This window comes from Mycolicibacter minnesotensis (assembly GCF_010731755.1).
GTDB lineage: Bacteria > Actinomycetota > Actinomycetes > Mycobacteriales > Mycobacteriaceae > Mycobacterium > Mycobacterium minnesotense.
The window spans coordinates 565,772-623,442 of record NZ_AP022589.1; the positions used below are offsets into that span (position 1 = coordinate 565,772).

General features: G+C 66.5%; 48 protein-coding genes, 1 tRNA gene and 2 pseudogenes (2 of these 51 running past the window's edge). 24 read left to right on the forward strand and 27 right to left on the reverse strand.

Going from position 1 to position 57,671, the window contains the following annotated elements:
* The 4 genes in view from nuoL to G6N09_RS02870 are tightly spaced (at most 7 nt apart) and all read left to right on the forward strand, a layout consistent with a single transcriptional unit that may run on beyond the window.
* Positions 1–190: the 3' end of an NADH-quinone oxidoreductase subunit L gene (gene nuoL, locus G6N09_RS02855; protein ID WP_083027807.1), read on the forward strand. The gene continues 1,751 nt to the left of window position 1, outside the view; the window shows 190 of its 1,941 coding nt (coding positions 1,752–1,941); its start codon lies off the left edge, out of view; the stop codon is at positions 188–190.
* Positions 187–1,809, forward strand: a complete 1,623-nt coding sequence (locus G6N09_RS02860; protein WP_083027808.1) for an NADH-quinone oxidoreductase subunit M — start codon at positions 187–189, stop codon at positions 1,807–1,809. Before nuoL ends, G6N09_RS02860 begins: the two co-directional genes overlap by 4 nt.
* A gap of 2 nt (positions 1,810–1,811) precedes the next feature.
* Positions 1,812–3,416 (forward strand): NADH-quinone oxidoreductase subunit NuoN, encoded by a 1,605-nt coding sequence (gene nuoN / locus G6N09_RS02865; RefSeq protein ID WP_083027809.1) that lies wholly within the window; start codon positions 1,812–1,814, stop codon positions 3,414–3,416.
* Between the two features lie 7 nt (positions 3,417–3,423).
* Positions 3,424–3,945: a flavin reductase family protein gene (locus G6N09_RS02870; RefSeq protein WP_407662637.1), complete on the forward strand. Its 522-nt coding sequence runs from the start codon at positions 3,424–3,426 to the stop codon at positions 3,943–3,945.
* Between the two features lie 7 nt (positions 3,946–3,952).
* Here the strand turns inward: G6N09_RS02870 and G6N09_RS02875 are convergent, their stop codons facing one another.
* From G6N09_RS02875 to G6N09_RS02885, 3 genes are read right to left on the reverse strand one after another with little or no spacing between them, the layout of a single operon-like run.
* Positions 3,953–4,960, reverse strand: a complete 1,008-nt coding sequence (locus tag G6N09_RS02875; protein WP_083027811.1) for a Gfo/Idh/MocA family protein — start codon at positions 4,958–4,960, stop codon at positions 3,953–3,955.
* The gene (locus G6N09_RS02880) at positions 4,957–5,652 is read right to left on the reverse strand and encodes a PIG-L deacetylase family protein (RefSeq protein ID WP_083027812.1); all 696 of its coding nucleotides are present in this window, start codon (positions 5,650–5,652) and stop codon (positions 4,957–4,959) included. The genes G6N09_RS02875 and G6N09_RS02880 overlap by 4 nt, the downstream gene beginning before the upstream one ends.
* 4 nt (positions 5,653–5,656) lie before the next feature.
* Positions 5,657–6,259: a TetR/AcrR family transcriptional regulator gene (locus G6N09_RS02885; protein WP_083027813.1), complete on the reverse strand. Its 603-nt coding sequence runs from the start codon at positions 6,257–6,259 to the stop codon at positions 5,657–5,659.
* Positions 6,260–6,304: 45 nt separating this feature from the next.
* Between G6N09_RS02885 and G6N09_RS02890 the strand changes: the two genes are divergently transcribed.
* On the forward strand, positions 6,305–7,444 hold the full coding sequence (locus tag G6N09_RS02890) for a phosphotransferase family protein (RefSeq protein ID WP_083027814.1): 1,140 nt from the start codon (positions 6,305–6,307) through the stop codon (positions 7,442–7,444).
* The gene (locus tag G6N09_RS02895; RefSeq protein WP_083027815.1) at positions 7,444–8,559 is read left to right on the forward strand and encodes an Rv3169 family protein; all 1,116 of its coding nucleotides are present in this window, start codon (positions 7,444–7,446) and stop codon (positions 8,557–8,559) included. Before G6N09_RS02890 ends, G6N09_RS02895 begins: the two co-directional genes overlap by 1 nt.
* Positions 8,560–8,598: 39 nt before the next feature.
* Here the strand turns inward: G6N09_RS02895 and G6N09_RS02900 are convergent, their stop codons facing one another.
* Positions 8,599–9,699 (reverse strand): NADH:flavin oxidoreductase/NADH oxidase, encoded by a 1,101-nt coding sequence (locus G6N09_RS02900; RefSeq protein ID WP_083027816.1) that lies wholly within the window; start codon positions 9,697–9,699, stop codon positions 8,599–8,601.
* Positions 9,700–9,756: 57 nt separating this feature from the next.
* Between G6N09_RS02900 and G6N09_RS02905 the strand changes: the two genes are divergently transcribed.
* Positions 9,757–9,975, forward strand: a complete 219-nt coding sequence (locus tag G6N09_RS02905) for a Rieske 2Fe-2S domain-containing protein (protein WP_083027817.1) — start codon at positions 9,757–9,759, stop codon at positions 9,973–9,975.
* A gap of 29 nt (positions 9,976–10,004) precedes the next feature.
* Here the strand turns inward: G6N09_RS02905 and G6N09_RS02910 are convergent, their stop codons facing one another.
* Together G6N09_RS02910 and G6N09_RS02915 are read right to left on the reverse strand one after the other, a co-directional pair.
* Positions 10,005–11,003 (reverse strand): TIGR03617 family F420-dependent LLM class oxidoreductase, encoded by a 999-nt coding sequence (locus tag G6N09_RS02910; protein WP_083027818.1) that lies wholly within the window; start codon positions 11,001–11,003, stop codon positions 10,005–10,007.
* A gap of 15 nt (positions 11,004–11,018) precedes the next feature.
* Positions 11,019–12,005, reverse strand: a complete 987-nt coding sequence (locus G6N09_RS02915; protein ID WP_083027828.1) for an alpha/beta fold hydrolase — start codon at positions 12,003–12,005, stop codon at positions 11,019–11,021.
* 98 nt (positions 12,006–12,103) lie between these two features.
* On the opposite strand from G6N09_RS02915, the gene G6N09_RS02920 reads away from it, so the two are divergent.
* Together G6N09_RS02920 and G6N09_RS02925 are read left to right on the forward strand one after the other, a co-directional pair.
* Positions 12,104–13,078, forward strand: a complete 975-nt coding sequence (locus G6N09_RS02920) for an NADPH:quinone oxidoreductase family protein (protein ID WP_083027819.1) — start codon at positions 12,104–12,106, stop codon at positions 13,076–13,078.
* A gap of 35 nt (positions 13,079–13,113) precedes the next feature.
* Positions 13,114–13,938, forward strand: a complete 825-nt coding sequence (locus G6N09_RS02925; RefSeq protein ID WP_083027820.1) for a nuclear transport factor 2 family protein — start codon at positions 13,114–13,116, stop codon at positions 13,936–13,938.
* Here G6N09_RS02925 and G6N09_RS02930 read toward each other — a convergent pair.
* Together G6N09_RS02930 and G6N09_RS02935 are read right to left on the reverse strand one after the other, a co-directional pair.
* Positions 13,935–14,690, reverse strand: coding sequence for a DUF1295 domain-containing protein (locus G6N09_RS02930; protein ID WP_083027821.1), 756 nt, complete (start codon positions 14,688–14,690; stop codon positions 13,935–13,937). The two genes, G6N09_RS02925 and G6N09_RS02930, sit on opposite strands and share 4 nt — an antisense overlap.
* A 68-nt stretch (positions 14,691–14,758) precedes the next feature.
* Complete coding sequence (locus G6N09_RS02935; protein ID WP_083027822.1) at positions 14,759–15,262, reverse strand: STM3941 family protein; 504 nt, start codon at positions 15,260–15,262, stop codon at positions 14,759–14,761.
* Between the two features lie 166 nt (positions 15,263–15,428).
* Here G6N09_RS02935 and G6N09_RS02940 point away from each other — a divergent pair, with 166 nt between their 5' ends.
* The 5 genes from G6N09_RS02940 (at position 15,429) to G6N09_RS02960 (ending at position 21,991) form a co-directional block, all read left to right on the forward strand.
* Positions 15,429–16,823 (forward strand): TIGR00366 family protein, encoded by a 1,395-nt coding sequence (locus G6N09_RS02940; RefSeq protein ID WP_083027823.1) that lies wholly within the window; start codon positions 15,429–15,431, stop codon positions 16,821–16,823.
* Between the two features lie 96 nt (positions 16,824–16,919).
* Entirely contained in the window at positions 16,920–17,720 is an 801-nt protein-coding gene (locus G6N09_RS02945; RefSeq protein WP_179959866.1) for a maleylpyruvate isomerase family mycothiol-dependent enzyme, read from the forward strand.
* Positions 17,717–18,430 (forward strand): mycothiol-dependent nitroreductase Rv2466c family protein, encoded by a 714-nt coding sequence (locus G6N09_RS02950; protein WP_083027825.1) that lies wholly within the window; start codon positions 17,717–17,719, stop codon positions 18,428–18,430. The genes G6N09_RS02945 and G6N09_RS02950 overlap by 4 nt, the downstream gene beginning before the upstream one ends.
* A gap of 70 nt (positions 18,431–18,500) precedes the next feature.
* Complete coding sequence (locus G6N09_RS02955; RefSeq protein ID WP_083027829.1) at positions 18,501–21,653, forward strand: bifunctional cytochrome P450/NADPH--P450 reductase; 3,153 nt, start codon at positions 18,501–18,503, stop codon at positions 21,651–21,653.
* A gap of 134 nt (positions 21,654–21,787) precedes the next feature.
* A complete protein-coding gene (locus G6N09_RS02960; RefSeq protein WP_083027826.1) occupies positions 21,788–21,991 on the forward strand; it encodes a cold-shock protein in 204 nt (67 codons plus the stop codon).
* Between the two features lie 134 nt (positions 21,992–22,125).
* Here the strand turns inward: G6N09_RS02960 and G6N09_RS02965 are convergent, their stop codons facing one another.
* From G6N09_RS02965 to G6N09_RS02985, 4 genes and pseudogenes are all read right to left on the reverse strand, one after another.
* Positions 22,126–23,295 (reverse strand): IS1249 family transposase, encoded by a 1,170-nt coding sequence (locus G6N09_RS02965; RefSeq protein ID WP_083028026.1) that lies wholly within the window; start codon positions 23,293–23,295, stop codon positions 22,126–22,128.
* Positions 23,296–23,638: 343 nt separating this feature from the next.
* Positions 23,639–24,530 (reverse strand): annotated as a pseudogene (locus tag G6N09_RS02975) (IS3 family transposase); the annotation flags it as partial.
* 232 nt (positions 24,531–24,762) lie between these two features.
* Positions 24,763–25,362, reverse strand: a complete 600-nt coding sequence (locus G6N09_RS02980; RefSeq protein ID WP_133053110.1) for a hypothetical protein — start codon at positions 25,360–25,362, stop codon at positions 24,763–24,765.
* Between the two features lie 73 nt (positions 25,363–25,435).
* Positions 25,436–28,330: an HsdM family class I SAM-dependent methyltransferase gene (locus G6N09_RS02985; RefSeq protein WP_083028017.1), complete on the reverse strand. Its 2,895-nt coding sequence runs from the start codon at positions 28,328–28,330 to the stop codon at positions 25,436–25,438.
* 190 nt (positions 28,331–28,520) lie between these two features.
* Between G6N09_RS02985 and G6N09_RS02990 the strand changes: the two genes are divergently transcribed.
* Both G6N09_RS02990 and G6N09_RS02995 read left to right on the forward strand, forming a co-directional pair.
* Entirely contained in the window at positions 28,521–29,690 is a 1,170-nt protein-coding gene (locus G6N09_RS02990; protein WP_083028018.1) for an IS1249 family transposase, read from the forward strand.
* Between the two features lie 96 nt (positions 29,691–29,786).
* A pseudogene (locus G6N09_RS02995) lies at positions 29,787–30,954 on the forward strand (IS1249 family transposase).
* Positions 30,955–31,100: 146 nt separating this feature from the next.
* Here the strand turns inward: G6N09_RS02995 and G6N09_RS03000 are convergent.
* Positions 31,101–31,174 (reverse strand) — tRNA-Met (locus G6N09_RS03000).
* Between the two features lie 186 nt (positions 31,175–31,360).
* Here G6N09_RS03000 and G6N09_RS03005 point away from each other — a divergent pair.
* Positions 31,361–32,149, forward strand: a complete 789-nt coding sequence (locus G6N09_RS03005; protein WP_083027532.1) for an oxygenase MpaB family protein — start codon at positions 31,361–31,363, stop codon at positions 32,147–32,149.
* On the opposite strand, the gene G6N09_RS03010 is transcribed toward G6N09_RS03005, so the two are convergent.
* Together G6N09_RS03010 and G6N09_RS03015 are read right to left on the reverse strand one after the other, a co-directional pair.
* Positions 32,150–35,110, reverse strand: a complete 2,961-nt coding sequence (locus G6N09_RS03010) for a UPF0182 family protein (protein ID WP_083027533.1) — start codon at positions 35,108–35,110, stop codon at positions 32,150–32,152.
* Positions 35,111–35,176: 66 nt separating this feature from the next.
* On the reverse strand, positions 35,177–36,196 hold the full coding sequence (locus G6N09_RS03015) for a YlbL family protein (RefSeq protein WP_083027534.1): 1,020 nt from the start codon (positions 36,194–36,196) through the stop codon (positions 35,177–35,179).
* Between the two features lie 100 nt (positions 36,197–36,296).
* Between G6N09_RS03015 and G6N09_RS03020 the strand changes: the two genes are divergently transcribed.
* From G6N09_RS03020 to G6N09_RS03030, 3 genes are all read left to right on the forward strand, one after another.
* A complete protein-coding gene (locus G6N09_RS03020) occupies positions 36,297–37,628 on the forward strand; it encodes a zinc-dependent metalloprotease (protein ID WP_083027535.1) in 1,332 nt (443 codons plus the stop codon).
* A 65-nt stretch (positions 37,629–37,693) separates the two neighbouring features.
* Positions 37,694–38,545, forward strand: a complete 852-nt coding sequence (locus G6N09_RS03025) for a TOMM precursor leader peptide-binding protein (RefSeq protein ID WP_179959867.1) — start codon at positions 37,694–37,696, stop codon at positions 38,543–38,545.
* 56 nt (positions 38,546–38,601) lie between these two features.
* Positions 38,602–39,951, forward strand: a complete 1,350-nt coding sequence (locus tag G6N09_RS03030; RefSeq protein WP_083027536.1) for a macrolide-binding ATPase MABP-1 — start codon at positions 38,602–38,604, stop codon at positions 39,949–39,951.
* A 7-nt stretch (positions 39,952–39,958) separates the two neighbouring features.
* Here the strand turns inward: G6N09_RS03030 and G6N09_RS03035 are convergent, their stop codons facing one another.
* The 3 genes from G6N09_RS03035 to G6N09_RS03040 all read right to left on the reverse strand — a co-directional run bounded on the left by G6N09_RS03035 (position 39,959) and on the right by G6N09_RS03040 (position 42,615).
* Positions 39,959–40,204 (reverse strand): WhiB family transcriptional regulator, encoded by a 246-nt coding sequence (locus G6N09_RS03035; protein WP_083027537.1) that lies wholly within the window; start codon positions 40,202–40,204, stop codon positions 39,959–39,961.
* A gap of 125 nt (positions 40,205–40,329) precedes the next feature.
* Positions 40,330–40,455 (reverse strand): hypothetical protein, encoded by a 126-nt coding sequence (locus G6N09_RS20210; RefSeq protein ID WP_264074673.1) that lies wholly within the window; start codon positions 40,453–40,455, stop codon positions 40,330–40,332.
* 60 nt (positions 40,456–40,515) lie between these two features.
* On the reverse strand, positions 40,516–42,615 hold the full coding sequence (locus G6N09_RS03040) for an ATP-dependent DNA helicase UvrD2 (protein WP_083027538.1): 2,100 nt from the start codon (positions 42,613–42,615) through the stop codon (positions 40,516–40,518).
* 73 nt (positions 42,616–42,688) lie between these two features.
* Here G6N09_RS03040 and G6N09_RS03045 point away from each other — a divergent pair, with 73 nt between their 5' ends.
* Complete coding sequence (locus G6N09_RS03045; RefSeq protein ID WP_083027539.1) at positions 42,689–42,937, forward strand: mycoredoxin; 249 nt, start codon at positions 42,689–42,691, stop codon at positions 42,935–42,937.
* A 15-nt stretch (positions 42,938–42,952) separates the two neighbouring features.
* Here the strand turns inward: G6N09_RS03045 and nudC are convergent, their stop codons facing one another.
* From nudC to G6N09_RS03065, 4 genes are read right to left on the reverse strand one after another with little or no spacing between them, the layout of a single operon-like run.
* A complete protein-coding gene (gene nudC / locus G6N09_RS03050; protein WP_083027540.1) occupies positions 42,953–43,879 on the reverse strand; it encodes an NAD(+) diphosphatase in 927 nt (308 codons plus the stop codon).
* A 19-nt stretch (positions 43,880–43,898) separates the two neighbouring features.
* Positions 43,899–44,975, reverse strand: a complete 1,077-nt coding sequence (locus G6N09_RS03055) for a potassium channel family protein (protein WP_083027541.1) — start codon at positions 44,973–44,975, stop codon at positions 43,899–43,901.
* Between the two features lie 55 nt (positions 44,976–45,030).
* Positions 45,031–48,309, reverse strand: coding sequence for an ATP-dependent helicase (locus G6N09_RS03060; RefSeq protein WP_083027585.1), 3,279 nt, complete (start codon positions 48,307–48,309; stop codon positions 45,031–45,033).
* Complete coding sequence (locus G6N09_RS03065) at positions 48,306–51,446, reverse strand: ATP-dependent helicase (protein WP_083027542.1); 3,141 nt, start codon at positions 51,444–51,446, stop codon at positions 48,306–48,308. The genes G6N09_RS03060 and G6N09_RS03065 overlap by 4 nt, the downstream gene beginning before the upstream one ends.
* Before the next feature lie 58 nt (positions 51,447–51,504).
* Between G6N09_RS03065 and G6N09_RS03070 the strand changes: the two genes are divergently transcribed.
* Together G6N09_RS03070 and G6N09_RS03075 are read left to right on the forward strand one after the other, a co-directional pair.
* Positions 51,505–52,293, forward strand: a complete 789-nt coding sequence (locus tag G6N09_RS03070; RefSeq protein WP_083027543.1) for an alpha/beta fold hydrolase — start codon at positions 51,505–51,507, stop codon at positions 52,291–52,293.
* Positions 52,294–52,305: 12 nt separating this feature from the next.
* Positions 52,306–52,602, forward strand: a complete 297-nt coding sequence (locus G6N09_RS03075) for an MGMT family protein (protein WP_083027544.1) — start codon at positions 52,306–52,308, stop codon at positions 52,600–52,602.
* 85 nt (positions 52,603–52,687) lie between these two features.
* Here G6N09_RS03075 and G6N09_RS03080 read toward each other — a convergent pair whose 3' ends face one another.
* The 3 genes from G6N09_RS03080 to G6N09_RS03090 form a co-directional block, all read right to left on the reverse strand.
* On the reverse strand, positions 52,688–53,542 hold the full coding sequence (locus tag G6N09_RS03080) for a TIGR02569 family protein (protein ID WP_083027545.1): 855 nt from the start codon (positions 53,540–53,542) through the stop codon (positions 52,688–52,690).
* Positions 53,543–53,638: 96 nt separating this feature from the next.
* Positions 53,639–54,817 (reverse strand): adenylyltransferase/sulfurtransferase MoeZ, encoded by a 1,179-nt coding sequence (gene moeZ, locus G6N09_RS03085; protein ID WP_083027546.1) that lies wholly within the window; start codon positions 54,815–54,817, stop codon positions 53,639–53,641.
* Between the two features lie 99 nt (positions 54,818–54,916).
* On the reverse strand, positions 54,917–55,951 hold the full coding sequence (locus tag G6N09_RS03090; protein WP_083027547.1) for a DUF3152 domain-containing protein: 1,035 nt from the start codon (positions 55,949–55,951) through the stop codon (positions 54,917–54,919).
* Positions 55,952–56,152: 201 nt separating this feature from the next.
* On the opposite strand from G6N09_RS03090, the gene G6N09_RS03095 reads away from it, so the two are divergent.
* Positions 56,153–56,839 carry an HTH-type transcriptional activator FasR gene (locus G6N09_RS03095; protein WP_083027548.1) on the forward strand — a complete coding sequence of 229 codons (687 nt, stop codon included), beginning with the start codon at positions 56,153–56,155 and terminating at the stop codon, positions 56,837–56,839.
* On the opposite strand, the gene G6N09_RS03100 is transcribed toward G6N09_RS03095, so the two are convergent.
* Positions 56,836–57,099 carry a DUF3107 domain-containing protein gene (locus tag G6N09_RS03100; RefSeq protein ID WP_083027549.1) on the reverse strand — a complete coding sequence of 88 codons (264 nt, stop codon included), beginning with the start codon at positions 57,097–57,099 and terminating at the stop codon, positions 56,836–56,838. The two genes, G6N09_RS03095 and G6N09_RS03100, sit on opposite strands and share 4 nt — an antisense overlap.
* Positions 57,100–57,229: 130 nt before the next feature.
* Positions 57,230–57,671: the 3' portion of a ferritin-like fold-containing protein gene (locus tag G6N09_RS03105; protein WP_083027586.1), read on the reverse strand. 254 nt of this gene lie beyond the right edge of the window; 442 of the gene's 696 nt are visible here — the last part of the coding sequence; the start codon falls outside the window, past its right edge; its stop codon occupies positions 57,230–57,232.

The following is a 57,671-nucleotide window of genomic DNA, read 5'->3' on the forward strand; positions in this document are numbered from 1 at the left end:
ACTGGCACAAGCCCTGGTCGGCGTTGACGACCGGGTGGTGGACGGTTCGGTCAACACGACTGCCGGATTGGTGGCGCTCGCGTCATATCTGGTGCGGCGACTGCAGACCGGTTTCGTGCGCTCCTACGCGTTGACGATGCTGGCCGGCACGGTCCTGGTGCTCGTGGTCGTGTTGGCGGTGCAACTGTGAACACCAACGGGGTGCCCTTGCTGAGCCTGTTGTGGCTGGTACCACTGATCGGCGCCGGACTTGTCATCGTGTTGCCTGCCGGGCGGGCGGGCCTGGCGAAGTGCGCCGGCCTACTGGCGAGCTTTGTCACGCTGGCGGTGGCCATCGTGGTCACCGTCGAGTTCGACACCACCCCGGTAGCCGCGCCGTATCAGTTCGTGGAATCCCACCGCTGGATACCGGCATTCGGGGCGAGCTACACACTCGGCGTGGACGGAATCGCGGTGATCCTGGCGCTACTGACAGCCGGCCTGGTACCACTGCTCATGCTCGCCGGCTGGAATGACGGCGAAGGGGTACGCGGTGCCGATGCTGACGACCCGCTGCGCCCGGCTCCGCCGCGCTTGCGATCGTCAGGACGCGGCCCGCACGCCTTCACGGCACTGATTCTGACCGTCGAGGCGATGGTCCTGATCTCGCTGGTCTCCCTCGACGTGCTGCTGTTCTACGTGTTCTTCGAGGCGATGCTGATCCCGATGTACTTCATGATCGGCGGATTCAGCAACGGGGCCAAGCGGTCACAAGCCGCCCTGAAATTCCTGCTGTACAACCTGTTCGGCGGCCTCATCATGCTGGCCGCGGTAATCGGGGTGTACGTGGTGAGCTCCGGCGAAGGGACCTCCGGGGGCACGTTCGACTTCCGCGAACTGGTCTCGATGTTCTCCCCGGCGACCACCACCGTTGACCCGGGTGTCCTCAAACTGCTGTTCGCCGGTTTCATGTTCGCCTTCGCGGTCAAGGCCCCGCTGTGGCCACTGCACCGCTGGTTGCCCGACGCCGCGGTGGAATCCACCCCTGCGACCGCCGTGCTGATGATGGCGGTGATGGACAAGGTGGGCACCTTCGGGATGCTGCGCTACTGCCTGCAGCTGTTCCCCGATGCCTCAACCTACTTCCGGCCGACCATCATCGTGCTGGCCGTCATCGGCGTGGTCTACGGCGCGATGGTGGCGATCGGCCAGCGCGACATGATGCGACTGATCGCCTACACGTCGATCTCGCACTTCGGATTCATCATTCTGGGGATCTTCGTAATGACCAGCCAGGGGCAGAGCGGCTCCACGCTGTACATGCTCAACCACGGACTGTCCACCGCGGCACTGTTCCTGATCGCCGGGTTCCTGGTCGCCCGCCGCAACGGCGCCCGAGCGATCTCCGACTACGGCGGCGTGCAGAAGGTGGCACCGGTGATGGCCGGCACCTTCATGGTTGCCTCCATGGCCACGCTGTCGCTACCCGGACTGGCCCCGTTCATCAGTGAATTCCTGGTCCTGGTAGGCACATTCAACCGCTATTGGGTTGCGGCGGCCGTCGGCTCCACGGCACTGGTGCTGTCCTCGATCTACATGCTGTGGCTGTATCAACGGGTCATGACCGGCCCGGTCACGCACGAGAATGAAGGCATCCGCGATCTGGTGCCGCGCGAGCTCCTTGTGGTCGCGCCGTTGATCGCACTGCTGCTGTTCCTCGGTTTCTACCCCAAACCCGCGCTGGACATCATCAATCCGGGCGTTGCGCACACCTTGACCACCATCGGTCAAACCGACCCGGCACCGCTGACAGCTGAGGGGGCGCACTGACCATGTCGGGCATGCCAATCCCATCCGTCGAGTACGGCCTCCTGCTACCGCTGCTGATCGTTTTCGGCACTGCGGTCACCGGTGTGCTGTTTGAGGCGTTCGTCCCGCGCCGGGCGCGCTACGTCATGCAGGTACTGCTCGCGGTCAGTGGGCTGGCCGCAGCATTCGCCGCCGTCGTGGCGGTGGGCCGAGAACTACCCGCCGCCGGGCGCATCGCCGTGCTGGGCGCCGTGGCCGTCGACCGGCCGGCGTTGGTGCTGCAAGGCACCATCGTGCTGGTCGGGATCATGGCCGTCGTGTTCATCGCCGAGCGCAACATCGGTGCAGGTGTACCAGAGGGCCCAGGTGCGGCGACCGCACCAACGGCCGCCCCCAGACACGCCGGCTTGGACGCATTCACTCCGCAGGCGTCAGCCGTGCCCGACAGCGTCGCCGAACTCGACGCGGCGCGCGCTGGCGTGACCCAGACCGAGGTGTTCCCGCTGACCCTGCTGGCAGTGGGCGGCATGATGGTGTTTCTGGCGGCCAATGACCTGGTGACCATGTTCGTGGCGCTGGAAGTGCTCTCCCTGCCGCTGTACCTGTTGTGTGGTCTGGCGCGCTACCGTCGCCTGCTCTCGCAGGAAGCCGCGCTGAAGTACTTCTTGCTGGGGGCGTTCTCCTCGGCGCTGTTCCTGTTCGGGGCCGCGCTGCTCTACGGCGCCACCGCGACGCTGGCCCTGCCCGAGATCGGCGAGCAGCTGTTGTCTCACCGCAGCGACCCGCTGGCGCTGATCGGCGCCGGGTTGGTCCTGGTGGGCCTGTTCTTCAAGGTCGGAGCGGTGCCGTTCCATTCGTGGGTTCCCGACGTCTACGTCGGGGCGCCGACTCCGATCACCGGATTCATGGCGGCCGCCACCAAGGTCGCCGCCTTCGGGGCGATGCTGCGGATCCTCTACGTGGCACTGCCTGCGCTGCATGACCATTGGCGTCCGCTGCTGTGGCTGATCGCCGTACTGACCATGATCGTGGCCACCATCGCGGCGATCACGCAGACCGAGGTCAAGCGGATGCTGGCCTATTCCTCGGTCGCCCATGCGGGCTTTGTGTTGACCGGGGTGCTGTCGGCGATCCCGGCGGGCATCTCCGCAACGTTGTTCTACCTGGTTGCCTACAGCTTCTCTACGGTAGGCGCCTTCGCCGTGGTCAATCTGATCCGCAACCCCGGCGGCGAAGAAGAGCTCGACATGTCCCGATGGGCCGGTTTGGGCCGCCGATACCCCGTTGTGGGGCTGCTCTTTTCGATGTTTCTGCTGGCTTTTGCCGGTATCCCGTTGACCAGTGGGTTCATCAGCAAGTTCGCGGTGTTCAAGGCAGCCGCCGAGGGTGGTGCGGCGCCCCTGGTGGTAGTCGGTGTGGTGGCCAGCGGCATGGCCGCCTACTTCTACGTGCGGGTCATCGTGTTGATGTTCTTCACCGACTCCCCCGCCGATCCGCCGCATCTGGTGCTTCCCAGTGTGTGGAGCAAGGCGGCGATCGCGCTGTGCGCCGCGGTCACCGTGCTGTTGGGGATCCTGCCGCAGCCGCTGCTTGACCTGGTGGATGCGGCGACACAATTCGCGCAGTAAGCGGGGTATGCCCGTCGCCCCGGGCGGGTACACCCCCGATATGCCCGAGGAGTATTTCGACCAACTGGTCGCCAAGCTGAACTACAGCATGTTCGTGGTGACCACGGCGGCCGACGGCCACGCCGCGGGCTGCCTGGTGGGCTTCGCGACCCAGACCAGCATCGATCCACCGAGATTTCTGGTGGGTGTGTCCAAGCGCAACCACACCTTCGCCGTGGCAGCCCAGTCCGAGCATCTGGCGGTCCACGTCCTGGCACGCCGCGATGTCGAACTGGCTCGGCTGTTCGGAAGTCAGACCGGCGACGACGTCGACAAGTTCGCGCACTGCTCCTGGCACAGTGGGCCCGCGGGGATGCCCATCCTCGACGACGCGGCCGGGTGGTTCGCCGGCAAGATCCTGCGTCGTATCGACCTGGGGGATCATCTCGGCCACTTCATGGAGCCTGTCGCCGGCCAAGCCCCTCCGCGCGACGTCGACCTGCTGTCCTTTGCCGACGTCAAGGATCTCGAGCCAGGCCACCAGGCCTGACCGGAACTCAGCAGCGCTGGACCGGCTCGCGCAGCGGGAGTCCAGCCGCCCGATAGATCGCGTCGATCACGGTCATGTTCTCGATCGCGTCCTGCGGCGTGGTGCGCACCGGCACGCCGCGCAACACCGCATCGGCGAACGCGTCGAGCTGGTAGGCATAGGACGCCCGGTGGGTGAACCGCTCGACTCGCCTGCCGCCGCCCGCGCGGATCTGCAACCGGTGGAAGTACTGCGGCATCAACGGATTGAGCGCCCGCAGTTCGCCGCGCTCGCCGATCACACGGGCACTGACCTGCAGCAGGTTGGACGACCACAACGAGCAGCGGATGGTCCCGGTGTGTCCGGCGGGAAATCGCAGCTGTGCCGTCATCGCCCGGTCCACGAGCGGATCGCGCAGTTTTGCGCGCGCGGAAACGACTTCCGGGGTGGCCCCGCCGAAGGTACGCGCCATGTGCACCGCATAGCAGCCGGCATCCATCAGGGCCCCACCCGCCAGTGCGTAGTCGTAGCGGATGTCGGAAAACCGCGGCAGCGGGAAACTGAGTGCGGCGTCCACCTGGCGCAGCTCCCCGAGCTCGCCCGAGGCGATGATCTCTTCGATGCGCGCGGTCATCGGGTGATAGCGGTAATGAAACGCCTCCATCACCACCCGATCGGTAGCGGCGGCCGCCGCGGCGATCTCGCGCGCTTCGGCGGCATTCGCGGTGAACGGCTTCTCGCAGAGCACATGCTTGCCGGCAGCCAGCGCAGCACGGGTCCAGCTGCCGTGCAGGTGGTTCGGCAGCGGAATGTAGACGGCGTCGAGATCCGGGTCGGCGATGAGCGCGTCGTAGCTGGTGTGCACCCGGTCGATGCCGTGCTTGGCGGCGAAGGCCCGGGCGCGCTCGGCATCGCGGGCCGCTACGGCACTCACCACCACCTCGGGATTGGCGGCGGCAGGTTTGAGCAGGGCATCCGGGGTGATCCGTGCCGCGCCGAGCACGCCGATCCGCAGCGTCCTCGTGATCCCACTCATGCGGGTGTGCTGCGCTGCAGACGAAATCCGGCCACCCGGCTCCCGGCGTGCATCGCGGTCGTCATGTCGACCACCCCGCGCGCCTGTTCACGTACCGGCGTAGCGGGATCAAGGACCGACAGATAGACCTCGTGGGCGGCAAGGGCGTCCACCGCGACATCGAGATACCCATCCACGGTTTCGACGTGGGTGGGCCCCGGGCCGCCCTGGAAGAGCCAGCGCGGCTTGTGCGCCAAGGTGTCCCAGGCTTGGTTGACCGCGGCCGCGAATTCGATGTGGTCACGCTGGTTGGGAACCCCGGGGGCGAACTCGGGTGCGCCATACACCGCCACCACCACATCGGGGCGGGCTTCGTTGATCACCGCGGCGATCTTTGCGCGCAGCGCGGGCGTGTTGGCGATGTCGCTGTCCGGGAAGTCCCAGAAGTCGACTCCGTCGACCGGGTCTACCCCGACGATCGCTGCGGCTCGCCGCTGCTCGGCTTCCCGAAGCGGCCCGGCCTGGTGGGGGTCCATCCCAGCGATGCCCACCTCACCGCGGGAGGCCAACGCGTAGCGGACGTTCTTACCGGAGGCGGTCCACTTCGCGACCGCCGCCGCGATGCCGTATTCGGGATCGTCGGGATGCGGCACCAGCACCAGCAACGATTCCCAATCGTCGGGAAAGGGCTGCGGATCGGTCGATGCAGACATCGGACTAGGCCGTGACGCCGTGAGCAATGATGTCGGCGGTTCGTTGCACCCAGCCATCATCGAGGTCGTCGCCGGGCCGCAACATCATGGCCAATAGTGCCGCGCCGCCGATCAATTCGACCAGCCGGTCGGGATCCACGCCGGGCCGCGCATCGCCGCGACTCACCGAGTCCGCCACCCACCGGCGCATCACCTCGAACAAGCCCTGGAAACGCTCCAGCACGCGTGCGGTCAGCTCCGCGTTGGTCGCCATATCGGCGATCAGCCCGGGCAGCGCCGCCCGTACCACCGGGTTGGTGAAGGCGTCGCGCGCACCGGTCATCATCGCCCGCAGATCGCCGGCTGCGTCGCCCGGCGGGGCGGTGACCGCACTGGGCGGCACCGAGAAGATCGCCTCGTGCACCAGCTCGGCCTTACTGGGCCACCGCCGGTACAGCGCGGTCTTGGTCGTTCCGGCACGCTCGGCAACCGCGGCCAGGCTCAGATTCGTATATCCAACTTCGACAACCAGTTCCACGGCGGCCTGCAATATGGCAGCGTCGATGCGAGGGTCGCGGGGCCGTCCGGCTCCAGACCCCTTGTCAACCGGCGAAGGTTCTGCTTTCATAACGCTACCTGTCGTATCGTAATTACCCTGACGGAGGATACAACCGTGGGCGACCAACCGACTGTGGAAAAGGATGTCGGCCGGATCCAACGTTCTAGCCGCGATGTGACCACCCTGCCCACGGTAATGTCTCGCTGGCTGACCACCCAGTTGCCAGGCTCGGCCACGCCGGAGATCACCGTAGAAAGCGGCGTCGACACCAACGGAATGTCGTCGGAGACGATCATGCTCGCCGGCCGCTGGACGGCCGACGGCGCCCCGGCCGAACAGCGCTGGGTGATGCGGGTGGCCCCTGCGGCCGAAGACGTTCCGGTGTTTCCGACCTACCGCCTCGACCACCAGTTCGAGGTCATGCGGCTCGTCGGCGAACTCACCGACGTGCCGGTGCCCACGGTGCGTTGGATCGAGCCCACCGGTGAGGTGTTGGACCGACCCTTCTTCCTGATGGACCGCATCGACGGCGAGGTGCCACCCGACGTCATGCCCTACACCTTCGGCAGCAACTGGTTCGCCGATGCGACGGCCGAGCAGCAGCGGACCCTGCAGGACGCCACCATCGAGGTGCTCGCCAAGCTGCACGCTATCCCCGACGCGGCGCAGACGTTCGGCTTCCTCGACGAGGGATCCGACGGGGACACCGCCCTGCGACGTCACTTCGAAGGCGTCCGGCAGTGGTATGAATTCGCGGTGCCCGACATGGGGCGCTCGCCGCTGTTGGACCGCACCCTGGCCTGGCTGGAGGACAACTGGCCTGCCGGCGCAGCCGCCGGCGACACGGTGCTGTGTTGGGGCGACTCCCGAATCGGAAATGTGCTCTACCGCGACTTCCACCCCGTTGCCGTGCTGGATTGGGAGATGGTGGCGTTGGGGCCTCGCGAGCTGGATGTGTCGTGGGTTATCTTCGCGCACTTGGTGTTCGAAGAACTCGCCGGGCTGGCCGGGCTGCCCGGCCTTCCGCAGGTCCTGCGCGAGGACGACGTCCGGGCCACCTACCAGCAACTGACCGGCGTCGAGCTGGGCGACCTGCACTGGTTTTACGTTTACGCCGGGGTGATGTGGGCGATCGTGTTCATGCGTACCGGAGCCCGCCGAGTCCACTTCGGGGAGATGGAGAGGCCCGATGACCCCGAATCGTTGTTCTATCACGCCGGGTTGCTGAAAAGGTTGATCGGAGAACAGATCTGATGCTGGGACCACTGGACGAGTTCCCGATTCACCAACTACCGCAGCCGATCGCCTGGCCGGGTTCTTCAGACCGCAACTTCTACGACCGCTGCTACCTGAACGCCCACGACCGCACCGGGGACATCTTCTTGATCACCGGGTCCGGTTACTACCCCAACCTCGGCGTCAAGGACGCCTACGTCCTGGTGCGCCGCGGCGACACCCAGACCGCGGTGCACCTGTCCGACGCCATGGACCAAGATCGGCTCAACCAGCGGATCGGCGCGTATCGCATTGAGGTAACCGATCCGCTGCGCCGCCTGCGGGTGGTGATGGATGAGACCGAGGGCATTGCGCTCGACCTGCGCTGGGAGGGACTGTTCGACCCGGTGCAGGAGCAGCGGCACATTCTGCGGACCGGCAACAGGGTGACCCTGGACGCGCAGCGCTTTGCCCAACTCGGTTGCTGGAGTGGACAGATCGTGATCGACGGTGAAGAGATTGCCGTCGATCCCGAGGTCTGGATCGGATCACGCGACCGCTCGTGGGGCATTCGCCCGGTCGGGGAACGCGAACCTGCCGGCCGGCCCGCCGACCCTCCATTCGACGGCATGTGGTGGCTGTACCTGCCGATGGCCTTCGAGGAGTTCGCGGTGGTGATGATCATCCAGGAAGAGCCCGACGGCTTCCGTTCCCTCAACGACTGCAGCCGCATCTGGCGCGACGGCCGCATCGAGCAGTTGGGCTGGCCGCGAATCTCCACCCGCTACCGGCCCGGCACTCGCATCGCCACCGGGGCCACCATCGAGGCCAGCCGGCCCGACGGCACTCCGGTGGTCTTCGAAGTGGAGTCCAAGCTGCCGGTACCCATCCACGTCGGCGGCGGCTACGGCGGCGACGTCGATTGGCTGCACGGCCAGTGGAAGGGCGAGAAATTCACCGAGCGGCTGACCTACGACATGACCGATCCGGGTGTCCTCGGGCGCACCAGCTTCGGGATGATCGACCACGTGGGACGGGCGGTGTGTCGAGACGGGGACGCCGCGCCGGTCGAGGGCTGGGGTCTCTACGAACACGGCGTGCTGGGGCGCCACGACCCGACGGGATTCCCGGACTGGGTCACCATGGCTCCGTAGAACTCGGCGATGGCGTCGTCCCCGCGCGTGGCCTTTCCGTCAGGCCCGGGCGTACTGGCGAGGAACGGGCGGATTCATTGTGGCTCCGAGCTCTCGGGCTACGTGACGCGGCCAGTAGGGATCTCGTAGCAGCTGCCGTGCGATCATCACCGCCGACGCGTCGCCGTCGGCCAGGATGGACTCCGCCTGAGCTGCTTCGGTGATCATGCCGACCGCCGCGGCGGGCAACGCGGTCTCCCGCTGCACGCGACGAGCGAACGGCACCTGGTAACCCGGTCCCACCGGAATCTGCACGTGCGGCACATTGCCACCGGTGGACACGTCGAGCAGATCGACGTCGCGGTCTGCCAGCAGTTTGGCCAGTTCGACGGTCTGGTCGGCGGTCCAGCTGCCCACTTCCAGCCCCGGCTCGTCGGTGACCCAGTCCGTCGCGGAGACCCGCACGAACAGCGGAAGGTGCCGCGGCCAGACGCTGCGGACCGCGGCGACCGTGTCGAGCGTCAGCCTGACCCGCCGGTGAAAATCGCCACCGTAGGCGTCATCTCGTGTGTTGCTGGCCGCCGATAGGAACTGATGCTGGATATACCCATGCGCGGCATGAATCTGGAGCACCCGGAAACCGGCCCGCAGGGCACGCTGCGCGGCCGCGATGTAGTCATCGATGATCTTGGCGATGTCGTCGGCGGTGGCCTGCCTGGGCGGTTCGAAACTCCCATACGGCTGCTCGGTCGGTCCGAGGGTAGCCCAGCTCAGGGGATCCGCCGGGTCCAGTGACCGATGCCCGTCCCACGGCGCCACCGTCGATGCTTTGCGTCCGGCATGCCCGAGCTGTATCCCGGCGACGACCCCGCAGCTCTCGATGCTGTCGACGATCGCCGACCAGGCCTGCTCCTGCGCGGCGTTCCAGATCCCGGTGTCGTAAGGCGACAGCCGGCCCTCCGGGCTCACCGCCGTCGCCTCGGTGAAGACGATCCCGGCTCCGCCGACGGCCCGACTCATCAGATGGGTGCGGTGCCAGTCCGTCGGCACGCCGACCGACGGGCCGGTGGGCGCGGCGGAGTACTGACACATGGGCGACATCCAGATCCGGTTCGGGATCGTCAGGTCGCGGAGTCGCAAGGGTTCGAACAGCAGCGGCACACCATGATTGTGACAGGACAAGGGCTCTGGGACAGACCGGTATCGGACTCCCGGATCGTGATTTCCGAACCGGGGACCGCGCTGCGCGTCGCATCCACCGCGGAACTGGGCGAAGGCGTGCCTCACCCCGTGGTGGTCAACGGCGTGGACGTGGTCCTGGTGCGCCGCGGCGACGTGGTCTCGGCCCTGTACGGCCGGTGCGCGCACCGCGGCGCCCTGATGGCCGATGGCCGGTTCGCCGGGCCGGAAAGCATGGGGCTCTGGTCGAGATCCTGACCGATCCGCGCACGCACTAGCGGACTTCGTCAGCGCAGCCCGCTGACGATCTCACCGATCAGCGGCGGGGCGATCGGCGCCGCCTGGTAGATGCAGACGGTGTCGGCGATCCCGTCCACCCGGTCACGAATGCGCTCGGCCACCTGCGCCGGCGTACCGCATGCGGCGATGGTGTGCAGAATCTCGTCGGTGATCCGCGCGCCCATCTGGGCCCATTGGCCCTGCTTGGACAGAGAATTCAGTTCCGGCTGCAGATCCTGCCAACCGTGCGCGGCCAACACCGGGGCGTACGCCGGCGTCGAGGCGTAGAAACCCAGCAGCATCCGGGTGGCGGCTTCGGCCGCCGCCCGCTCGGCGTCGGTGGCGCCGGTAGCCACAATGATCTCGGGCACGACCGTGAAGTCCTCTTCACGGCGCCCGGATTGGGTCAGTCCGGCGCGCACCGCCGTCATGGTGTTCTCGTGCAGGAACCGTTTGGTGGAGAACGGCATGACCAGGAGCCCGTCGGCATGCGCGGCTGCCGCTCGGGTCAGCCGCGGTCCCAGCGCCCCGACATAGATCGGGGGCGCGCCGTAGGGGTTCGGCCCCGGACTGAACGTCGGGGTCATCAGCGTGTGGCGGTAGAACTCACCGCGAAAATCCAAGCGGGCGCCGGTGTTCCAGGAATCGAAGATCGCCCGCAGCGCGGCGATGAGTTCGACCATCCGGTCTACCGGCCGATCGAAGGCGGCACCGAAGCGCTTCTCGATCTGCGCACGGATCTGCGTGCCCAGGCCCAGCACGAAGCGGCCCTCGCTGAGCAGTTGATGGTCGTTGGCCTGGTGCGCCAGGTGGATCGGGTTGCGCGGGAACGCGATCGCGACGTTGGTCATCAGGTCCAGACCGCCCACACCGGCGGCCAGGGTCAATGGGGCGAAAGCATCGTGGGGTCCCTCAAAGGTGAAGACCCCGCTGACTCCTGCTTCACGCAGTTCGCGGGCCTGATCGACGACACCGGTGAGCCCACTGAGTGCGGTGAGTACTCTCAATACGGATCCGAGGACCTACGACCGGGTCCCGGAACCGACGGCCATGCCGCCGGTGGATCCGGTGGCCAGGTCTACCAGGTCCCGAAGCTCCCGATTCACCACCGCGGGGTGTTCGAGGATGGAGCAGTGTCCCCCGCTGACCTCGATGAAACGGGTCAGGTTCGGTGCCGTGTCGGCGATCCGCTGCGACGCCAGCAGAGGCAACAGCCGGTCGCGCCTGCTGCCGATCACCAAGGTGGGTACGGTCAGTCCGTCGAGGTCGATGTAGGACGCCGGGCCGAGCGCGTCCACGAGGGCCCGCACCCAGTGACCGCGGCTGGCAGCCGGAGTGCTGGCGAACAGATCGCAGACCAACGAGGTGACCGACGGGTGGGCCTCGCCGCCGACCGCGAGCATGTGCACGAACTGCCGGACTGCCAGATTCGCCGGGCCCACGATCGGCACGCTGCCAAAAGCCAGCAAGCCGCGCCGGGCCGCCTGTACCCGGGCCCGCTGCAGCGGCGAGGGCACCTGGAACAGCTCGACCTCGGCCAGCAGGTTGCCGATGGTGGTGTTGATCAGCGCCACTGCATCGGCACGCTGGTGCACCTTGTGCCGGTAGCGGTCCGACCAAGCACTGATCGCCATACCGCCCATGGAATGCCCCGCGATGACGGCACGCTCTCCTGGCGCCAGGGTGGCGTCCAGCACCGAGTCCAGATCGGAGGCCAGGTGCGTCAGGCTGTAGCCGCCGCGCTTGGGTATCCCGCTGCGGCCATGGCCGCGGTGGTCGAAGGCGATCACGCGGTGATCGGTGGCGAGATCGGCGATCTGATGACCCCATACCCGGATGGCGCAGGTGATGCCGTGCGCCAGCACGATCGGATATCCGTCGGGCGGGCCGAAGACCTGGGTGTGCAGTTTGGTTCCGTCCGCGGAGCGGACCGCCATGGTGCGGGCCGGCGGTAATACCGCCGGGAACGTGCCGACATTTCGCCGCCGACTGGGCCGTTGAGCACTCATCGTCACCTCACCGGAATCGCGGCAACGCTGCCGCATCGCGAGCATACGCCCGGGTGGACTAGGTTTCACCGAAAGCACTACTGATGAAGGGTTCGCCCATGCGCGCGGTACAGATTTCGCAACTCGACGGACCGGCTGGCGCCCAGGTGGTCGAGCTCGATGAGCCGGTCGGCGACGATCAGGTCGTCATCGACATTCACGCTGCCGGCGTGGCGTTTCCCGATGTGTTGCAGTCACGCGGGCTCTATCAGTACAAACCGGAACTGCCGTTCGTGCCCGGCGGGGAGGCGGCCGGCGTGGTGCGCAGCGCCCCTGCCGGCGCTCACGTGCGCGCCGGCGATCGAGTTGCGGCGCTGACCATGCTCAACGGCGCAATGGCACAGGTGATCTCGGTACCGCCCGAGCAGGTGTTCAAACTGCCGGACACCGTGTCGTTCGAGGCTGGCGCGGGGCTGCTGTTCAACGACCTGACGGTGCTGTTCGCGCTGACCACGCGCGGCCAGTTGACCGAAGGTGCGAGCGTTCTGGTGCACGGCGCTGCCGGGGGTATCGGCACCTCTACCCTGCGACTGGCCGGAGCATTGGGTGCATCAAGGGTGATCGCTGTGGTCTCCACTGAGGAGAAAGCCGAGGTAGCTCGGGCTGCCGGCGCCACCGACACGGTGCTTGCCGAAGGTTTCCGCGAAGCGGTGGCCGAATTGACCGGCGGTCGCGGCGTGGATCTGGTGCTCGACCCGGTGGGCGGCGACCGGTTCACCGACTCGCTGCGTTCCTTGGCCCCCGGAGGAAAGCTGTTGGTGGTGGGTTTCACCGGCGGCGATATCCCCACCGTGAAGGTGAACCGGCTGCTGCTCAACAACATCGACGTGGTCGGTGTCGGGTGGGGCGCCTGGGTGATGTCGCATCCCGGAGAGCTGGAGCGACAGTGGGCGGTGTTGGAGCCGCTGCTGGCGTCGGGGAAGGTGCCGGCCCCCCAGCCGGACCTGTTCGACCTCGATCAGGCCGCCGACGCACTGGCAGCCCTGGAGAATCGCACCGCGGCCGGCAAGGTCGTGTTGCGGATGCGCAACTGAGGGCCCGCAGAGTTCTCGAGACGAGAGGAAGCCGGATGCCGGATCGAGGTTCGCCGCACAGTGCCGAAGCACTACTGGATGCGGTAGAGCAGTCGCCGAAAGCTGTCGCGATACATGATAAGTCGGCGTGGGTCGGAATCTTCGCCCCCGACGGGCAGGTGAACGACCCGGTCGGGTCGACTCCCCATGTCGGCACGGCCGCGATCGGACGATTCTTCGACACCTTCATCGCACCCAACACCATCGCCTTCGAGGTGCAGCACGATGTGGTCGCCGGCATGTCGGTATTTCGCGACCTGACGGTGCACACCACGATGTCGACGGGTGTCACCATGCACATCCCGATGCACCTGCGCTACGACCTGGTCGAGCAGGGGCCGGACGGCCCGCTGAAGATCCAGCGGTTGTTCGCGCACTGGGAGCTGCAGAAGATGGTCGGTCAGTTGCTGACCTCGGGCGGCCGCGGACTGCTGGCCTCGGTGATTCTGGGACCCCAGCTGGTCCGTCATCAAGGGCTTTCTGGCTGCGCGGGTTTCCTGCGCGGCCTGTCTGGGGTGCGCAAGCGCGGAAAGCGTCGTGTCGAAGATCTTGTCGCGGCGCTGGCGCAAGGTGATGCGGCGGCGGTTTCGGCCCAGTTGGCTCCGAACGCGACGCTGAGCCTCGATGGTGTCGGGGAGAACTCGGTTGCCGAATTCATCTCAGGTGCACGGCATCTGCAAGTCGACAAGCTCCTCGCTGCCGGGCGCACCGTCACCGCGACTGCGCAATTGGATGGCAAGCGCGGGGTGGGGCTGTTCGAGTTCTCTCAGAACGCCGCTTCCCCGGGAACCCTGTGCGCGGTCCGCCTTTACGTCGGCTAGAGCAGCCCGGGAATGAGCGCCTTGCGGTTGGGCGGGTAGTCGGGGAACTGCTGCCGATACCACTTGTGGGTGGCCATTGCCCTGGGTCCCAGGTTGGCGATGGAGAACAGCACGAAGAGCAGACCCGGAACGGTCCAGGCCATGACCGCCCACCCCGTCCACAAGATGAGTTCGCCGAAATAGTTGCCCGACGACACCCAGCGGTACACCCCGCCGTAGGGAATGCGATAGCCACTGCTGCCGTCGGCACGCAGACCGATCAGGATGCGATCGGCCTGGAAGTTGATCCCCCAACCCAGTACCGCGATCACCAAACCCAGGATGAAGCGGGGGTCAACAAACCAACGATCGTCCTGCAGGTGCGGGGCCAGCGCCACGGCGTAGCCATTGGCGAACCCGTTGACGGCGTTGAAGATGAAGCCGAACGCGATACCCGATATCGGGAAGCGTTTGCCGTCGCCCTTGCGGCTCAGCGGATAGATCAGCCCGCGGTAGAGGTAGTGGCACTGCCACAATGCGTACAACACCACGGCCGGCGCCCCATGCTGATGCGCCACCAGCCAGAACGTCACGGTGAAGGCCCACCACTGCGGGCACTCGAACATCAGCCAGCTGATTTTCCCGGGCAGCGTGAAGCGCTCATCCGGACTGGCGAAGCGTCCGTAGGGGTTGGTGAACCAGAAGCTGCTGACGAAGGTGACGATCGTCAGAACGATCAGGAAAACGATCGCGGCGTGGTAAAGCCCGGCCATGGTGAAACCTTTCCTCCAAGATCACAGGCAGTATTAGCACACCGGGCAGCGCGAGGACAGGGACGGGATCAGTCCGCCGAGCTGTCGCGCCTCCCGGGCGCGAAGTGGTCGAAGGCGGCGCGCATCTCGCTGAGCTTTCGGTCCGTGCCCTGCAACGACAGGGTGATGTCGCCGAAGGCCGCGGCCCCCAGCCTCCTGCGTCCGCTGAAGGCGGACGAGTCGTCGAGGAACAGGTGGGCCAGCTGCACCCGGCCCGCGTCCACGGTCGTGATGCGCTGAATCACGCTCCACGGGATCACCGATGGGCCGCTGCGGCGTGCGTAGACGCCCTCGCTGTCGATGCGGATCTCTACGCCCGAGGAGAACAACTTCGGCACCAGTACCGCTACGCCGCAGCCGAAGAAGAGGCTCGCGATCCAGCCGAACACATGCAGGGCTTGCGGCGACCAACCGCGAATGGGGCCCACCGCCCCGAAGCCGCCGGCCAGCCACACACCGAGCAGAACAAACACCACTCCGATCGCGATCAGCACCGCGATCCTGCGCCGGTCCAGATAGGCTTCGAACGGCATCGCGCCTCCCCCTGTCGACCCGCAGGACTGTAGCGAGCGAGCGAGATTCACAGTAGTCACCCGCCTGATGCGCCCCGGTGTCCACAATCACCGGCGCGACGGGCCGCGGCATCTATCGTGACATCGCACGAACCACCGCTGAGCGATCCTGACGAGGGGTGCCACGATGACCGAACTACAGGCACGACGTCGGGGCGTCCTGCAGTCACTCACCGGGCTCAGTGTCCGCTATGTCGAGCGCCTGATGCCCGACCCGTTTCTGTTCGCGCTGATCCTCACCCTGATCGTCGCCGGGATGGTGGCGGTGCTGGTCCGCGGAGCATCGGCCAGCGGCATGCTTCAGGCCTGGTACGGCGGGGTGTGGGGCAACCAGAACATCTTCACCTTCGCCTTCCAGATGGTCCTGATCCTGGTGACGGGCTACACGCTGGCCGAAACGCCCGCCTTGAAGCGCGCCATCCACAGTGTCGCGGCGAAGCCACGTAACCAGGCGCAGGGGGCCTTGCTGTGCTTCAGCGTGAGTGCCGTTCTGTCCCTGCTGAACTGGGGACTGGGACTGGTGGCCGGGGCTTTGATCGCCCGACAGGTTGCGCGACGATTCCCGGACTCGCATTTCGGCTACCTGATCGCTGCGGCGTTCATGGGCTTCATCGTCTGGACGCAAGGGCTTTCGTCGTCGATCGCGCTGGCGAACACCGACGCCGGCAGCCCCATCAACGTGATCCACAAGATCGCCGGGTTCACCGTGCCACTGGGCCAGACCATCTTCGCGCCCTACAGCTGGATTTCGGCGATCGTCACACTAGCGGTCCTCGCGTTGGCGATCTGGCGGATGGAGCCGGCCGAAAGCCTGGCCCCCGACGTCGCGGTGTTCGACGACGAGCGAGTCATGGAGACACCGGTTGGCAACACGTTCGCCGAATGGCTGGAGAATCTCTGGATCCTCAATGTGCTGCTCTTCGGTGCCGGCATAGCGTATTTCGTGGCCAGTGGCTTCGCGTTGAACATCGGCTCGATGATCATGCTGTTCACCGTCACCAGCGCGCTGCTGCACCGCACACCGATCCGGTTCATCCGCGCATTCACTGGCGCAGCCAAGGTCTCCGGCCCGCTACTGCTGCAATACCCGCTCTACGGCGGCCTGATCGGACTGCTCGCCTATCAGGGCGCCGAGGCATCCAAGCCGCTGCAGACGTTGCTGGCCCAAACGCTGGTGAACGGCGCGACGGAGTACACGCTGCCGTTCCTGACTTTCCTGGGCTCGGTGATCATCAGCCTGTTCGTGCCATCAGGCGGCGGGCACTGGGCCGTACAAGGGCCGATCGCCGTCGACTCCGCGCTGGCGATCGGCCAGCAGTCGCCCGCCTATCTGGGGTTGGTCTCGATGGCCGTGGCAGTCGGCGAAGGCGTCGCGAACATGACCCAGCCGTTCTGGCTGCTGCCCCTGCTGGCGATAGCGAAGCTGCATGTCCGTCAGGTGATGGGCTTTACCGTCGTGGCCTTCCTCATCGGATTGGTGACGCTGGGGGCCATGACGTTGATAGCGCCGTGGATGATCTGAGGGCCCGCCTCGCCATCTCCTTGATATCAGCGCTTGCCTGCCGGATGCTCGTGTGGGAAGCACCGTCAGGGTTCTCGTGGCAAGGAGTACACCGCAGTGAATACACCCGAAGCCGACAGCGTGGACAGGATCACCACCGCCCTGCGATCCTGCTACTCCGCGTTCGAAGCCCTCTGCGCCGACCTCGACGAGGCCCAGTGGAGCGCTCAGTCACTGTGCCCGGAGTGGACGGTGCGCGACGTGGTCGATCACGTCACCAGCATCGAGGCGGTGCTGGCCGGCTGGATGCCACAGGATGACCGCACTCCGCCGCCGTTCGATGCGGCCGCGGACTTTCTGCGCGACGCCGCTACCGACACAGCCTCTTACCGGCAGCTGGTGAGCGCGATCTATGAGCGTAGGAGAAACGATCTGGCCGCCCTGTCCGAAGCGGATCTCGCACGACCGTCGTGGACGCCACTCGGTCCCAGCACCTACGGACGCTTTCTGGAGATCCGCGTCTTCGACTTCTGGGTGCACGAACGAGACATCGCCACCCCACTGGGCCGCAGCACCGAGGACACCGGGCTCGGCGCCGAGATCGCGCTCGCCGAAGTCGCAGGCTCGCTGGGCTACATCGTCGGGAAGAAAGTGGGCCTGCCCGACGGCAAGAGCATCACGTTCGATCTCACCGGACCGCTTGCCCGCCAGCTACACGTCGCGGTGGACGGACGCGCGAAAGCCGTTGACCACGTGGCTGATCCCGACGTCACACTGGTCACCGATTCGACCACCTTCATTCAGCTGGCATGTGGACGCATCGACCCGCAGGCCCAGATCGATTCCGGCGCCCTCACCTGGAAGGGCGACAACGAGCTGGGTGACCGCGCCGCCCGCAACCTCAGGTTCACGATGTGACCAGCCGCCCGGATTCGGTCGATTTCCACTTCGACGTCATGTGCCCCTATGCCTACCAGACGTCACGGTGGATCCGGGAAGTCCGAGACCTGACCGGCCTCACCGTGAATTGGCGCTTCTTCAGCCTTGAGGAGATCAACCGCCAAGAAGGCAAGAAGCATCCCTGGGAGCGCGAGTGGTCCTATGGCTGGTCGATGATGCGCATCGGCGCCCTACTGCGCCGCCAGTCGATGGCCGGGGTCGACGCGTGGTACGAACGCGCGGGACGCGCTTTGCACGTCGAGGGTCACAAGCCGCACGAGAAGGCGGTCGCCCGTCATCTGCTCGAAGAACTCGGATTCGATCCCGATCTGGTCGAGCAGGCGATCGCCGACCCCACCACCAACGACGAGGTGCTGGCCGATCATCAGCGTGTGGTGGGCGCCAGCGGCTATGGGGTGCCCACGCTGTTCTTCCCCGACGGCCAGTGCCTGTTCGGACCAGTTCTGATCGATCCGCCCATGGGCCAGGCTGCGGTGCGCCTGTGGGAAGCCGTGGTGGCCTGGACGGAGTTCCCGCATCTCTACGAACTACAGAGGCCGAAGACTCCCGCCGACGAGCAGCGCATCGCCGAGGCCTTCCGGCCCTATCTGCAGGCTCGCGACTGGGTGTCGATCAACCGCGGCGAGGTGGTCTCCTTTGCCGACCGAGATCCCGGACAGCCAGCATGAGCCGCACCGCCTAGTGCGATGATCAGCATTGCGGCGGAACAGGATCCGGCAGCGGCCTATGCTGCCCGATATGGCCGACCTCACCGCCTCGCCTCCCCCGGACCTGGACCACGTTCCGTCCGCCGAAGGGCCGCTGCCACCGGCCTCTGACCTGGCCGGTCGGCCCTACGCGCTCCCCGTCGACATCCTCGGTGACCTGCACGGGCCGCTGTTCTATGCCGACTACAGCGGGGTACGCAAGCTCTATGCCTGTTCACGTGAGCTGGTCGAAGAACTGTGCGACGAGGGCCGGTTCGCCAAGAACCTGATGCAGCCCCTGGAGCGGGTGCGCCAGCTGGCCGGTGACGGGTTGTTCACCGCCTACCACGGTGAGCTGGCCTGGCAGCAGGCCCACGACGTCCTGATGCCCGGATTCAGTTATGCCGGGCTTCGCAACTACCACGGCGCCATGCTCGACATCGGCGACCAGCTGGTCGCCCGCTGGGATGCCAGCGCCGGGGATCGGCCGGTGGACGCATCCACCGACCTGCAAAAGCTCGCGATGGACACCGTTGCGCTGGCCGGTTTCGGGGCACGATTCGACTCATTCACCCATGAGGGCCTGGCCCCGGTCCCGCAGAGTTTCACCGCGGCCCTCGCAGAGCTCGGCGACGCCGGGGCCACCGCCGAGTTCGACCGGGAGCGGGCCGCGCTGCACCGCACCTTCGACGAGCTGGTGAAGCAGCACCGCGCAACGCCGTCGGCTGAAGCCGACGATCTGCTCTACGTCATGCTCGGCGATGATGCCGACGGCCGACCGCTGCTCAGCGACGACAACATCCGCAACCAGATCATGACGTTTCTCATCGCCGGCCAGCTGACCACATCAGAACTGATGCCCACCACGCTCTACAACCTCATGCATCACCCGGCAGTACTGTCGCGGGTCACCGCCGAGGTCGACGCGGTGTTCGGCGTGGACGACGACTATGTGCCGACCTACGACGACATCGGAAAGCTCGAATACCTACGGCAGGTGATCAACGAGACGCTGCGACTGTGCCCTCCCGTGGTCAGCTTCGACCGGATGGCTCTGGCGGACACGGTGATCGGCGGCAAGTACCCGATCAGAAAGGGCGAGGCGGTGAGCGTCCACACCGGCGCTCTGCATCGCCAACCCGAGTGGGGTGACAACGTCGAACTGTTCGACCCGGACCGGTTCAGTCCGGCGCGAGCAGCCGCCAGGCCGGCAGCCGTCTTCAAACCCTTCGGCACCGGGGCCCGCTCCTGCATCGGCCGCCAGTTCGCGCTGCACGAGGCCACCCTGACCATCGCGCGGGTGATTCACCGGTATCGCCTGATCGACTCGCAACACTATGTGCTGCATTTCGACAGCGAGCGCAGTCGACGCCCGGTGGGGTTCCACCTCAGCCTGATCCGTCGCACACCGGAAGACCGCAGTGCCGCTCCCCAAGCCGAAGTGACACACCGCAACGCCACGGGGGCCGTCACCCCGGTCACGGCGGGCACCACGCTGGCCGTGCTGCACGGCTCGAACCTCGGCACCTGCCGGGCGCTGGCCAAGCAGCTCGCCGAAGAGGCCACCGACTTCGGTTGCACCACCACGGTCGCTGCGCTCGACGACTTCGCCGGCGCCCTGCCGGCAACCGATGCGGTCGTCATCGTGGCCTCGTCCTACAACGGACAGCCCACCGACGACGCACGGGAATTCCTCGCCTGGCTGCTCAGTGACGACGCAACACTGGATGGCACACCGCGCTTTGCGGTTCTCGGTGTCGGGGACCGCAATTGGGCCGACACCTACCAGGCGGTCCCCCAACACATCGATGAGCGCCTGACCGAACTGGGCGCGGAAGCTCTGCTCCCCCTGACCGCAGCCGACACCTCAGGCGATCTCAACGGAACCGTCGAGGAGTTCTCCACGGCATTACGCGAAGCCCTTTCGGCACACTTCGGCGATCCCGACGCAGCGCCGCTTACCGACACCGACGAGCCGCTCTACGACATGCGTCCCATCCTCGGTCCCGTCACGGCGGCAATCGACGCCCGGTTCGCGGTGACACCGATGACCGTCCTGGAAAACACCGCACTGGTCGGCGACGACACCACACTCGGCGGGGCCAAGCGCTTTGTGCGCATCGCCCTTCCCGAGGGGGTCAAGTATCAGACCGGTGATCACCTGACGGTGTTGGCCGACAATCCGCCCGAGCTGGTGTCCACGGTCCTTGAGCTGCTGGGCATCGACGGCGACCGGCGACTGGCCATCAATCCGCGGCGCGCCTCGCGGCGGCTGATCGCACTGGACCGGGAGGTGAGCGCACGCGAGCTGCTCACCCACTTCGTCGAACTGCGCAAACCGGTCACACCCAGCCAGTTGCGCCGTCTTGCCGCAGCCAACCCCTGCCCTCCCGAACGCGAACGCCTCGAACAGCTGGCGGCCGCGGCCGAACCCTGCCCGCTCAGCTTGTTCGAGTGCCTCATGGAGTGCCCGGCATGCGCGCTGACCGGCGCGGAGCTGCTTGAGCTGCTTGAACCGATGACGCCGCGGCACTACTCCATAGCGTCCTCGTCACGCCTGGCGCCGGGTCTGGTGGCACTCGTGGTGAGCGTGCTCGACGCGCCGGCACGCTCCGGCCACGGGCTGTTTCAGGGCGTGGCGTCCAACCACTTGGCCGCCGTGGCCGCCGGCACGCAGATTCGGGCGCGAGTCGATCCGGCACGCCAGGCGTTCCGCGCCGGCGCCGACCCCGCAAAGAATGTGATCCTGGTCAGCGCCGGGACCGGCGTTGCGCCGTTCCGTGGCTTCCTCGGTGACCGTCTGGCGGCCAAACAGGAGGGCGCGCCGTATTCCCCGGCCTTGTGTTTCTTCGGTGTCCGAAATCCCGACGCGGACTACATCTTCCGCGACCAGTTCGAGGCTGCCGAAGCCGAGGGAATAGTCCGGATGCGCCCTGCCTTCTCCCGCGCGCCGCAGGACGGCGTCCGCTACGTGCAGGACCGGATCGCCTCCGACGCCGACGACGTCTGGGAGCTGCTGGGAGACCCCGCGAAACAAACCCACGTCTTTGTCTGCGGCGATGGCGCCAAGATGGCCCCGGCGGTGCGCCAAGCCTTCATCGACATCTACCGGGCCCGCACCGGCAGCGATGAGGAGCGGGCCCACGACTGGCTGATCGGCCTGGTGGAAGCCGATCGCTACGTCGAGGATGTCTGGGCTGGATGACCCGGCGGGCGGGCCGGTCACCTGCTCGCCGCCCGACTCGTGTGTATTTCACAGGAAAGCTCTGGTATGCCGTGATAGCGTCAGTGACGCACATCATCGCTTGATGGGCTTGAAAAGTGAAAGAAGTAAAGTAAATGGCACAGGGCACTGTGAAATGGTTCAACGGCGAAAAGGGCTTCGGCTTCATCGCCCCCGATGGCGGAGCGGCTGACGTCTTCGTCCACTACTCCGAGATCGGTGGCAGCGGATTCCGCACCCTCGAGGAGAACGCTCGGGTCCAGTTCGAGGTCGAACAGGGCGCGAAGGGTCCGCAGGCTGTTGGCGTTACGGTCATCTGACCGAACACACAGACTTCAAGAGGCTGTCGCAGCGAAAGCTGCGGCAGCCTCTTCTGCATGGCGGGGCGGACTTGGCGGTACGGACCGGGGTTATAGGCCAAATTGTGTGTATGGCGTGCGGCGTGTCCTTGGTGTTAGGGGCGTGATCTGCCGGCCCAGCCGTGTTGGAGGCCGTTGCCGTCTTCCCAGCTGAAGTTGGTGCCCAGGACCGGGACGAGAGGTTCGTCATCGAGCAGTTCGACGGGGTGGTGTCGGGGTAGGTGGCGGTGTTCAGGGCGTACCAGGCTCCAGGGGTCTGCGGGTGTGGCGGTGAGGCTGTTGAGTTTCCATTCCGCTGCCCGGCGGGCGTGTTCGGTCGGCAGGCCGCGGTGAGTGCGGAACAGGTCTTTGAGGGCCCGGTTGGGTCCGCCTTCCAATGACGAAGTCGTGCGGGCCAGGGGTTGGTCGACGGTGGTGAGGTCAGGGTCAATCCAGGTGAACAGTTGGCGGTTGCGGATCAGGGCACGGTAGAGGCCCCGGGTCTTGCGGAGCTGTTGGTGGGTGTACCACCAGCGTTGGTGTTCGCTGATGCCGGCGGGGCGTTCGGTGTGGGCGCGGGCGATGGTGCGGTGCCGCAGAAACTGATCCCAGCGGGATTCCCAGGCGGCGTATTCGGTCATCCAGAACACCGCCTGGTCGAGATCGCGTACGTGCATCAATGCTTTTGTCAGGGCAAGGATTTCGCGGCCCGGTTCCAGTCGTGGGCGCAGGGTGTGGTGGCGGCGCACGGTCTGGAAGATGTGGAAGTAGCAGCGTTGGATACGGGTGGCCGGCCATTGGGCTCGCAGGGCCGCAGCTAGGCCGGTGCCGCCGTCGACGACGACCATGCGTGGGGTGGGTAGCCGGGTCAGGATCTGTTCCCAGGCGATTTTCTTCTCGCGGTCGCACCATTGCCAGTCCAGAACGTGGTGGCCGTCGGTGGCGATCAGCAGGCACCACGTTTGGAAGTAGGTGCCATCGAGGATCACCACTGGTGGAGCCACCGCCGGTGCCGGTGGGTGGGGCACTTCGACGCGCCAGCACCAGGCGGTGTCCCGGCGGAACGTGCGCGCACTGGTGGACAGCTGCTCGGGGCGTGCCCCGGTCAGCAACCACGCCAGGAACGCCCGCAGTTGCGCTTTGTCGGTGATGTCTGGGCGGGCCTGTGTGGTCGAGGCGCCGCAGGTGCGACACCGCCACCGCGTTCTTCCGGCCGACGTCGCGCCGTTCTTGACCAGCTTCGATCCACATACACCACAGGTCGGGGAATTACGAGCACCGGACACCGAACATGCTTTCAGAGCATGTTCAGACCCCCGTCACGCCAGGTCAACCCCCAGAAATCAGCCGATCTATACACACAATCTGGCCATTAACCCACGGACCGAGTATGGCCCCCAAATCGAAAAAATCCGCGGACCTGAATAGGTCCGCGGATCTTCCGATGTCTTGCGACACCGCATTTGTAGCGGGGACAGGATTCGAACCTGCGACCTCTGGGTTATGAGCTAGCCACCGGGAATTTTTAACACCCCACCAAGTCCCAAAAGTGCAGGTCAGTCCGGCGCATGGGTCCGCTGCGTACCGCAGGATCCCACCGGTTTGAATCCCCCCGGTGAGTCCGGACGCTCACGGGTTTGAGAACTCGGCGGTTTTCTGGGTTCGGTGCTGACTGTAGTAGACGGCTTCGTATTCGGCCGGTGGCCTGTCGGTGCAGTAGTTGTTGATGCGGCGGTGGTTGAACCAGTCCACCCATTCCAGGGTGGCGACTTCGACCTGGTCGATGGTGGTCACGGGCCGCGGGGCTTGATCAGTTCGGTCTTGTAGAGGCCGTTGGTGGTTTCGGCGACGGCGTTGTCGTAGCTGTCCCCGACGCGGCCGACCGAGGCGTCGATCCCGGCTGCGGCCAGGCGTGCGGTGTAGGCGATGGAGATGTACTGAGATCCCTGTCGTGATGTTGCACAAGGCCAGTCAGGTCGCTGATCCCATCTCGTTGGCGGGTCCAGATCGCGTGCTCGATCGCATCGAGCGCCACAGAGCTGGTCATCGTGGTCGCAGTGCGCCACCCCACGATCAGTCGGGAGTACGCGTCGATGACGAACGCGGCGTAGACGAACCCTGACCAGGTCGACACATAAGTCATGTCGGCCACCCACAGCCGATTCGGTGCGGGCGGGTTGAATTGGCGCAGGACCAGATCGCGGGCCCTAACGCCTTGGGGGTCAGGCACTGTCGTGCGCCGCATCTTGCCCCGATGCGCACCGCGTAGTCCCATGTCCCGCATCAGCCGTTCCACGGTGCAGCGGGCCACCGCCACACCGTCACGGTTGAGGGCCAGCCACACTTTGCGAGCACCGTAGACGCCGTAGTTGCGCTCAAACACCTGCCGAATCTTGGGTTTGAGATCCTCATCGCGGGCAGCCCGGGCCGAGCGGCCCCGGGCATGAGCGTCGTAGTAGGTGCTCGGTGCGATCTTGACGCCGTGTGCGGTCAGCACCCGGCAGATCGGCTCGACACCGAAACGGGATTCACGGAGTGAATCCCCAGATCGTGAGCGAGCGCATCGGGACGCGGACGTCAGGTTCTTTCTGCGAACGTACGCTCACGTGCTCAAGAATGACGACAGAGACGCTGCCGAACAGGCGGCAGCGTTCCTAATCGGGGAAAGGTTCGGTACCACGATCAATTCTGATTGAGTTGCGGACCTAAAGTCGATGACGTGCTCAGGCGAAGCGGCTCGCGTGCTTCACGAGTTAGTCTGCCTGGGTTAGGGATTCGCCCAGAAGCACCCAATAGTGACTGAGATCAATCGGAACGTCGGAAGTCCGCACATGGTGGGATCGATGGCGTGAGCCGTATGATGCAGGAGGTTGAGCTGTCGCGAGCTGATGGCCGCTTCCCATCATTGGATGGGCCTCGACGAATCCGTTGACTGATCCGAGCAGCCCATCGAGCGTCGCCTGCTGTATGTACCCGACCATCATGCCTTGCTGCTCATTCGCGCCATAGGATGAGCTTACGAATCGCTGAATCCCTTTGTGAACGTAGTGATGACACCAGGGTCCCGAAGTCAGTAAGCGCTTGCACTCCACGTGAATGCCTGTTTCTCCGATAGAGATGCTTAGATCTGGCCGCTGAGCGTTAACCACCGATTCTTCTCCAGCCAGCATCGCGGGCGTAAGGTTCAGGTACTCAAGCTCAACGTTCAGGTATACGAACTGCGGGCTGCCTCTCTTCGCGATTCTGAGCCACCTATAAAGCTGAGCAGTGCAATTCACCTCCTGCCGGTCGAAGGTGTGCCAGTCGTGATCTGCCCAGCTACCCAGGGCTACGAGCATCAGATCCTCGATCATCTCAGGGAATCTGCGCTCAGCAAGCTGTTGAAGCGACTTTGACACCTTTCCCTGTACGCGACTTAGCGCTCTCTCAAGCATCGACATCCTGGAGATCCACGGCTTCCCCGGTCAGCAGCGCGCTGAAGACATTCGCAGCCTCGTCACGCGCAGTGCTGATCATCCAGCAGCTCAACCTATCTGGCTTGACCAGGTGTACGGAGTTACCGTCCAGAACGATCGCTTCGGGCTCAATGATGGTCACTGGCGAAACCCCTACGGGCTCTTGTCGGGCGTCTTCGTGAACAAGCTGAGCAATTGAGAAGTTCGGTTCTCCGTCGCCAGAATTGGGATTATCGTCTCTTTGCCGACACGACACCATCGCGAGACCATGTGCCCTCTGGGTGATCGCGACGTCCCAGAGCCCAACTTCAAGTTCATTGAGATGCGTCTGAAGAGCAGCGGCGTAACTATGAAGATGTGATTCTGTTGGCGCAGCATATGCCGGCGAAGTCCATCCGAAGCGGAGTTCTGACCAACGAATCGTCAGCGAGTCCGTGACCACCTGGCGTTCGACCGGAGACAAACTGAATGCTTCCTCCACGATCGAGTTCAATTTCGGACGCCACGACTCTTCAGGCTCGCCACCCGCCGCCACATCCACGACCGCGACAATATCTTTGATCAGCGCTTCACTCAGCGGCGGCAGCGGAAGACTCATCCACTCACGGTGATGTAGCTGTTCGCGTTCGACGCCCCACGAACTCGCAGTCATCAGGAACCAATACCTCGCAACTGACGAATTCAGAATCCCTGAGATTGCCCGCAACTCACCGTCCCAAGAATTCTCAGAGGCAATGGCAGAGAGTCCATCGGTAAACGTGACGTCATACGGTACAAAAGAAGCCTCCGGGAAGTCTCTAAATCCTTTCCGCATCAGGACGTGGGGGGCTAGGTAGATTGCAAGCCTTCTGGGGCGGTGCATCACGGGCTGCTCGATTGGTGCTGACAGCTGCTTCGGGAGCCGCATGGCTTGCAGCTGATCCGTTGGCAGGAACGGATAGTCAGCGAGGTGTGCGGCGTCGTTCTCGTCGCCATTCTTGAAGGATTGAAAACCCGGCCCGTTGCTCCAGCCGTTCTTGTCTGCCGTTGCCCGCAAAGACACGAAGCTTTCGCGGAGATGACGGACGAGCGCAACGTCTGCCGGCCCGCCCCAAAGTAGCGGCTTCCAGATCGCGGGATCGGACTGAGCAGCCGATCGCGGAACGCGACGTATATTCTGGTGCGGAATTGCGATGGCGTCGGCAATCTGGGCGATCGGAGTTCGTCGCGGCGAGACATGCAAGACCGCTTCAGACGGAGTGTCCCGGTAGCCAAAGATGGCGACTGCCGCCGGACTTGATGCAGCGCCGAATAGCTCTCGACGCAAGGGCGAGAGGTCTATAATCGTTCGAACATCAAGTTCGGAGAAGAACTGGAGCCGAAACCGGTCGGCGGCTGTTCCACGGTTGTGAAGAATTGTCTTCGACGGGAGCACAAGTCCTACTAGCCCCCCGTTGTTAAGCATCTCGGCAGCACGCCAAACGAATGCGACCGCAATCTGCCGGTCGGGAACGGTGCGTTCACGGTCCTGAAGGAATTGTGACGCAGCGGTCGTAAGTTGGCTCTGCCACGGCGGATTTCCCGCGATCGCGTCAAACTTTCTCGAAGACAACACATTTGATTCAAAAAAGTCTGAAATGACTAGATTGCTGCCGATGAGATTCGGAAGTCGGGCGGTTAACCAAGCTGTCCTAGGGTCGACGTGCTCTAGGAGCGCAAGATAAAGGCCAAACGCAGCCACTCCGATCGCATCAGCGTTCCTGTCGATACCGTAAACAGACTCAACCAACAACTCAGAGAGCTCTTCAAAGGATGCAGTGTCCTCGCGACCTACGGATCGCTGATGCACGATCCGGCGGAAGGCTTCCGTAAGGAAGATTCCGGAACCGCATGCGGGATCGAGGATGCTGCGAGTGTCACCAGACCACCACGATGGTGATAGAAGTTCGTCCAAGACGAGATCGACTAGATGCCTGGGTGTGTAGTAGGCCGCGTCCCTCCTCTGGTTCGTTGAGAGTAGTTGCTCGTAGATCGAGCTGATTAACTCCGGAGGAATGATCGCAAAGTCATACGGCCACAGAGACTGCTGCCCGGACGCGAGGTCTGCGGCCCGAAAAAAGTCACTTAACTCGTTCAACGCGTCTTGCGTTACGGGCCTCGAAATCGCCCCCCGTCGAAAGACATCTCCATTGAAGTGATCGGACATCGCGTCAAAAAATGAGCTGACGGCCTGCCAGCCTTGTCCGAGCGCCGAAACGAACGATGCGGGCTGATTGAGTTCGAGTAGATCCTCGGTACGGAGGATGCCACGGTCTTCTAGATATCGGATGAAGATAGAACGTCCAAGAAGTGGTTCAATGTCTCCCTCAGGGACCTCGGCTACCAAGAGCCGCACTCTGAGTTCGCGGAGGTTACGAAGCAGAGCTTGGTCAACTCGATTGTGCTTATCGAGCCGGCGCTGGTGACGCTTGATGAGGCGGCCAGACTCGACACTGAATCGCGTGAAGTCTGCAAGTACCTGTCCTAGATCCTGGCCCCCTGAAGCGTGCGCAAGCAGCGCTGCATCTGGGTCTAGGGCCGTTCCTGCCGTATTGCAACTTAAGGCTAGAACGTCCGACTCAGTGGTGGCAATCAGCACCGGGACACGACCGTAGTTCCATAAACGCCGCTGCGTTGCCAAGGCATCGCTTCGCGACTCCGCAGCCGCGAAGGCCACCACCGGCACTGCACCCTTGAAGTACACCGCGTCAACGCCGCACTTCTGGCGAAGATCGCTCCAGATGAACCCTCGCGTACTGGTTTCCACAGCACTGCCGTCGACGTAGCCACTCGAGTCGCGATACTCGAGAGCCGCAACGACATTCTGCAGGAGTTCTTGGCTGGTCATTGTGCCGATCTACTGGTGTTTCGGGTCACCTCAGGCTAGTGGAAACCCCCGACAACACTGTGCAAGCTAGACAAGGACGGGTAGCGGGTGTTTCTGCGGGTTAACGGCCAGAATGTGTGTATAGAACTGGCGATTTCTGCATCCTGACCTCGGGTGATGGGGGTCTGAACTTGCTTTGAAAGCATGTTCAGTGTCTGGTGCTCGCAATTCCCCGACCTGTGGTGTATGCGGTTGCAAGCTGGTCAAAAACGGCACCACTTCAGCCGGAAGGATCCGGTGGCGGTGCACCACCTGCGGGGCCTCCACGACACAGGCCCGTCCCGACATCACCGCCAAGGCGCAACTGAACGCATTCCTGTCCTGGCTGCTCGATACCGCCCGCCCCGAGCAATTGGCCAGTAGCCCCCGCACCTTCCGCCGCGACACCGCCTGGTGCTGGCGCATTGAAATCCCACCGCCACCACCGCCGGCAACCGCACCTGAAGTCGTGATCCTCGACGGCACCTACTTCCAGTCCTGGTGCCTACTGATCGCCACCGACGGCGCCCACGTTCTGGACTGGCAGTGGTGCGACCGGGAAAAGAAGATCGCCTGGCAACAGATCCTTCAACGCCTACCCGCTCCGCGCATGGCGGTCGTCGACGGCGGCGCCGGATTGCACTCCGCTCTGACTGCGCAGTGGCCCGCCACCAGAATCCAGCGCTGCTACTTCCATATCTTCCAAGTCGTGCGCCGCCACCACACCCTACGCCCGCGTCTTGAGGCTGGCCGCGAAATACTTTCCCTGACAAAGGCTTTGATGCGCGTCACCGACATCGACCATGCCGTCACCTGGCTCGGCGAGTACGCAGCCTGGGAAGCCCGCTGGGATCACTTCCTGCGCCACCGCAGTTACCCGAGGGCTCACGTCCCACGCCCGGCCGGAATCCCCGAAAGTCAGAACTGGTGGTACACCCACCGCGAACTACGCAAAACCCGTGGACTATTTCGCAACCTGATCCGCAACCAGCACCTATTCACCTGGATCGACCCGGCCATGACCAACCCCGGCCATCCGCTGGCCCGCACCACCTCATCGCTCGAAGGCGGGCCCAACCGAGCCCTCAAAGACCTCTTCCGAGCCCACCGCGGCCTGCCCGTCGACCACGCCCGCCGCGCCGCGGAATGGAAGCTCAACAGCCTCACCGCAACGCCCCGCGACCCCTGGACCCTGGTACGCCCCGAACATCGGAACCCGCCTCGACACCGCACTGCCCAACAACTCGATGACGAACCCCTCGGCCCCGTCATGGGCACCAGCTTCAGCTGGGACGACGGCAACGGCATCCAACACGGCTGGGCCGGACGATCACGCCCCTAACCCGGGTTAATGGCCAGATTGTGTGTATAGATCGGCTGATTTCTGGGGGTTGACCTGGCGTGACGGGGGTCTGAACATGCTCTGAAAGCATGTTCGGTGTCCGGTGCTCGTAATTCCCCGACCTGTGGTGTATGTGGATCGAAGCTGGTCAAGAACGGCGCGACGTCGGCCGGAAGAACGCGGTGGCGGTGTCGCACCTGCGGCGCCTCGACCACACAGGCCCGCCCAGACATCACCGACAAAGCGCAACTGCGGGCGTTCCTGGCGTGGTTGCTGACCGGGGCACGCCCCGAGCAGCTGTCCACCAGTGCGCGCACGTTCCGCCGGGACACCGCCTGGTGCTGGCGCGTCGAAGTGCCCCACCCACCGGCACCGGCGGTGGCTCCACCAGTGGTGATCCTCGATGGCACCTACTTCCAAACGTGGTGCCTGCTGATCGCCACCGACGGCCACCACGTTCTGGACTGGCAATGGTGCGACCGCGAGAAGAAAATCGCCTGGGAACAGATCCTGACCCGGCTACCCACCCCACGCATGGTCGTCGTCGACGGCGGCACCGGCCTAGCTGCGGCCCTGCGAGCCCAATGGCCGGCCACCCGTATCCAACGCTGCTACTTCCACATCTTCCAGACCGTGCGCCGCCACCACACCCTGCGCCCACGACTGGAACCGGGCCGCGAAATCCTTGCCCTGACAAAAGCATTGATGCACGTACGCGATCTCGACCAGGCGGTGTTCTGGATGACCGAATACGCCGCCTGGGAATCCCGCTGGGATCAGTTTCTGCGGCACCGCACCATCGCCCGCGCCCACACCGAACGCCCCGCCGGCATCAGCGAACACCAACGCTGGTGGTACACCCACCAACAGCTCCGCAAGACCCGGGCCTCTACCGTGCCCTGATCCGCAACCGCCAACTGTTCACCTGGATTGACCCTGACCTCACCACCGTCGACCAACCCTGGCCCGCACGACTTCGTCATTGGAAGGCGGACCCAACCGGGCCCTCAAAGACCTGTTCCGCACTCACCGCGGCCTGCCGACCGAACACGCCCGCCGGGCAGCGGAATGGAAACTCAACAGCCTCACCGCCACACCCGCAGACCCCTGGAGCCTGGTACGCCCTGAACACCGCCACCTACCCCGACACCACCCCGTCGAACTGCTCGATGACGAACCTCTCGTCCCGGTCCTGGGCACCAACTTCAGCTGGGAAGACGGCAACGGCCTCCAACACGGCTGGGCCGGCAGATCACGCCCCTAACACCAAGGACACGCCGCACGCCATACACACAATTTGGCCTATAACCCACGCCGACAGCCATACACACAATCTGGCCAATAACCCGAAAAAGCCCCGAACCTAATGCAGGTTCAGAGCTATTCCGATGTCGTGCGACATCACATTTGTAGCGGGGACAGGATTCGAACCTGCGACCTCTGGGTTATGAGCCCAGCGAGCTACCGAGCTGCTCCACCCCGCGTCGGTAATCACTAGGTTACCCAATAGCGGCCGGGGCACCAAATCGCCTGCGTGCGGCACCAATCCGACGTCCCGCAGCCGTGCTCGCAGCGTTCACAACTGCCTTGGGCCGCAACGCCTTCGACTACAGTGTGCTGATGGTCGACCTTGCGCACCGCGTGCGCCGGCACACCCCGCGGAGCTGAACATGACCCGACCTGACGACGGCTTGGGTCCCGACAGCCTGCTGTGGCAGTTCCTGGCCGACCGCCGGTTTCTGTTCGTCTTGCCCAGGGCCGTCTGCCTACTGCTGCTGCATCCCGGCATCGCTGCCGGCATCACCGACCATGCGCTGATGCGAAAACGCATCTGGCTGCACAAGAGACGCACCGTCACAGCGGCCGTCAACTATGCCTACACCGAGGTCGACATGCGGCCCCAGATGCGCTTCGCCCACGAGCACGTCAAGGGCGTCGACAGTACCGGGAGCAAATACCATGCCCTGGCGCCCGAGCTCTTCCACTTCCAGCACGCCACGTACGTCGAGTCCCTGGTGTTCATGGTCAACACGTTCATCCGTCCGCTCGACGCCGACGAGCATGAGCAGCTCTACCAAGAATGCTGCGCGTGGTATCGCCGCTACGGAATCTCGACCCGGCCGATGCCCGCGACTTGGCCGGATTTCCTCGACTACTTCGAGGACTACTGCCGCACCGAACTGGCGGCCGGCCCGCATTTTGAGCCGTTTCGCGAACAGATCTTCGCCCCCACCGATTGGTGGATGCGTACCGTCCCCCAGCCCGCCCTCCGCGCGCTGCAACACCCTCGGGCCCGCGAACTCACCGGAGTCACCGTGAGCACCGTCGACCGGTGGTCGTTGCGCCAGTTCGTCCGGTTGAGTCAGCTGTCGCCGCTGGCACCCCGGCACCACTGGAATGCCCGGGCCCGCGCGGCCCTGGGTGCCGCGGCCGAGCACAGCCCGACCGCGGCCAGATGACTACTTGGCGCTGTTGAACTTCGCTATGGCGTCGTCAAGGCGTTGCAGCGCGGCACCATAGGCCGCGAAGTCCCCACGATGCTGAGTGTCTCGGACCGCGCTCAGCGCCGATTCAACCTCCCGCAGCGCTGTGGCCTTCGCCGGGGACAGCGCTGCGTCGGCGGCCGGAGGCGTCGGCACCGCAGCGACGGGCGGAGCCGCCGCCGGTGGCGCCCCTTGGGACGCCGCGCCGGTGTCGGTAGGCGCGATGTCGGTAGCCGCCGCGCCGGCCCCGGGCCCGAACAGACCGGTGAGCGCGTCAGACACCGTCGGCCCGTAGCCGATCTTGTCGTTGTACATCATCGCGACCCGGATCAGGCGGGGATACGACGAGGAGGCGTCACTGGCACCCGGGGAGGCATAGACCGGTTCGACGTAGAGCAGGCCACCTTGGGCGATCGGCAGGGTCAACAGATTGCCCCACCGGATGCGGTTCTGGTTGTCCCGTCCGATCACGCCCAGGTCCTGGCTGACCGTGGTGTCGGTGGTGATCGCGTTGTTGGCCAGCTTGGGCCCGTTGACCTGCCCGGGGATGGTGAGCACCGTGATCTTGCCGTAGGTGTCGGGATCCGAGCTGGCGCTGATGTAGGCGGCCAAGTAGTCCCGCTTGAACCGGTTCATCGCGCTGGTCAGCTGGTAGGACGCCGAATTATCGCCCTTGGCAAGGTTTTTCGCGACGATGTAGTACGGCGGCTGGAAGCTGCTGGCGGTCGGGTTGGGATCCAACGGCACATCCCAGAAGTCCGACGTGGAGAAGAAGGTCACCGGGTCGTTGACGTGGTACTTGGCCAGCAACATCCGCTGCACCTTGAACAGGTCTTCGGGGTAGCGCAGATGTTCGGCAAGTTCGGGCGAGATCTCCGACTTCGGCTTGACCGTGCCGGGGAACACCTTCATCCAGGCCCGCAGCACCGGGTCCTGCTCGTCTTGGGCGTAGAGACTCACGGTGCCGTCATAGGCGTCGACAGTGGCCTTGACCGAGTTACGGATGTAGGACACCCGCCGGTCCGGCAGCAGCCGGTTGAACTCCACGTCTTTGGAATCCATGGTCGCCGACGACAGCGACGTCAATTCCGAATAGGGGTAGTTGTCCAAAGTGGTGTAGCCGTCGATGATCCACACCAGGCGCTTGTTGACGATCGCCGGATAGACCGTGGAGTCGGTGGTCAGCCACGGCGCCACCGCCTGGACCCGGCCCGCGGGGTCACGGTTGAACAAGATCTTGCTGTCGGCGCCGATCACGTTGGAGAACAAGAAGTTGCGCTCGGCGAACTTCGCGGCGAACACGCTGCGGGCCAGCCAGTTTCCTACGTCCACACCGCCCTTGCCGGTGTAGGTGTAGTTCTTGGTCTCGGTGTTGGTCTCGTAGTCGTACTCACGGTCGGTCCCATTGCGCCCGACGATCGCGTAGTCGGCGACAGTGTCGGCGATCACCGGCCCGTAGTAGACGCGCGGCTGGTCGAGGCGGGCCGGTCCCGGCGACACCACGCCGCCGTTGGCGCCCACCACGCTGGCCAGAAACTCCGGGTAGCCGCCGTTCTGGTTGGGGTCGTTGGCGATGCCGCGCACGGTGTTGGCCGGCGAGGCGATGAACCCGTTGCCGTGGGTGAAAACGGTGTGCCGGTTGATCCAGTCACGCTGGTTGTCGATCAGCCGATCGGGATTGAGTTCGCGGGCAGCCACCACATAGTCACGCAACTGGCCGTCGTCGTCGCGGTAGCGATCGATGGTGAGCTGGTCGGGGAAGAAGTAGAAGTTCTTGCCCTGCTGGAACTGGGTGAACGCCGGACTGACAATGGTCGGGTCCAGCAGTCGGATGTTGGAGGTGGTGGCCGCATCGGCACCGATCTGTGCGGCCGTGGCACGAGCATCACCGCGATAGTCCCGATAGGTGACGACGTCCTCGGTCAGGCCGTAGGCCTGCCGGGTGGCCGCGATCGAGCGGGAGATGTACTCGCTCTCCTTCTGCGCGGCGTTGGGCTTGACGCTGAACTGTTCGACGATCAGGGGCCATCCGGCGCCGACCACGACCGACGACAGCAGCAGCAGCACCAGGCCGATCGCCGGAATCTGCAAGTCACGCAGCACGATCGCCGAAAACACCGCGACCGCACAGATCAGCGCGATCGCCAGCAGGATCATCTTGGCCGGCAACACGGCATTGATATCGGTGTAGCCGGCTCCGGTGAAGGGCTTGCCGGTGCGGGTGTGGCTGAGCAGCTCATAGCGGTCCAGCCAGTAGGCGGCGGCCTTGAGCAGCACCAGGGTGCCGATCAGGCTCACCATCTGGATGCGCGCCGGGCGGCTCAGCGCACCGGCGCGACCCGACAGCCGGATGCCACCGAAGATGTAGTGCGTCGTGATGTTCGCGATGGTGGCCAGCAGCAACGTGGCCAGCAACAGCCCGACCACCAGCCGGTAGAACGGCAGATCGAAGGCATAGAAACCGAGGTCTTTGCCGAACTGCGGATCGGTGATCCCGAAGTCACCGCCGCGCAGGAACAGCTGGATGCGCACCCAGTAGCTCTGGGCGACGATTCCCGACAGCACACCGACGGCGGCCGGGATACCGAATCCCACCAGCCGCAGTCGCGACAGGACCGTGGTGCGATAGCGCGCCACCGGGTCGTTGACGCCGTTGCTCGGGACGAAGACCGGTCGGGCCCGAAAGGCCATGGCCATCGCGGCGAAGACGAGTCCGCCGACGACCAGTGACACCGCGACGAACGCGATCAGCCGAGTGAGCAAGGTCGTGACGAACACCGAGCGGTAGCCCAGCTCGCCGAACCACAACCAGTCGACGTAGCCGTCGATCAGCCGCGGCCCCACCAACAGCAGGGCGATGACGACGAAAGCGCTGCCGACCATGATCCGACTGCGGGCGGTCAATTTCGGCATTCTCGCGGTGGGCCGCATCCCCACGTGCCACGCTCCCTAGCTCGGTTGACTCAGTTGACCCTGACGGCCCCACTGTAGCCAACTCCAGGCTCAGCAAGAGGGCGGCTGACCTCCATCGGCGATGGTGCGCAGCGCCCCGACCGCCTGGGCGAGGCTGTCGACCTTGACCAGCTGCAGCCCTTTGTCGTCGGAGCGGGCCTCGTAGCAGTTGTCCGCAGGCACCAGGAAGACCGTGGCCCCGGCCTCGCGGGCGGCCACCATCTTGTGGGTGATGCCACCGATCGAGTCGACCTCACCATTGGCCTTGATCACGCCGGTACCGGCCACGAAATTCTGCCCCGCCAGGGTGCCGGTCGTCAGCTTGTCGACGACGGCCAGAGAGAACATCAAGCCCGCCGAAGGCCCGCCGATGTTGGCCAGGTTGAAGTCGACCGTGAACGGCGCCCACGGCGCATCCAGGACGGACACGCCCAGGAATCCGTTGGGGCGGTCCTTGTTCTCTCCGAGCGTAATCCGCGCAGTACCGGGCGCGGCGTTCTTGCGTCGATAGTCGAGGACCACGGTCTGGCCCGGCTTGGTGTCGGCCAGCCGGGCGGTGAACTGTTGCACGGTGTAGACCGGTTCGCCGTTGACGGCGTCCACGGCGTCGCCGCGTTGCAGCGCTCCCGCGGACGGCCCCGGGTCCTGGACGTCGGCGAGGGTGACCGCCGACGGGTAGCGCAGGTAACCCAGCGCGGCGTACTCGGCACTGCGCTCAGACGCCCGGAACTCGGCGTCGTTGTTGTCGTCGACTTCCTGACGCGACTTCCCTGGCGGATAGACCAGGTCACGGGGCATGAGCTGCTCGCGCCCAGACAACCACAGGGCCAGCGCCTCCCCCAGCGTCAGGCCGTCGCGCTGGGCCACCGTGGTCATGTTCAGGTGACCGGTGGTGGGGTGGGTGGAGGTTCCCTCGATGTCGACCACCTGCTTGCCCTCGATCATGCCGAGGGTGTCGAACGTCGGCCCCGGACCCAGCGACACGAAGGGCACGGTCACGGCCGTCAGTAGTACGCCGAACGCGACCACCGGCAGCAGGGCCGCCAACAGCGTCAGAATCCGCCTGTTCACCCCGCGTATGGTAAACGGCCCCCACCAAGGTGGTGACGGCCCGACCACCGGTGGGCGCGTGTCGTTCCGCAGGAGGTTGCCGGTGGGTACGGTTGTATCTATGGCTGATCTGCCCTTCGGGTTCTCTTCCGGGGATGACCCCGACCGCGAACGAAGCTCTGGCCCCACCGACCCCTTCGGCATGGGCGCCGGTTTCAACATGGCCGATCTGGGCCAGGTCTTCACCCAGCTCGGGCAGATGTTCAGCGGCGCCGGACGCATGAAATCCGACGGCAGCCCCGCGGGACCGGTGAACTACGACCTGGCGCGACAGGTCGCGACCAAGTCGATCGGTTCGGTCTCGCCCGTCACCGCGTCGACCGCGACCGCCGTCAGCGACGCCGTGCATCTGGCCGAGACCTGGCTGGACGGTGCCACCTCGCTGCCGGCCGGCACCACCAGTGCGGCGGCCTGGACCCCTGTGGACTGGGTCGAGCACACCATGAGCACCTGGCAGCGGTTGTGCGACCCGATGGCCGAACAGGTGTCTTCGGTGTGGGCGACGGCGCTGCCGGAAGAGGCCAAGAGCATGGCCGGTCCGCTGCTGTCGGTGATGTCGCAGATGGGTGGATTGGCGTTCGGTTCGCAGTTGGGCCAGGCGCTTGGCCGGATGTCCGGGGAGGTCCTGACCTCCACCGATATCGGGCTTCCGCTGGGACCGAGCGGGATCGCCGTCCTGATGCCCGGTGCCATCGAGGAGTTGGCCGGCGGGCTGGACCAGCCGCGCAGTGCGATCGTCACCTTCCTGGCCGCGCGTGAAGCCGCCCACCACCGGCTCTTCACCCACGTTCCGTGGTTGTCCCATCAGCTGCTCAGTGCCGTCGAGGCCTACGCCCGGGGCATGAAAATCGACATCCGGGGCATCGAGGAACTGGCTCAGGGCTTCGACCCGGCAGCGATGACCGATCCGACTGCGATGAACGAACTGCTCAACCAGGGTGTGTTCGAACCCAAATCCACCCCGGAGCAACTCGCCGCACTGGAACGGCTGGAGACCCTGCTGGCCCTCATCGAGGGCTGGGTACAGACCGTGGTCAACGCGGCGCTGGGCGAACGGATCCCCGGCACCGCCGCACTCTCGGAGATGCTGCGCCGCCGCCGTGCCACCGGCGGCCCAGCCGAGCAGACCTTCGCGACCCTGGTCGGCCTGGAACTACGCCCACGCAAGCTGCGCGAGGCCGCGGTGCTCTGGGAACGGCTCACCGAGGCGGTGGGGGCCGACGCCCGCGACAAGGTGTGGCAGCACCCCGATCTGCTGCCCGAGGCCTCCGATCTCGACGACCCGGCCGCGTTCATCGACCGGATCCTCGGTGGGTCCAGCGACGTGGACTCGGCCATCGACCAGGCGATCGCGGAGTTCCAGCGCGAGGCCGGCAACACCGACGACGCCTGACCCTCACACCACACCGCTGTGGATAACGGCAGGGGCGGCGGCACCGGCCATGCCAGGGTCAACACGTGGCGAACGATTCCTACACCCTGGACCCGGCACTGCCGGTGCTGTTACGCCCCGACGGTGTAGTCCAGGTCGGCTGGGATCCGCGGCGGGCTGTGCTGGTCCAGCCGCCGCGCGGCCTGACTCCGGCCGCGCTCGCCACCGTCTTGCGATCGATGCAGATCCCGACCACCATCACCGCGCTGCGCGGCGAAGCCGCCCGGCACGGCCCGGTCGACACCGCCGAGCTCGACGATCTGCTGGCCGCGCTGGTGGCGGCGCGGGTCGCCGTCCGCAGCCACGTCACCGGACGCCGGTGCCGCACGGTGTCGCTGCGGGTGCACGGCCGTGGCCCCCTGTCGGACCTACTGGTCGAGTCGCTGCGCTGTTCGAGCGCTGTGGTTCGGCGCAGCAGTCACCCGCATGCGGCAGTCCGCCACACCGGAACCGACCTGGTGGTGCTGTCGGACTACCTGGTCACCGATCCGCGGCTGGTGCGCGAACTGCACGCCGAGCGGGTGCCGCACCTGCCGGTGCGAGTGCGTGATGGAACCGGAATCATCGGCCCGCTGGTTCTGCCCGGAGTCACCAGCTGCCTAGGATGCGCCGACCTGCACCGGCGCGACAGGGACTCCGCATGGCCGGCGGTGGCCGCCCAGCTGCGCCACACCGTCACCCACGCCGACCGGGCCACGATCCTGGCGACAGTTGCGCTGGCACTGAGTCAGATCGAACAGGTGATCGTCGCCGTGCGTGGAGCGGCCGAGCCAGACACGACGGCTCCCGCGACTCTGAACGCCACCCTGGAAGTGGAACTGGCCACCGGCTCAATCGTGACCCGCAGATGGGTTCGACACCCCCTGTGCAGCTGCTAGGTCGGCCTGCGCCACCGAGAAATTGTCAACGCGGTGACCGGCACCACAACGACATCGTGGATGATGGACACGTGTCGGAGATCAAACGCGGTAGCGCGGCGCGCAATGCGAAGCTGGCCAGCCTGCCCGTCGGCTTTGCCGGCCGGGCGGCACTCGGGTTCGGGAAGCGGCTGACCGGCAAGTCCAAGGACGATGTCACCGCCGAGCTCATGGAGAAGGCCGCCGACCAGTTGTTCACCGTCCTGGGTGAGCTCAAAGGCGGCGCCATGAAAGTCGGCCAAGCGCTGTCGGTGATGGAAGCGGCCATCCCCGAACAGTTCGGCGAGCCCTACCGGGAAGCGCTGACCAAACTGCAGAAGGATGCGCCCCCGCTGCCCGCGGACAAGGTGCACCGCGTGCTCGACGGGCAGCTGGGCACCAAGTGGCGGGAGCGGTTCACCGAGTTCGACGACACCCCGATCGCCTCGGCCAGCATCGGGCAGGTGCACAAGGCCGTGTGGGCCGACGGCCGCCCGGTGGCCGTGAAGATCCAGTACCCCGGCGCCGACGAGGCGCTGCGCGCGGACCTGAAGACGATTCGCCGGTTGACCAGCGTCTTCAAGCAGTTGGCACCCGGCGTGGACGTCAAGGGCGTCGTCGACGAGTTGATCGAACGCACCGAGATGGAGCTGGACTACCGGCTCGAAGCCGACAACCAGCGCATCTTCGCCAAGGCCTACGCCGGCCACCCGCACTTCCTCATTCCCAACGTGGTGGCCAGCGCCCCCAAGACGGTGATCCAGGAATGGATCGACGGCGTCGGCATGGGCGAGATCATCCGCAACGGAACCGTCGAGCAGCGTGACCTGATGGGCACCCGACTGGCCGAGTTCACCTGGGATGCCGCGCGCCGCCTGGAGCTGATCCACGGCGACGCCCACCCGGGCAACTTCATGCTGATGCCGGACGGGCGGATGGGCGTGATTGACTTCGGTGCCGTGGCACCGATGCCCGGCGGCTTCCCCCCCGAACTGGGTGCGGCCGTGCGCTATGCCCGGGACAAGGACTACGACAACGTCATCGCGACCATGCGCCGCGGCGGTTTCATCCAGAAAGGCCAGACCGTCTCCGTACGCGAGATCGACGAGATGCTGCGCCAGCATGTCGAACCGGTCGAGGTCGAGGTGTTCCACTACACCCGCAAATGGCTGATGCGGATCGCAGGCAAGCAGTTGGAGCGTCCGGTCGAGCAGCTCAAGACCGCCCGCCAACTGGATCTGCCGCCCAAGCTGGCGATGCCCATGCGGGTGCTCGGGTCCACCACCGCGATCATGTGCCAGCTCGACGCCCACGTTCCGATCCGGAGGATCTCCGAGGAACTGGTGCCGGGCTTCGCCAACCCCGAACTCTCGGCCGACCCCGTCTAGGGCTCACTCAGGCGGCGAGGGGTTGCTTACGTGGGCGGCCCCGCGAGCGTTTGCTGCCGATGACGCTGCCGCGATCGAGGATCTCGCCGCCCCACACCCCCCACGGCTCGCCGCGCTGCAACGCCGCTGACAGGCACTGCTGACGGATCGGACACTGCGCGCACCGCGCCTTGGCCCGCTCCAAATCGGCGGGATCCTCGGCGAACCACAGGTCGGGATCGCTGTGACACGGCAATTTCAATGTTCTCGACATGGTGTACCTGCTTTCCGGTCGGTTCGTGGTGTTCGATCCGGGCCGGTCGGCGGGCTGCCGAGGAAAGAAAAATGGCCACGGATCCTGGTCGGTCCGTGGCCATCGATATGGCTGGGCAAGGAGCCCTAGGGCGAACCCCGATACACGGACGCGGCGGCTACGGCGACGGCTGCGTGACGCACCGCCGCCTGCGCAGCGGCGGCATGGCGCGCGCCGGCCGGGCGTACCCGCAGCAAGCTGATCGTGGTCATGGCATCCGAGGGTAGCCGCTGGCCCCGCCAGCCCACAACCGAATTACTTCCGGCGGCGGCTCAACTGCGGTTGCGGACCAGCTCCAGCACATCGGGGCCGAACTGCTCCAGCTTGCGCGCGCCAATGCCCGGAATCGCCACCAGGGCGGCCTCATCGCCGGGCAGCATCTCAGCGATCGCGGTCAACGTGTTATCGGAAAAGACGATGTAGGCGGGCACTTTCAGCTCGGTGGCGGTACGCAACCGCCAGTCCTTGAGCGCCACCAGCAACTCGGTGTCCACCTCGGCCGCGCACGTCTCACACCGGTTGAGCATGATGGCCGCGGGGGTGGCCAGCACCTTGCTGCAGATGCGGCAGTGTTTCGGTGCGCCGCGGGCCCGGCGCTTGGCGGGGGTGGCGGCGGCGTCGGCCTGCGGGGCAATACCGCTGAGGAATCGCGAGGGTTTGCGGCCTGCCCGCCCGCCCGGGGCGCGGGCCAGCGCCCAGCTCAGGGTCAGGTGGATCCGAGCCCGGGTGACGCCCACATAGAGCAGTCGGCGTTCCTCTTCGACAGCCTCACTGTCCGCGCCGTGGGCCAGGGCATGCGAGATGGGCAGCGTGCCATCGGCCAGGCCCACCAAGAACACGGCGTCCCACTCCAGGCCCTTGGCGGCGTGCAAGGAGGCCAGGGTGACACCTTGCACTGTCGGAGGATGCCGGGAGTCGGCGCGCATCCGCAGTTCGACCAGCAGCGCCGGCAGGTCCAGCTCGGGGCGTTGGGCCACCTCGTCGTCGACGAGTTCGGCCAGCGCCCCCAGGGCCTCCCAGCGTTCGCGCGCCTTGGCCCCGCTGGGTGGTTCGGTGGTCAGGCCGAGCGGTTCCAGGACGCCACGCACGATTTCGGGCAGCGTCCCGCCGGCACCCCTTTCCGCGGCCCGCTGCAGGGCAACCAGCGCCTGACGGATCTCCTGGCGGGTGAAGAAGCCCTCTCCACCCCGGACCTGATAGGCGATGCCGGCCTCGGTCAGAGCCTCCTCATAGACCTCCGACTGGGCGTTGATCCGGTACAGCACCGCGATTTCGGCCGCCGGCGTGCCGTCGTGGATCAGCCGGGCGATCGATTTGGCGACAGCGTTGGCCTCGGCCACCTCGTCGAGATGCTCCCGAAAAATGGGAGCGGGACCGGATTCACGTTGGCCGATCAGCTTGAGTTTGCTGCCGGCGACGCGCCCCCGTGCGGCGGCGATCACCCGGTTGGCCAGGGACACCACCTCGGGAGTGGAGCGGTAGTCGCGCTCCAGTCGGACCAACGCAGCGTCGGGAAACTGACGCGTGAAATCCAGCAGGTAACGCGGCGAGGCCCCGGTGAACGAATAGATGGTCTGGTTGGCGTCGCCCACCACGGTCAGGTCGTCGCGCTGCCCCAGCCAGGCCGTCAACACCCGCTGCTGTAGCGGGGTCACATCCTGGTATTCGTCGACCACGAAGCAGCGGTAGCGGTCCCGAAATTCGGCGGCCACCGCCGCGTCGTTCTCGATCGCGGCGGCGGTGTGCAGCAGCAGGTCGTCGAAGTCCAGCATCGCCACTTCGCCCCGGGCCTTCAGTGCCTCGTAGCCGGCGTAGACGTCGGCCAACTTCGCAGCCTCCAGCGGGGCGTCGCGGCCGGCGGCGGCCACCGCCTCGGGATACTGCTCCGGCCCGATCAGGGAAGCCTTGGCCCACTCGATCTCGCCGGCCACGTCACGAACGTCGTCGTTGCTCAACCGCAGGCCGGCATGACCGGCGGCGCGGGCAACCACCCCGAACTTGCGATCCAACAACTCCCAGCCGGTATCGCCGACCACCCGCGGCCAGAAGTAACGCAGCTGCCGGCGGGCGGCGGCGTGGAACGTCAACGCCTGCACTCCGCCGACCCCGGACGCCGCCCCCGCACCGGCCGCTGAACCCAGTGCCCGCAGCCGCGACCGCATCTCCCCTGCGGCACGCTGGGTGAAGGTGACGGCCAGCACCTGTCCGGGTGCGACGTGCCCGCCGGCGACCAGCTGGGCGATCCGATGGGTGATGGTGCGGGTCTTACCCGTGCCGGCTCCGGCCAGAACGCACACCGGGCCGCGCGGCGCCAGCACCGCAGCGCGCTGCTCCTCGTCCAGCCCGGCGATGAGCGCATCCATGGCGTCCATCTTGGCAGGCGCCCCCGACGACCTTGGACTCCGATTCGGGAATCATCGGGCGACCTATTAGGTTTGGGCAGTTATGAACCAGCTCGTCATGTACACGACCCAATGGTGTGGCTACTGCCGACAGCTCAAGGCGTCGCTAAAGAAGCTTGAGATCCCTTACGAGGAGATCGACATCGAGCTGGACCCAACCGCAGCGGAGTTCGTCAGCACGGCCAACGGCGGCAACCGCACGGTGCCGACGCTGCGTTTCCCCGACGGCTCCACCCTGACCAACCCGACTGGTCGCGAGGTCAAGGCAAAGCTGGAACAACTCGGCGGATAGCGCAGCCGCCGCGGCCTATCCGCTGGATTCGGCCCAGGACTCGATGATGGTCCTGGCGATCGAGATGGACCCCGGCAGCAGCAGTTTCGCCGCGGAATCGCCGCTGTTCCACGCCCCGGCGGACAGCGCAGCCCGCACCTCCTCGCGGGTGAACCAGGCCGCCTCGGTGATCTCGCCGTCACTGAAGACGAACGTCTGGCTGGGGTCGGCGACGGCGTGGAAGCCCACCATGAGCGATCGCGGGAACGGCCAGGGCTGACTGCCCAGGTACGTCACGTCACGCACCGCCAGGCCGACCTCTTCGTGGACCTCGCGCGCCACGCACGCCTCGAACGACTCGCCGGCCTCGACGAACCCGGCCAGCAGAGAGAACATCCGAAGCGGCCAGTTGTGTTGTCGGGCCAGCACCACGCGGTCGGCGCCGTCGTGCACCAGACAGATGACCGCCGGGTCGATGCGGGGGAATTCCTCGGCGCCGGTGACCGGATTGATCCGGGCCCACCCACCGCGCACTGGCTTGGTGGGGGTGCCATCGACAGCCGAAAACCTGGCGTTGTCATGCCAATTGAGCAATGCGATGGCCGACGACACCAATTGAGCACTGACGTCGTCGAAGATGTCACCGGTGGCACGAATGTCCAGTACGGAGACGTCGATTCCAGGCGGGGCCTGCAGAGCGCCGCGGACCGCCCAGACATGGCGACCGTCGGCGATGCGGCCCAAAAAGACCGCGTCCGGTGGTGGAGTGGCGCTCAGTTCACTGGCCGCCTGCAGCACGACCCGGCCATCGGCAACTAGCACCTGATTGCGGTGATCGACCCGCATGAGTGCAGCGTCCGACCACCCGGCGGCTGCCGCGTCGGTGTCGGTGCGTAGCTGGTCGGCCCGGTCGGCACCGACCCGCGACAGCAGGGGAATCTGGCTGAGCTGGAAGTTCCCCATCAGCGCTCCCCGCGGCGGGTCACTGGTTGCTCACCGTGCGCACGTAGAGCAGCCGGTCGCCGGCCTCGATCGCGTCCACCTCCGGTGCGTCCAACCGCAGCAACCGGCCACCGCGCACCACGGCAAGGACGATGTCGTTGAGGTGATTGGCCGACGCGCCGATCTCCTTGTGCTCCACCTCGCGTTCGGCGATGGCGTATCCGGCGTCGGGGGTGAGCAGATCCTCGATGATCTCGACAACACTGGGCGTGGTGGTGGCGATACCGAGCAGGCGCCCCGCGGTCTCCGAAGACACCACCACCGAGTCGGCGCCGGATTGCTCCAGCAGGTGCTGGTTCTCGGCTTCCCGGATGGACGCCACGATGGTGGCGTTGGGGGCGATCTCGCGGGCCGTCAGCGTCACCAGTGTCGCCGTGGCATCCGAGCCAGTGGCCACCACAATCGCCTTGGCGCGCTGGGCGCTGGCCAGCCGCAACACGTCCGACCTGGTCGCATCGCCGTCCACCGTCACCAGCCCGGCGCTCTTGGCTCTGTCGAGAACTGCCCGGTCGTTGTCCACCACGACGATGTCGCTCGGGGTGGTCGTGTCATCGCCGAGCATCGCGGCGATGGCGGTCTTCCCTTTGGTGCCGTAGCCGATGACGATGGTGTGGTCGCGCACTCTTTTCCTCCAACGCTGAATGCGGAATGCCTGCTGGGAGGTCTCGGTGAAGGCCTCGACTGTCGTTCCGACCAGCAAGATCAGGAAGGCGATCCGCAGCGGGGTGATGACCAGGACGTTGATCATGCGGGCGAACTCGGTGACCGGCGTGATGTCGCCGTACCCGGTGGTCGACAGGGTCACCGCCGAGTAGTAGAGGCAGTCCAGGAAGGTCAGTCGATCGCCTTGGACGTCCTGGTAACCGTCGCGGTCGACATAGACGAACAACGCCGATACCAGCAGCGCCCCCAGCGCGATGAGGCTGCGCCGGTAGACGGTGCGGCCCGGACTGGACTGGGCGTGCGGCATGCGGAGCACGCCGACGAGCGCGTAACTGGGTTGGGCGGTCAGCGTCTCATCGAGGCGACGCAACCGCCGCCAGCTAGCTCCTGCCACGACGGGCGGTCATCGGTCGCACGTGACGCACGGACCCACTGTAACCACACCCCCCTCAGCTGTTGAGCAGCGCGGCCAGCTCAGGCAGTTCGGGCAGTTGATCGGCGGCGACGGTGCTGCCGGTGCGCACGTAGTGGAAGGCGGCTCTTACCTGCGTTGCCGGACATCCGGTCAATGCGGCCCAGGCCAGCCGGTAGACCCCGAGTTGCACGGCGGCGTGGCGGCGGGCATCCGGGCCGTCGGGAACCGTTCCGGTCTTCCAGTCCACGACTGTCACACCACCGTCTGGCTCTGCGAACACCGCATCGATCCGGCCCCGGACCACGCGGGTGCCGACGGTCATCTCGAATGGCACCTCGACGGCGAGGGGCGAGCGGGCCGCCCACGGCGATTCGAGGAAGGCCGCCTGCAGGTGCGCCAGCTCCTGCGCGTCGGCGCGGGCCGTGTCGGCGTCGGCTGCACCGGGAAGATCATCGAGCTCGAACAACCGCTCGGCCCCGTAAAGCCGCTGAACCCAGTCATGAAACGCCGTGCCCAGCAATGCATGCGGGTCCGGCCGGGCGGGAAGTCGGCGACTCAGGCGCTGGGCCGCACCTGCCGGGTCACGGCTCAGCTCGACCAGACCGCTCACCGACAGTTGCCGGGGCAGCGCGCGGGCCGGCTGCGTCACGGAGGAGGCACGCTCCGCCAAGAGTGCGTCGACGTCGGACGCCCACGGACTGGCCGGAAGCGAACCGTCCGCAGGCTCTTCGGTCTGTAGCTGAGCCGATACCAGTGCTGCACCCTGATCAACTTCTTCGCGCCTTCCGGCCAGCGGGTCAACCGGCCATATTTCCTCTTTTACGCTGTCGCACAATGGATTTGTCTCGCCATCGGCCGGCGCGTCCGCCCAGTGCTGCACGATTCCACACGGAGTCCCCGCCTCCGCCGAGCTGTCGACCACCGCTTTGATCTCGGTGAGGAACACCGAGGGCCCACGTGGCTTGGTCTCTCCTGCACCCCAGTGATGTCCGGAGACCAGCAGGGTGTCCTCCGCACGAGTCACCGCCACGTACAACAGCCGACGCTCTTCGTCGACCCGCCGCTGGTCCAGCCGGCGCTGATGGTGGGCGATGGCATCGGACAGCTGCTTTCGGTTGGTGACCGCGTCGGTATCCAGAATCGGGACTCCCTCGACGACGTCGCCATCGCTGTGGGCACGGTCGCCGCGCAACAGCGGCGGCAGTTCACCGGCGTCGGACAGCCAGCTGCGACGCGATGCGGTCGAGGGAAACACCCGCGCCACCAGGTGCGGGATGGCCACTACCTGCCATTCCAGCCCCTTGGCGGCGTGCACGGTGAGGATCTGGACGCGGTCGGCGGCGACCGCCGGTGCCGCCGGAGCCAACCCGTTCTCGACCACCTCAGCCGCCTCCAGGTAGGCCAGCAGGCCGGGCAGTGCGGCAGCGGCCCCGATCGCGTCGGCATATCCGGCCACCACGTCGGCGAAGGCGTCCAGCTGGTCGGCGCCCGTGCCCCCCGTCATCGGCGGCTGGGCGGCGAGCACCTCACAGTCCAGGCCCAGTACCCGACGAACTTCGGCCACCAGGTCAGGAAGCGGATGCCAGAGGTGACCACGCAGCACGGTCAGCTCCTCGGCGAGGGCCACGATGCGCCGGTATCCCGGCTCCGAATAACGCTCGGCCGCTCCGGGATCGGCGAGGGCGTCAGCCAGACAGGCCGTATCGGAATCCGGCCCAGCCGCGGCGGCGATCTCCGCAGCCGAGGCCGGCGCGCTCGGCGCGTGGGGCCGGGCCAGCTCGGCGGCGCGCCGCCACAAGGCGGCCAGGTCGGCGGCTCCCAACCGCCAGCGCGGTCCGGTCAGGACGCGCAGTGCCGCAGCGCCGGCGGTCGGCTCTTGGATCAGCCGCAACATCGCCACCAGGTCTGCCACTTCCGGCACAGACAGCAGCCCGGCCAGGCCAACCACCTCCACGGGGACGCCTCGGGCCCGGATCGCCGCCGCTAGCGCCGCGGAATCAGCGTTGCGCCGCACCAACACCGCGGCGGTGGGCGGGGCGAGGCCGTCTGCCTCGGACCGCTGGTAGCACTGCTGCAACGAATCGGCCACCCACTCGACTTCGGCGGTCACGTCGGGCAGCAGTGCCACCCGCACATCGCCCGCAGGTGCGGCGGGGCGAGGCCGCAGCGCCTGCACCGTGACGGAGCGCTGCCGTGCTTCAGCGGAGACCTCATTGGCCAGGTGCAACACTTCGGGCGGGTTGCGCCAGCTGGTCCGCAACTCCAATGTGGGGGCCGGGCTGCCGTTGGCCAGCGGGAAGTCGGTGGCGAAGCGGGGCAGGTTGGTTGCTGAGGCTCCTCGCCATCCGTAGATCGACTGAATCGGGTCCCCCACCGCTGTCAGCGCCAGGCTGTCGTCTGCGCCGCCGCCGAACAGCGACGACAAGGCGATGCGCTGAGCGTGGCCGGTGTCTTGATATTCGTCGAGCAGCACCACCCGGTAGGTGGCACGCAACCGTGCCCCGACTGCGTCGTGGGATCGCGCCAGCCGGGCGGCAGTGGCCATCTGGGCACCGAAGTCCATGGCCCGTTGCGCCCGCATCCGCTGGTGAAGGGCGTCGATCAGCGGCACCAGTTCGGCACGTTCGGTTTGGGTGTCCAGCATCTTGAGCAGCGATTGGTTGGGTTCGGCACGCTGCCGGGGCCCGGGCGGCAAGGTATGCACCAGCCGCTCCAATTCCAGGTGGGTGTGGCGCAGTGCGTCGGTGTCCACGAGGTGCTCGGCCAGTTCACCGGAGAGCCGCAGCACCATGGCGGTCACCGCGGCGGGGTCGCGGTGGGTGCGTAGTTCCCCTGAATAGCCGCTGACCACATCGAAGGCCATCTGCCACAGGGCTGTCTCGGTGAGCAGCCGGGTGTCGGGTTCGATTCCCAGCAGCATCCCGTGCTCGCGCAGCAGGGCACCGGCGAAGGCGTGGTAGGTGCTTACCACTGGCGTCGCCGCCACGGATCCATCGAGTCTCGCTGAACCGCCGGGGTCCACCGCCATCAGCCCCGCACCGGCCAACCGCGCCAGCCGGGATCGGACCCGGCGCAGCAACTGGCCCGCTGCCTTGCGAGTAAAGGTCAGGCCGAGGACCTGTCCCGGTTCGGCATAGCCGTTGGCGACCAGCCACACCACCCGGGCGGCCATCGTCTCCGTCTTGCCAGCGCCCGCGCCGGCGATCACCACTAAGGGCCCCGGCGGTGCGGCGATGACTGCGGCCTGCTCTTCGGTGGGCTGATGCAGTCCCAGCGCCTCCGCCAGTTCAGCGGGGTCGTAGCGGTTTCTCATGCGCCACACCCGCGAGTGTGTGCCGGGCAGACCGGACGCACCGGGCAATGCCGGCAGCCGTCGTTGACGCGGGCGGCGAACTGCGGCCCGGCGGTGGCCGCGGCTGCCTGCGCGATCCGCTCCCTCCATTGACCACCGGTCTCGGCGGTCAGGGCGTCCTGTTCGCGTTCGGAGGCACCGTCCCCTGCAGGTTTGGCCGGATACACCAGGCGACCGCCGCCGGGCTGTTCGTCAGCACCGATGAGCCCGGCCTCTACCGCCAGCTGGTAGACCGCGAGCTGGGCATGCTGCTGCGCGTCGTCCTTGCTGACCGGAGTCTTCGCCGTCTTGACGTCGACCACCACCAGCCGTCCGGCGGCGTCACGCTCAACCCGGTCGATCCGGCCGCGCAGGCGCACCCCGTCTCCGGCGTCGACAACACCGTCGAAGGACACCTCGGTGCCCACCTCGGTGAGTTCGCCGCGGGTCTGGGTTCGCCAGGCCGCGAACGTCTCGATCATCGCCCGGTGCCGGTCGTGTTCGTTGGCCGAGTACCACGGCGACGTGAACGGCAGCTGTTGCCATGCCCGATCCAACTCGGCGAGCATTTCCTGTGGGCTGCGGCCCGATTCGGCGACCAGAGCATGGACCACCGATCCGATCGTCGAACGCAGGTCTGGGCGATCTGTTCCGCCGTGGCGTTCGGCCAGCCAACGCAGCGGACAGTCCAGCAGGCTCTGCACCGCCGAGGGCGACAGGGTGACGACCTGACCTGAGCCAGGACGCCACAACGGTTCCTCGGTGCTCAACGGTGTCGCGCCGTACCAGCTCTGCGGGTCGGCACCGGGCACACCGGCTCGGGCAAGGCGCGCCAATTGCCTTGCTGCATCGGTCCGTTCGGAAATGGTCACCACGTCTTCTGGCGCGCAGACCACGGCGCGCAGCCGGCCCACCAGCCCGGCCGCCGACAGCACCGGCGGCGCCACGGCCGGCGACGCAGGCACGCGAGGGTCCTCGCCGGTGGCGCAGGCGGCGAGTTCGGTGACGAACTCCGAGGGGATCTGCACATCGGCGCCACCGTCGCCGTCTCCGTCGACCGCGGTGATCACCAGCCGGCGCCGGGCCCGGCCCAGCGCAGCCACCAGCAGTCGCCGTTCTTCGGCCAGCAATGGCGCCCGGGCCGACACCTCTTCACCGAATCCGTGCAGGGTGTCCAGAAGACGCTGAGTTCCCAGCACACCGCCCCGGGGAACAGTGTTGGGCCACAGCCCCTCCTGAACACCGGCGACCACCACCAGATCCCACTCGCGGCCGAGGGCGGCATGCGCACTGAGCACCGCCACCGCCTCGGTTCCCAGCGCGGACTCGGTGCGCGGCGACGGGAGTTGCATGGACGTGACGTACTCGACGAGTCCGGTCACGGTGGTGCCGGCGGTGCGCGCCACGTACTGCTCGGCGAGGTCGAAGAGGGCCGTCACCGCATCCAGGTCCCGGCTGGCTTGAGCCCCGCTCGGGCCGCCGCGCTCGGCGGCCGCCAGCCAGCGCTGCTGCAGCCCGGACCGGTTCCAGGCCTGCCACAACGTGTGGTGTGGGTCGCGACCGCCGGCATGGCTGCGGGCCGCGGCCTGCAGGACCGCGCGCACCCTATGCAGCGCACGCGTATGCGCGGCCGGCAGCTCCCCCGGCGCACCGGTGAGAGCTGCCGCCAGACGGTCGCCGGGATGTGCCGAACCCGAAGAGCCGGCCGGGCCGCGGCGCAGCGTGCGTTGCAGCTGCCTCAGGGAGATCGGATCGACCCGCCCGATCGGCCCGCTGAGCAGGGCCAATGCGCGCGGTCCGTCCACCTTGTCGGCCGTGCATTCCAGCACCGTGAGCAGGGCGGCGACCGCGGGCTGCTGTGCCAGCAACCCTCCGCCGGCCGGCAGCGCGACCGGGATGCCGGCGGCGGCCAGCGACCGGGGCAGCCGTGCGGCCGCGCGCGGGACAGACCGGACGATCACCGCCATCTGAGACCAGGGCACGCTGTCGATCAGGCGGGCGCGCCGCAGCGTGTCGGCGATCAAAGCGGCCTCGGCGTGGGCGGTGGGCGCGGTACGTACGGTCACCACCCCGTCGTCGGGTCCGGTTCCTTCGAGCCGGCGGGTGGCACTCGTGCCGGGCAGGCGGCGGGCGACCGCGCTGATCGCCCGGGCCACGGCGGGGGCGCAGCGGTGCGAGGTGGTCAGCGTCACCACCGGCACCGTGGCCCGCTCGGGTGTCCCGTCGCGGTCCAGCAGGACGGTGGGTTCGGCGCCACGAAAGCCGAACACCGCCTGATCGGGGTCACCGGCGATCACCGTCCGATGCACACCGGCGGCGAGCACCCGCACCAGCTGGGCTGCCTGCGGGTCGAGCTGCTGTGCGTCGTCGACCAGCAGCAGCCGGATACGGCTGCGTTCGTCGAGGAGCAGGTCCGGGTCGGTGGCGAACGCCTCCAGTGCCGCCCCGACCAGCTCCGCGGCACCGAGCGCCGGCGTGGTCGCCTGGGGTGCTGCAGTGCCGACCGCGGCGCGCAGCAGCATCACCTGCTCATACTGTCGCGCGAACCGGCCGGCAGCCGTCCACTCCGGGCGGCGGCACCGTTTGCCCAACCTGATCAACTCGGCCGGGTCGACGCCGCGTTCGGCGCAGCGCGCCATCAGGTCGCGCAGTTCGGTGGTGAAGCCGTCGGTGGCCAGGGCCGCGTGCAGGGCCGGCGGCCAAGCCCCGGCGCCGTCCCCGGCGAGCAGCTCGCGGATCACGCTGTCCTGCTCGGCACCGGTCACCAGCCGCGGCGGGGTGGCCTCGGCCCGCCGGGCGGCGCGTTGGAGGACCGCGAAGGCATAACCATGCACGCTGCGCACCACTGGCTCGCGGATCGCCTGGCCCGCCGCAGGTCCGCCGGCAGCCAACAGGGTTGCGGTCAGCGTCCCGCGGTCCACGGCCGGCAGCCGGCCCGCCCCCGTCAGCAGCAGCACCGAGTTCGCATCCACACCGTCAGCGACGTGCGCGGTGGCCACCTGAGCCAGCAGGCTGGTCTTGCCGGTTCCAGGGCCTCCCCGCACCTGGACGGCGCCAGACGCTAGCGGGTCGAGTACCGCAGCGACCTGCGCGGTGTGCGGACCCCAGTGCTGTGCCATGCCGCCTATGAGAGCACTGCCCTCTGACACGTAACGGCTCAGCTGGCACCATCGACGGGTGAATCCCGAGCATCGACTGCACGTGCACCGCTACGGCCCGGACGGCCCGGTGGGCTTGTTGGCGGTCCACGGACTGACCGGCCACGGCGGCCGCTGGCGCTTTGTGGCCGAGCATCTGCCCGACGTCACCATCGCGGCACCGGACTTGATCGGCCACGGACACTCGTCGTGGGCAGCGCCATGGTCGATCGACGCCAACGTCGCAGCACTGGCAGCACTGCTTGAGGAAGCCGCCGTCGGCCCGGTTCCGGTAGTCGCGCATTCCTTCGGTGGGGCGATAGCCCTGCACCTGGCTGCGGCACGCCCGGACCTGGTCGACGCGCTGGTTCTGTTGGACCCGGCGATCGGGTTGGACGGGCAGTGGATGGCCACGATCGCCGCGGCGATGCTGGCCTCCCCCGACTATCCCGACGCCGCCCAGGCGCGGGCCGAGAAGGAGCACGGCGCCTGGTCCGATGTCGATCCCGGCCTGCTCGACATCGAACTCGACGAGCATCTGGTCACGCTGCCCTCGGGTCGTTTCGGTTGGCGGATCAGCGTGCCCGCGGTGATGTCGTATTGGAGTGAGCTGGCCCGCCCCGCCCTGCTGCCCGGATCCACGCCGACCACCCTGGTGCGAGCCACCCGGACTTCACCGCCGTACGTGGATGAGGCGCTCATCGATGGCCTTCGGGCCAAGCTGGGGCCGAATTTCCAGCTGATCGACTTCGACTGCAATCACATGGTGGACCAGGCCCGCCCCGCCGAGGCTGCCGCCGTGATCCGCGCGCAGCTCGTCCGGCACTAGGGACGGCAAGCCGTGGGCGCGGTCACCGACGAACAAGTCGAACTGGTGCGCGCGCTGATCATCGGCGTGCCCGTCGGCCGTGTGACCACCTATGGCGATGTCGCTGCTGCGGCAGGGCTTTCCAGCGCCCGTATCGTGGGCTGGGTTCTGCGGATCGACGGCTCCGATCTGCCCTGGCACCGGGTGCTTCCAGCCTCGGGACGGCCGGCATCGCACCTACATACCGAGCAACTGGAACGCCTTCGCGCCGAAGGCGTATTGGCCGTCGACGGGAAAGTGGATCTACGCACGCTGCGACACCAGTTCTGAGGGCCCCCACAACATCGAGCGTGCATTCAGAGCGAAAAAATGGCCGAAATCCCGCCCTGAGTGCACGTTCGGCGAGAGCGAAGGACTACAGCGCCAGCCGAACCAGCGCCGCCGTGCGCGCCAGCCCGGGGAACGCCTCCTCTGTCGACCGTGGATGCAGTGCGTGCACCGCCAGGCGGAACATCAATGCTCGCAACAACATCTGCGGCCACTCGGGCAGATTCTCCCAACGTTCGATAAGCCCGTCGTCGGCATCGCCCCACGACAGGGCATCCACCACCACCACCCCGGCGGCCCATGATGCGGGGCGCCAGTAGGGCGTGATATCAGTGATGCCCGGCGCCGCGGCACCGGAGAACAACACCGTTCCATACAGGTCTCCGTGGACCAGCTGACTCGGATTCTTGGTGGGCTTACGCAAGGTGGCCAGTTGATTGATCAGGTCGATCGATCGCTGGCCATCTACCGAGCCCGGTGCCAGCCGGGCGCCGGACTGCAGCGAGGCGAAAGGCCGGTCTTCCCAGGCGGCCCGATCCGCGGCGATGAACACATCGACGTCGGCCCATGGCGCCACCGGGGCCTGGGTCAGGAACCGGGGCCGCTCCAATGTGGAGGTGGCTTCGTGCAGCCGCACCGCCGCCGACACGACCTCGTCATGGCGGGGCTCGGGGCTACCACCGACGAAGGTGTCGGCCCGCCAGCCCGACACCACGTAACGACCGTCGGTGGAGCGAACCGGGCGGGCCAGGCGGAGGCCGTCAGCGAAGAGGGTTTCGCGCACTTTCGCCGACCATGCGGCCCTGGCATGGTCGGCGACCATCGACAGGACCACTTCCCCGCATTTCCAGCCGTCTTCCCAGCCGGCACCGAGCGGAGTGGGCGAAACGTTGCGAATGCCGAACGTCGCCAGCACATGTTCGGGCGGCGGCTCGAGGGTCACCGGATAAGACTAACTGTGGGAAACGCAAGCGCGGCGGAGCCGGGCGCGGCGGGTCATGTCGCGGTCGGTAAGCCGCGATGCACCCGGTCGGCAGCACTAGTACATGACCATGTCGGGCTGCATCTGCTTGGCCCACGCCACAATTCCCCCCTGTAGGTGGACCGCGTCGGCGAATCCGGCCTTCTTCAGCGTGGCCAGGGCCTGCGCCGAACGAACGCCGGTCTTGCAGTACAGCACGGACATTCGGTCCTGCGGCAGCCTCGCCAAACCCTCACCGGTGTTGATGATCGACTGCGGGATCAGCTGCGCCCCCTCGATGTGGTTGATCGCCCACTCGCCCGGTTCGCGCACGTCGATCAGCGCGAGCCGTTGTCCGGAGTCCAGCAGGGCGCGCAGCTCGGCCGGCGTGATGGTGGACCCGACGGTCGCGGCGGCCGCGTCCTCGGAGACCGCGCCGCAGAATGCGTCGTAGTCGATCAACTCGGTGATCGCCGGCGCGGAGGGATCCTTGCGGATCGCGATGGTGCGGTAGCTCATCTCCAGCGCGTCATAGATCATCAACCGCCCCAGCAACGGTTCGCCGATGCCGGTGATCAGCTTGATCGCCTCGGTGCTCATCACTGAACCGATCGACGCGCATAACACGCCGAGCACGCCGCCTTCGGCGCACGACGGCACCAGCCCGGACGGTGGCGGGTCGGGGTACAGGTCGCGATAATTCAGTCCCCTCCCGTGCGGCGCATCCTCCCAGAACACCGAGACCTGGCCCTCGAATCGGTAGATCGACCCCCAGATGTAGGGCTTGTGGGCCAACACCGCCGCATCGTTGACCAGGTAGCGGGTGGCGAAGTTGTCGGTTCCATCGAGGATCAGGTCGTAGTCCGTGAACAGCTCGACTGCGTTGGATCGCTGCAGACGTTCCTGATGCAGTTGCACCCGCACCAGCGGGTTGACCTCGGCGATCGAGTCGCGGGCGCTTTCGGCCTTCGCTCGGCCGACGTCGGATACCCCGTGGATGACCTGGCGCTGCAAGTTCGACTCCTCGACGATGTCGAAGTCGACGATCCCCAGGGTGCCCACGCCGGCGGCCGCCAGGTACAGCAACGTGGGGGCGCCGAGTCCGCCGGCGCCGATCACCAATACGCGGGCGTTCTTGAGACGCTTCTGCCCCTGCACACCGACATCGGGGATGATCAGGTGGCGGCTGTAGCGTGCGACTTCTTCCCTGGTCAGCTCACCGGCCGGCTCCACCAGCGGCGGCAGTGATCTCGGCACCGGCAATCTCCTCAACGTCGCGTTCGCCAATCCATCACAGCAGCTGGTGTGGGCAACGCCAAACGGCGGGGGAAGCTTCCCGAGACAGCGGCCGACGGCTCAGGCGATCGGAGACGGCCAGGGGTTGAAGCGGCAGGTCTTTCCGTCCGGCTTCACCCACTCCGGGTCGAACTTCGCCGCGTCGTCGTTGGAGGTGCCGAATGTCTGCTGCATCATCACCGGCGCCAGACCGTCCTGCTTATCGCACGGCTCATGGTGCTGGTAGCCGATCGCATGACCGACCTCGTGATTGATCAGGTACTGCCGATAAGACCCGATGTCGCCCTGGAAGGGCACTGCACCACGGACCCAGCGGGCCTCGTTGACAAACACCCGTGGCTCCGACTTTGCCCCGTAGGACGGGTTGTAGCAGGACGCTTCCAGCGGAATCTCGTAACCGCAGCCCTCCCGTACCGTGATGGGCGAGGTCAGCGAGATGCGAAAGTCGGGGGTGACGGGCCCGCTGCCGTCGATCCGAACGAACCCGATCTGCGGGGTGTGCGTCCAGCCCTTGGGATTGCGCAGGGTCTGGTCGACCATCCGGGCGAACGCCTCGTCACCGCCGAACGCTGTGGTGTCGATACCGTTCTCTACCTCGATGGTGTAGGCGAACACCTTCTCGGTCCCCTGACCGAACTCCGGCTCGGTTCCCGGTATGACGCGCCAGGTCATGTCGCCGGCTTCGGTGAACGGACCGCCGTTGGGCAGTACACCGGTCGGCAGGTTGACATCGAACTCGGTGAGGCCGCGCGGCGGCGCGCCGATGATGGCGGTTCCCAACGATCCGATCGTCGGGGGGCCTTGGACCGTGTCCTCCGCGTCATGAGTGCGCACCCCGACGCCGGTGATGGTCTGGTAGACCACCACGACAGTGAGTGCCATGAGCACCGGTAGCGCGTAGGCACGCCAACCGTAGGTGGACACGAACCGGCCCAGCCAGGTCTGTTTGCGCCACTGGCGGTGCACGTCGCGGTCCGACCGCACTCGCCCCGCGCCGGCCGCAAGCGGGTCACGCTGTGCGCGCAGGGGCTCACGGAAGCGATCCCGGAGCACCGGGGCTCGACCGCCGCCACTCCGCCCCGGGTCGTAGGTCACCGTCCCAGAATGGCACAAGGTCTGCGAGCTGGGACTCTTCGGCGCGCCAGGAGCGGCGCAGGAGGAGATCGAAATGGCGATCGACGCCTGGTTGACGGATGTCGCTGGTGGAAGTGACGTGCGCAGCGCGTAGTCTCGCTCTCACGTACCGGCCGTCGAGAACCAGTCCTCGCCGTCCGGCAGGACCGGATAGAGGATTCGATGAGCAAACCGATCGACACGGCAGAGCGGGACGGCGCCAAGCCGACCGGCCGCCGCGCGAGCGGCGCCAAGACCCCGGCCGCCGGTGGCCGTCGGGGCACCCGCCTGCCCCGCGACGAGCGCCGCGGTCAGTTGCTGATCGCCGCCAGCGATATTTTCGTCGACCGCGGCTACCACGCAGCCGGCATGGACGAGATCGCCGAGCGGGCCGGTGTCAGCAAACCGATCCTCTACCAGCATTTCGCGTCGAAGCTAGAGCTCTACCTGGCGGTCCTGGCCCGGCACGTGGAAAACCTGGTCTCCGGCGTCCGCCAAGCGCTGCGGACCACCACCGACAACCGGCAGCGCCTGCGGTCCGCGGTGCAGGCCTTCTTCGACTTCATCGAGCACGACAGCCAGGGCTACCGGTTGATCTTCGAGAACGACAACGTCGCCGAGCCACAGGTCGCGGTTCAGGTGCGCGTAGCCACCGAGTCGTGCATCGACGCCATCTTCGACCTGGTCAGTCACGACTCCGGGTTGGACCCGCACCGCGCGCGCATGGTGGCGGTGGGCCTGGTCGCGATCAGCGTGGACTGCGCCCGCTACTGGCTGGACAGCGATCGCCCGATCACCAAGGAAGACGCTGTCGACGGAACAGTGGCTTTCGCCTGGGGCGGCCTGTCACACGTGCCGCTCAACCGCTAAGCGGAACTGGCCTCGGCGGCGACGTCAGAACCGATGCCGAAACCGACCCGCCGACTGTCGGCGACGCCGATCTCCACGTAGGAGATCTTGGCGGACTGCACCAGGTAACGGCGGCCCTTCTGGTCGGTCAGCGACAGCACGGCGCTCTCGGCGCCCTTGCCCAGCGCGGCGGCAACCAGCTTTTCGACTTCATCGGGCGTCTGCGCACTGGAGATCACCAGTTCGCGCGCGCTGTCGGTGACCCCGATCTTGACCTCCACGCGAGCCCCTTTCGTTTGCGGTGGGCGTTGTCTAGCAGGCTAGTGGACGAGCACCCGGTGGGTACGCACCGGCCGTTCGCCCTGGGCGATAACGGACCTCGCACCACCGGGGAGCGCCGATCCGACCAGCTCAGGCCAGGCCCAACTCGCGCATACGCTCGTCGTGGGTGTGCTGCAGGCGGTCGAAGAACCCGGCGAGCTGAGCCAGCCCGGCCGCACCCGACACCACCAGATCGGCGAGTTCGTCGCGGTCGGCCAACACGTACTGGGCCTGGGTGATCGCCTCGCCGAGCAGGCGGCGCGACCACAACGCCAACCGACTGCGCTGCTTGGCGCTGGCCGTGACCGCGCCACGCACTTCGTCGACGACGAACTGTGAGTGCTTGGTCTCGGCCAGGACCGAGCGCACCACGTCAGCCACCTCGTCGGGCAGCCCATCGGCGATCTGCAGGTAGAAATCCGCGGCCATGGCATCGCCGATGTAGGTCTTGACCAGCGCCTCCAACCAGGTGCTGGGCATCGTGAGGCGGTGGTAATTGTCCAGCGCGGTAGCGTATTTCGACATCGCCGGG

Coding starts and splice junctions, on each gene's coding strand:
- G6N09_RS03005 (WP_083027532.1), top strand. CDS start 31,361: ATGACCCGACCTGACGACGGCTTGGGTCCCGACAGCCTGCTGTGGCAG.
- G6N09_RS20210 (WP_264074673.1), bottom strand. CDS start 40,455: ATGACCACGATCAGCTTGCTGCGGGTACGCCCGGCCGGCGCGCGCCAT.
- G6N09_RS02940 (WP_083027823.1), top strand. CDS start 15,429: ATGACCGAACTACAGGCACGACGTCGGGGCGTCCTGCAGTCACTCACC.
- G6N09_RS02930 (WP_083027821.1), bottom strand. CDS start 14,690: ATGGCCGGGCTTTACCACGCCGCGATCGTTTTCCTGATCGTTCTGACG.
- G6N09_RS02870 (WP_407662637.1), top strand. CDS start 3,424: ATGCCCGTCGCCCCGGGCGGGTACACCCCCGATATGCCCGAGGAGTAT.
- G6N09_RS02895 (WP_083027815.1), top strand. CDS start 7,444: ATGCTGGGACCACTGGACGAGTTCCCGATTCACCAACTACCGCAGCCG.
- G6N09_RS03045 (WP_083027539.1), top strand. CDS start 42,689: ATGAACCAGCTCGTCATGTACACGACCCAATGGTGTGGCTACTGCCGA.
- G6N09_RS02925 (WP_083027820.1), top strand. CDS start 13,114: ATGCCGGATCGAGGTTCGCCGCACAGTGCCGAAGCACTACTGGATGCG.
- nuoN (WP_083027809.1), top strand. CDS start 1,812: ATGTCGGGCATGCCAATCCCATCCGTCGAGTACGGCCTCCTGCTACCG.
- G6N09_RS03040 (WP_083027538.1), bottom strand. CDS start 42,615: ATGGACGCCATGGATGCGCTCATCGCCGGGCTGGACGAGGAGCAGCGC.
- G6N09_RS03060 (WP_083027585.1), bottom strand. CDS start 48,309: ATGAGAAACCGCTACGACCCCGCTGAACTGGCGGAGGCGCTGGGACTG.
- G6N09_RS02885 (WP_083027813.1), bottom strand. CDS start 6,259: ATGAAAGCAGAACCTTCGCCGGTTGACAAGGGGTCTGGAGCCGGACGG.
- G6N09_RS02980 (WP_133053110.1), bottom strand. CDS start 25,362: ATGATCGAGGATCTGATGCTCGTAGCCCTGGGTAGCTGGGCAGATCAC.
- G6N09_RS02985 (WP_083028017.1), bottom strand. CDS start 28,330: ATGACCAGCCAAGAACTCCTGCAGAATGTCGTTGCGGCTCTCGAGTAT.
- nudC (WP_083027540.1), bottom strand. CDS start 43,879: ATGGGGAACTTCCAGCTCAGCCAGATTCCCCTGCTGTCGCGGGTCGGT.
- G6N09_RS02880 (WP_083027812.1), bottom strand. CDS start 5,652: ATGTCTGCATCGACCGATCCGCAGCCCTTTCCCGACGATTGGGAATCG.
- G6N09_RS02960 (WP_083027826.1), top strand. CDS start 21,788: ATGGCACAGGGCACTGTGAAATGGTTCAACGGCGAAAAGGGCTTCGGC.
- G6N09_RS03020 (WP_083027535.1), top strand. CDS start 36,297: ATGGCTGATCTGCCCTTCGGGTTCTCTTCCGGGGATGACCCCGACCGC.
- G6N09_RS02920 (WP_083027819.1), top strand. CDS start 12,104: ATGCGCGCGGTACAGATTTCGCAACTCGACGGACCGGCTGGCGCCCAG.
- G6N09_RS02955 (WP_083027829.1), top strand. CDS start 18,501: ATGGCCGACCTCACCGCCTCGCCTCCCCCGGACCTGGACCACGTTCCG.
- G6N09_RS03065 (WP_083027542.1), bottom strand. CDS start 51,446: ATGGCACAGCACTGGGGTCCGCACACCGCGCAGGTCGCTGCGGTACTC.
- G6N09_RS03095 (WP_083027548.1), top strand. CDS start 56,153: ATGAGCAAACCGATCGACACGGCAGAGCGGGACGGCGCCAAGCCGACC.
- G6N09_RS02935 (WP_083027822.1), bottom strand. CDS start 15,262: ATGCCGTTCGAAGCCTATCTGGACCGGCGCAGGATCGCGGTGCTGATC.
- G6N09_RS02915 (WP_083027828.1), bottom strand. CDS start 12,005: ATGAGTGCTCAACGGCCCAGTCGGCGGCGAAATGTCGGCACGTTCCCG.
- G6N09_RS02875 (WP_083027811.1), bottom strand. CDS start 4,960: ATGAGTGGGATCACGAGGACGCTGCGGATCGGCGTGCTCGGCGCGGCA.
- G6N09_RS03035 (WP_083027537.1), bottom strand. CDS start 40,204: ATGTCGAGAACATTGAAATTGCCGTGTCACAGCGATCCCGACCTGTGG.